The organism is Pseudomonas sp. AD21 (assembly GCF_002878485.1).
In the GTDB taxonomy this organism is placed as follows: domain Bacteria; phylum Pseudomonadota; class Gammaproteobacteria; order Pseudomonadales; family Pseudomonadaceae; genus Aquipseudomonas.
The window spans coordinates 56,959-114,629 of record NZ_NQYG01000015.1 but is presented as its reverse complement, the minus strand read 5'-3'; the positions used below and the strand labels follow the sequence as shown (position 1 = coordinate 114,629).

Genomic DNA, 57,671 nt, shown 5'->3' with positions numbered 1-57,671 from the left:
TCACTGGCTGCGAATGCGCGAACAGGTCATCAGTGAATTCGCCGGGCTGCCGTAGATCCATCAGCAGAACCTCTGCCTTGCTGTACTTGAAGCCCGGTCGAAACAGCCGATTGACTGCTTCGGTGGCCGCCTTCGTCATCAGGCGCACATCGTTGGTCGGGTAGGGCAATTCCACCAGCGCGCCGTTCGCATATTTCGCCTCTTCAGGATTGAACATGCCGGTGCGAATGCTCACGCGGATTTTTTTGCACAGGGAGTTCTGCGCGCGGAGCTTTTCCGCCGCACGCTGGGTGTAGGTCGCGACGGCTTCCTTGATTGGCTCGATCTGCGTGAGCCGGGTGCCGAACATTCGGCTACAGCAAATCTCTTGTTTGGGTGGGTCAGCTTCACCCAGTTCCAGACAGGAGGTGCCGGCAAGCTCGCGACCAGTCTTCTCGATCACCACACTGAATTTCTGGCGAAGCATCGTTGGATCGACTTTCGCCAAGTCCATGGCGGTCTTGATGCCCATGACCTCCAAGTGAGCCTTCATTCGCTTCCCGATGCCCCAGACTTCTCCCACATCCGTATTACGCAGCGTCCAGTCGCGTTTGAACGGATCGCATAGATTTACTACGCCACCAGTAATATCCAACAACCGCTTAGCGGTATGGTTGGCGAGCTTGGCCAGGGTTTTGGTGCGTGCAATGCCCACGCCGACAGGGATGCCCGTGCGTTTGAGAAGTGCAGAGCGCATCTGTCGACCAAACGCGGACAAGTAGACCTCGAGCGCAGGCACCATCGATTCGATGATCGTCATGACGCGTTCGCTCATGTCGCCGTACAGAGCGTAATTACTGCTAAACGCGACGATGCCGTAACGGCGCAGGAGGTCTTTAATCTGGAAGTATGGCTGACCCATCTTCACAAGCGGTTTGGCGTCGTAGCTGCGGGCAATCACGCAGCCATCGTTGTTGGACAGCACCACGATTGGCGTCTTCGCCAGGTCGGGTCTGAACACTCGCTCGCAGCTCGCATAGAACGAGTTGCAGTCAATCAGGGCAAACACAGGTTCACGTGTTGTCATGATCGCGCACGCTGTATTTCACCATACCCCAGATCACCAGCTCATCGCCCTCCATGACATGCCTTGCCGGATATTTTGGGTTCTCTGATACAAGCATCACGGCGTTCTCACGCAGAAGCAGGCGCTTGCAGAAAGGCTCCGAGTTCAGCGCGGCGATGACTATGTCGCCGCTGACCGCATCGATGCTCCGATCAACGACCACTAGATCCCCTGAATAGATTCCTGCGCCCTGCATGCTGTCCCCATCGATTCTCACCAGGTACACGTGCGGGGCTCGAATATCGAACAGCTCATCAAGGGAGATGTGCTTTTCGATGTGATCAGCTGCAGGGGAGGGGAAGCCCGCCGGCACCTTGGATGAATAAAGGGGCAGCTTCTTACCGCCAGTAGCGAGTGGGCCGAGGATGGTGATGCTCATGATGCAAGCCTTAAAGTTTTAGACTGTACGTATATACAGTTAACGATTTGCTTCGCTTGCGGTCAATCTCATAAGCATCACTATTCGACGGGTGACAGCATGTGCGGACGCTACTGGATCCACGAGTCAATTGATCACTACCTGAAGGAGCTCGCGCCAGAGCAGTTGGTGATCAACGGCTACGATCTTTGGCCAGTAGAGCGATACAACGTCGCACCCTCAACTCGGGTGGAAATTATTCGGCCAGTGGACGACCGATTGAGCGTTGATAAGGTGAAATGGGGGTGGTCACCATTTTGGGCGAAAGGAAAGCGTCCTGACCCGATAAACGCCAGGGTTGAAACAGTCATGAGCAGGAAATTCTTCAGTCAGCTCTGGCCAAACGGTCGTGTGCTTGCACCTGCAAACGGGTGGTTTGAGTGGGTCAAAGATCCGGCTGATTCAAAGAAAAAGCAGCCTTACTTCATAACCCTGAAAGAGCAGGCTCCGATGTTCTTCGCTGGTTTAGCTGAGGTTCACCAAGGCTTGGAGCCAGACCCTCGCGACGGCTTCGTCATCATCACCGCCGCCAGTGATCAAGGGATGGTAGATATCCATGATCGGAAACCGCTGGTTTTGGCCCCTGATCACGCCCGCGAATGGATCGCCTCAGATACTTCCCCTGAACGCGCGCGGGAAATCGCAATGAAACACTGCCGGCCTGCCACCGATTTTCATTGGTATAAGGTGAGCAAGGCTGTGGGTAGCGTTCGTAATCAGGGCCCAGAATTGGTTAAGCCGCTCTCAGGGGCGTCAGACGTCGATGGATGATCAACCTGAGTCGTACATCCAGTTGGCTGTAGATGTTGATGGACGGCAACTGGAGCGTTGCCCGGCCTGTCCATGAGTAGTTCTTGTCAGCTTTCATCAAGAACGGACATCGCTTAGATCAACCATCAGTTTTGACACCCGGCATACCTGAGACCGCCCAGGTCACGGCTGGTAATGTAGGGGGAATGTGGTGGGATTATTCGCCCCGAAGACTTGGACGCCATTGGCGTAGCCTGGCATAAATTGAGGACAAAATATGTTCAGAAAATCTCAGATCATCACCATCCCAGTACTGATCTCATCGGTACTCTTACTCACCGGCTGCCCGCCACCGGCGTCTTTCACCCAATGGAGACGTGCTTCGACCTCTGTAGAGGGCGTCAAAGCCGCAATGGCAGAATGTGGCGACCCTGTAGCAGGGCCACAAAACCATTTCCCAATAAACGAACAAATAATCCACTTTCAGTGAATGCAGCGTCTCGGTTTTACTCGAAAAGACGGCTTTGAATACTGCGACATAATGAAGAATATGCCGGCCTGTGTTGAAGAAAGGCAGGGGAGGCCGCTCAGCTTGTCCCAGCTCGAAGCGTTACCGTTTGTCGAAGACGAAGCATTTCACCCAATCAAGCCTAATTCAGGCCGGGATGAACGTATGCAGGTCTCATGGCGTAGAGCGGGAGCGTCACGCCATTTTTCATTCAAGGTAGCTAATGACAGCGAAGCCCTGCCGGTGATGTATGCGTGCGGCTATGCGAAGCCACTTGGGTCGAATCTGGACGTCGCTAGCATAGGGCGCACTGCAGAAGTGCAGCGTTGCATGATTGATCACGGCTTTGAGCCTAAAAATAAAATTATGCTGGTTTGCCAGACTTACCCACAAGTGACGGGCTGTTCGTCGACAATGCCACCGAGTTAAGCAGATGGAAGGCAGAGCCAAGAGGGGCTTGCTCGTGAGAAATAAGAGTTCCTAAGCGCACGACGTTCTGCCTCATGAGCCCAGCTAGGTCTTCTACATAGATTTAACCGACACCAGTTCCACGTACTTGTATTTCTTCCTAGCGGCTCTCACAGCCTCCTGCTCAGCAAGCAACGAGCTCAACGTATCAGCTTCGTGAATCAACTCGGTCATTTTTCCCTCAAATTCGTTTCCAACCCTGAGAGTGACCTTCAGCCTAGGCGTAAAAGCTTTTGCAGTTTTCTTATTCACTTGGGGAGCTGTTGCTGGCTTTTTAGGCACTACTTCTGGCACATGTTCCGATACTCGAGGAGCAGACACCTGCTCTTCGGGCTGAGGCGTACCGAATAGGGCACGACGCATTTCTTCTTCAGTTAATTCAGAGCTCATAGAACATCTCAAAGTGGGTGGTAATCAGCTCGACGAATTCTACTAGGATTGCTGCTCCAGCGTGGCCTCTGGAAGCATTTATGCCCACTGTGAATTCGGGCTACGTGCTCGCAACATTTCAACGTGGTAGTGGGCCTGATAGAGATAAAAATAATGCAACGTAAGCCAGGCTATTGAGGGCTTACTCACTCAATTCAGTACCAAAATGGAGCAGGCCACGGTTTATGGATATCGAATTTCGCGGTAACGGCAAGCGTGATAATCCGTCTGTAGGTACATGCGATGAGTACGGCGTGAGCGGGATTACCAGCTTTGACGATCTGACCGAAGCTCGTCGCAAGATTGCTGAGTCACACCCAGGCTTTAAACCTCTTTTCTCGCTGGATGATTTGCAGCAAGCTCGCTACACCTCCGGGCATGTGCGCAATAATTTAGGGATGGACGATGCATCGGAGCAGGAAATAGCGGGCTTGCCTCCAGAGTGCTTTGAGAATGGTGAATACATAGGCTATCCGACTACGAAAGCGGAGTTCGCAATCTGTCTTCGCAATTTCATGACCCTGGTTGCAGCCACGTCTTTCGAGGATGCTTGTACTCATGGTTTGACGCTAGATCAGCAGGCCCTCCAGGAGTGGATCGGTTACCAGAACAACCCTATCTCTCTTCTAGAGCAGCCTCTTTCAGCGCTCCTGGTACCCGTTCAGCAGTCCTGCCAGGCACTCGCGGCTTTTCCGAATGGCTATTTCACTTCGGATCTGGATCCCGCGAAAAACTTTGCCGTTGCGCGTCATTTTTCAGAAGCGCATGGGTATGAGTTGATGGGCGTAGGTGCTTCTTACATCGGCTTCATTCGTGCTGAACCGCCTGATACATCACTTGCTAACGTTATAGCCAAAGACTTCTGTGCGCTCTACAACACTAGCGATAAAGACCTACAGACACGCATTTCTGCAGTCGCACAGGCGGTCTCCGGTCGGACGTATCTGTGGCTCCGTTACGTGGAGTGAGCTTCGTGCGCAGCAAAAGCCCGGCTGAATAGATACCTGAGTTTGTGAGAGGTCTGGGGTTTTTGGAAGCCATGTAGGAGGGCATTTGCTTTGCGCTTTTTGTTCAGCCACGGCGGTGGTGCTACTGAGTCAAGCAAGATCTGACTGACTTACGTCTGGTGGCGAGCCGCTGTGCGCGGGCGGGCTGTCGTAAACCGAGCTCCCGCGTCCCGCCGTATCTCGGCCCTGCGGGCGTCCATCCTTCACGACTTCGGCTGTGCCAGCCCGCGCGCTCCGCTTGCTCCGGTTACTCAGTGTTTTCCGACGTACTGTGATTAAGCTGGAGTGGCGATCTCAGATTCCCAGCTGACTCGATCTAGTGGAAGGATCAGAGAGGTATCAGCTATTCAGTTTTCTTCGCACCCAACTGGGAAAGGCGGCCGTCAATGGACGAGAAGCTGAATCGGCCAAGTTGGTCTCAGTGAATATTCAATAACCCTAAAAAATGAAGCGCGAATTGTTATTAAAATCAATATTACTTGAGCTTAAGGTGATAAACATAAGAAACAATTTATCTAAGCTGCGCGTGAGAAAAAAATCTCAATAATCGGACTTGCTTGCCGATACATCTCCTGATCAATGGCACGCCTCAAGGTTAACCAGATCTCCCCTATCGAAGAGAAAGCTCTATGACTTGGTTCCTGAATTTACGCCTTGCGGCAAAACTGTCCATATCATTCTTGATATGCGCATTGATAACTATTGCGATTGGGCTCGTCGGGATGAACGGCAACTCACGGTTGGGCGACGCAATCTCATCTGTATTTAGCAATAATATAACTTCAATTAACAAGGTGAATGAAGCTCTGCAGCAAGTAATTTATCACAATAGAGATCTATACTTATTGCTGGCACAAAAAGCTGGTAATGCAACTGATGGGGAGCTCGCAGCCACTCAAAAATCATTATCTGACCGCCAGCGTGCTGTAGAGAAAGCATTCGCTATTTATCGTAGCACCCCGCTGCGCGATGACGAAAAGGCCTTAGGTGATAATTTCGAACGGGATTGGCCTGCTTATATAAAAGCGGGAGAAAAGTTCGCCAATACTTTGATTTCGGGGGATTTGCCAGGGGCGAGATTGCAACTGATAGGAGACGTCAGCGATAAGTACGGTTTCGCTGAGAAAGAAATGCTAGGGATAATTGCATCTAACAATGATCAAGCAGACGGTCTCCGAATTGAAAGCGATACTCTCATTCAAAGTTCTAAGCTAACGATGATTGCAGGTATGGTAGTCGCGTTCGTCCTAGCAATGGGCCTGGGTCTTCTTATCACGCGACTCATTACACGGCCACTCTCCTATGCAGTATTGGCTGCGGAGCGTATTGCAGATGGAGATCTTACGCAACGTATTGACGCAGGTAGCCAGGACGAAACCGGGAAATTACTGTCCTCACTAGATGGGATGCAGGCGAGCCTTAGAAGCACGATTCAAAATATATCCAGTGCATCAGATCAGCTCGCCTCGGCAGCAGAAGAACTGAGCGTCGTAACGGACGAGAGCACACGGGGTCTTACTCAGCAGAACAGCGAAATTGAACAGGCTGCTACCGCTGTAAATGAAATGACAGCTGCAGTCGATGAAGTCGCTCGCAATGCCGTTTCTACAGCAGAAATATCGCAAAGAACCAATCAAGACGCCATGGCTGGCAAAAGTAAGGTTGGAGAAGCTGTTGTAGCGATTGAAGGAATGGTTGGGGAAATCAACTCATCGAGCTCGCAGGTTCAAGAGCTTGCTCATCAGACGAAAGAAATCAGCAAGGTGCTTGAGGTCATCAGGTCGATTGCTGACCAAACCAATCTCCTAGCTCTGAATGCGGCCATTGAAGCTGCTCGAGCGGGCGAGCAAGGTCGCGGATTTGCAGTAGTAGCTGACGAGGTAAGAGCTTTAGCTCATCGTACCCAATCATCGACTATTGAAATCGAGGGGATGATTAACGCTGCTCAGACAAGTGCTACCTCTGTAGTAGAAACCATGACTAAGAGTCAGAGCCAGGCAAATAACACACGTCAGCTTGCGCAGGCCGCAGGCGTAGCACTGGAATCGATCACTGAGGGTGTAGCTGCAATCACAGAGCGCAATCTGGTAATCGCAAGCGCGTCAGAAGAACAGGCACAGGTTGCTCGTGAGGTAGATCGTAACCTCGTCAACATTCAAAGCTTGTCAGCTCAAACTGCTACAGGAGCACATCAGACAAATGCCTCGAGCCACGAGCTCTCAAGGCTTGCAGTATCCTTCAACCAGTTGGTAGCCAAATTTAAGCTTTAGATCCCACAGAAAAGTGCGCTTTTGCTGGCGCACTTTTCACCCTACGTTACACAGGCACTGGATAACCTTACGTTCTGAGACGGCCATTACCTGAACAAACAACGTAAACGTTTCGCACCCCTTCTTCGTCTCGCTGCAATGGGCCGTGCAGGTGACGCTCGCAATCGCAGCAACACGCATACCTGTGAGATGCTTCATCTCTAGCCAGGATCTAAAACCAGTTTCAAATTTCCGAATAAAACTTCTGCGCTGCTCGCGACGTCCACTGACGTAGTCACTGAAGGATTGCACATGATTGCTCGTTGGCGTTGGGTAACGAATCAACTCACCAAACGGCTGTGGTTCAGAGCCTCCCTATTCTCCCTTCTAGGGGTGGCTACGGCACTGCTCGCTGTTGTATTCAAAGACTTCATTCCGGAGTCATTGCCAGCGCGCATCGGCGCAGATGCCGTAGACAAAATTCTGGGGATCATTGCCTCCAGCATGCTGGCCGTCACGACCTTCTCGTTGAGCACCATGGTCACTGCTTATGGGGCCGCGAGCAGCGGAGTGACGCCGCGCGCAACCACCCTGGTGATGGAAGACACCACGACCCAAAATGCCCTTGCCACGTTTATAGGATCATTCCTCTTTAGCCTGGTAGGGATCATTGCATTGAGCACGGGTGCTTATGGCACGCAAGGTCGAGTGTTGCTTTTCGCAGTAACGATAATTGTGGTCATCCTGATCGTTTACACCCTCCTGCGCTGGATCGATCACCTGTCAAAGCTCGGAAGGGTTGGGGAAACCATCGACCGCGTCGAGAAGGCTGCGATAGAGGCAATCACTCAACGAGTCCAGTGGCCCTACTTGGGTGGCTCAGCTTACCCGACAGATCTGTCGCTACCCCCTGGCGCAATCACATTGAAAAGTGAGGCAACAGGTTATGTGCAACATATTGATGTTAGCGCACTTGGAGCCATCGCGCAGGAAGATCAAATACAGATTTATCTGGAGGTGCTTCCGGGGACATTTGTGCACGAAGGAATGCCGCTACTGCACATTGTGAACCTGGGCAACACGAGGAGCGGTGATACCGATACTACAAGAGAGAAGGTTCTAGCGACCCTGACTTTCGGCGTCCGTCGAACCTTTGAAAATGATCCACGCTTCGGACTTTGTGTGCTCTCGGAAATCGCTTCTCGCGCCTTATCGCCTGCAGTGAACGACCCAGGGACAGCCATCGATGTCATTGGCCGGGGAGTGAGGACTTTAACTTGCTGGAGCAAGCCTCACGTCCCTAGCTCGCAAACGGATCAAGGCTGTAAACAGGTCTTTCTCCGAGGATTGACGGTTGATGATCTGTTTGATGATTTCTTTGCTCCGATCAGTAGGGACGGCGCAGCTTTGCTGGAAGTTAACGTGCGCCTGTTGAAAGCCCTCATCAGTCTCGCTGAAATAGACCCAGCGATCTTTAAAGATGCCTGCTACAGGCACGTGGATCTTCTGATCACTCGTGCAGAGACCACCTTAGCGCTGCAGCATGAGAAGGATCAACTGAACTCTCTGGCTAGAACGATGACACGATAAGGTCTATCGAGCTGGATTCTTTGGTGCAGCAGCAGCTTCTGCATTCTCGAGAAAGCCTCGCGCCAATTGCTGATACAGCTCAGGGCCCATTCTTGAACTTACAGCCTTGGCGATCAGGGCTACCGCCATGAGACTGATCACCATACTGTGGCTATCAATCATCTCCATCACAATGATTGCTGAGGTGATTGGCGACTGAGTAACGGCAGCCAGAAATCCGACCATGCAGAGTGCAATAGTGGGCTGCGCGGCCAGATGGAATAGCTCTGCGGTATTGGCGCTGACTGCGGCCCCTACAGCGAGCGAAGGGGCAAAAATACCTCCTGGAATACCAGAGAAGTAAGTCACTACGGTCGCGAGGAAGCGAGTAATGGGGGCGTGCCACGGCAGCACTATATCGGATGCGATGACCTGAGAGGTAATGCCGTAGCCACTACCGAATGACATTCCGCCACTCAACCAACCTAATATTGCGACGACCAATCCACAGATGCCGGCAAACCACACTGGATGTAGGCGCCGCCATTGCCAGATGATGAAGCGTGGATGCCGCTGCGGCCATAACAACATTCGGCTAAATAAACCACCCAATAGCCCACATCCAATCCCGATTACTAACGCCGGGAGAACGATGTCGAGGTTGATGTCCTGAATACCGAAATGGCCGAAATAGTTGTAGTTTCCCTGCAAGGCAATGGCAACCATCCCAGAAAGGATAATGGTGCTGAGAAGAACCCCGCTGGTACGGGTCTCCAGCTTGCGTCCAAGTTCTTCCACCGCGAATGCGATCCCTGCCAAGGGCGTATTGAATGCAGCCGCTATACCCGCTGCACCTCCCGCCAGAATGAGATCCTCGCTGCGTACGATTCGCGCATTGGGCAGGAAGCGGTGAAAGAAGTGCATGATGGATGCAGCAACCTGAACCGAGGGGCCTTCACGCCCCGCCGAAAAGCCACCCGTCAACGCCAGAGTTCCAAGGCCTACCTTGGCGAAAGCAATTCGCAGTGAAACCAGTCTCTCAATGGGTTTACCTTGACGCGCGAGTCGTGTTGCTGCGATTACCTGAGGAATTCCGCTGCCTTGGGCACCCATAAAAAAGCGCGTTGTCAGCCAAACTACGAGCATGCCTATCAGTGGAGTATAAATAAGAGGAAGCCACGCTCGCTCTGCGGTCTGTTGGGCAAACTGAGCCAGGGCTATGTCCGCGAGCCTTGCAAAAGCCACCACCAGCAAGCCGGCAATGGTTGCTGCGATCCATAACGTGACCCTGGTGCGCCAACGCATGGAGGCGAAGCCTCGGCGTAACAGCATTATCGGTTTGATCACCCGAGGGGCTCCCCTTGAAGTCGCCATATTTGAAAGCAAGACTAACCAAATAAACGGCTCGTTCCAAACAGCCTTGGGAGCCCCGTACGACAGGCTCCTTTACGCTTATGGGGCTTCACCTATCCACCTCGTACTTGATCGACGAGTGGTTCGCAGGAATCTCGATAAAGGTGAAGAAATCATAGGGAATAGCATTGCCTGCGAGGATGTTTGCGTAGCTCATTTTCATAGCTCCGAAGGTGTGGAAGTGGTCGCATTGGACAGAGCTTTCCCTAGGTTACCCATTTCGATTGGCGTCTTTGTGAAAAACACTGATATGTCCTCAGACTCGAAGCGCTTGTTCGACCTGCTTACTCAGATAAATCTCAAGACTCCAGCCTCACGCTAAGTGTCAGCTGTCCGCTTGGCTGTGTACGCAAAGATTTGCCGGCAAGGAGCTCTGCAGGGGTGAAATAGATCGCCACTCGCTCCGATTCGACCAACATGTAAAGTGCAACCGCGTCTACTGTGATTTGGATAGCTTTCGATAAATCCAGCATGCCATGACTTCGTAATCTGTCCAGCGATGTTGATTAGGAGCTGAAGCAGTAGAACGAGACTGTATGTAAGTTCGGATGTAATTTATGGTGTAATCTTCTAGTATCACACCCATCGAGAATTTCCATGTCTAAACTCGCTGAATTCCGTCAACTCGAAAAACACCTCGCCGAGCAGCTCCAGGCTCTCGAAGCCCTCAAGGGCGACGCAGGCCTTAAGAAAGAAATCGAATTCGAAACGAAGCTGCGCGATTTGCTCTCAAAATACGGTTACAGCCTGAAGGAGGTGATCAATCTGCTCGATCCACAAGCTGGTCATCGCGCTCCAGCCGCCCAACCGCAATCGGGAACCCGTAAGCCACGCCAAGTGAAGGTCTACAAGAACCCTCACACCGGCGAAGTCGTAGAGACGAAAGGCGGCAACCACAAGACCCTGAAAGAGTGGAAAGCTGAGCACGGCTCCGACACCGTGGAATCCTGGCTGACCAAGTGATTTTGGTTTAAGTACAAAAGGGCCTTTCGAGGCCTTTTCCTTTGGTGTTGAGGTGAATCAACGTCGCCTTAATTGACTAAACAACGTCGACCAAAATTGACTGACGTCGAGCAAGGAAGCGTTCCCACACTTCTGGATTTAGCAAGTGAGGCGGTCGCTCACCGTTCAACATTAAAGAGATTTGGTTTGCCGATGAGCGAGCCACGTTTTTGCGCCCACCATGGCTAACGCCAGCGGTGTGATAGCTAGCAACGACATTGCATAAGCTAAGTAACGGCGCGTCGCGGCGGGGAGGCTCTTCCTCCCAAACATCTAGGCCAGCGCCACGCAAATGTCCCGCCTTCAATGCTGAGTAAAGGGCTGCCTCCTCGTGAATCCCACCCCGTGCTGTGGAGAGAAAGATGGAACCTGGTTTCATCATAGCAAACTGATCTGCACCCATCATATGTCGAGTCTGAGTTAGAAGAGGGCAGTGCAGGGAGACGTAATCGCTACGCTGGAGCAACGTCTCTAACGTTACAGGCTTAGCACCCCGAGAGCGGATCTGATCCTCGCTCAACAGTGGGTCATAAGCCAACACTTCCAAACCAAAACCTTTTGATATCCTCGCCGCGCAAGTACCGATTGCACCTAGGCCAATAAGTCCGATGGTGCCACCAAAAATTTCGTCTCCCATCAAGTCTTCACGACTGAAGCCGGTTTCGTGATGCAGCTTATTGTCAGATTCAACAATGCGTTTGACCACTGCCAAAAGCAGCGCAAAGGTATGCTCCGCCACCGAGTTGGCATTCGCGCCAGCTTGGTTCACAACAGCAATGCCGGCTTCAGTGCATGCCTGCACATCGACAGTGTCGTAACCCGCGCCACCAGCCGATACGCATAGTAGTTTCGGGCAAGCCTTGATCAACTCTGCACCCACGAACCAGCGTTTGGGCAATTCGTCTTTGGCTGCTGAGACATGGTAGGCGTGCGCCTCCGCCAAAGTGTTTGCAGTAACGCAATCATCCGGGTTACGCGATAAAATCTGCAGTGTTAACCGCGATTTATCCGTAATGAGTTCATCGAATATTGGGTTTATCCATAAATCGAGACGGCAGACACGGGCATGGGAAGAAGTGGTCATGCTTATATTGTCCTATCGAAAACTGCTAGGCTGTCGAAGATTTTTGAAAAAAAATGCATCGTAGCTAAAAAGCATTTATCCCTTACATAGTGCAAATTTCTAAGATTTTTCCTTTTCAACTGACGCCTCTCGTGCACTTTCAGTTGAAATTACAGTAAGGAGTGATCAATGTGGCTTCATGGTTTTAGTCAGTATTTCTTGCTTTCAGCTTCGCTGGCGCACAACTAAACTTCGCTTAGGAATTCTCTAGTCAAAGTATCGAATCCCACAACGCCTAGTAATCCGAGGTCGCGTCGGAGTTCTTCGATTATCAAGGTAATTGCATGGTCAACACCTGAGCGTCCAGCAATGGATGCTGCGTAGTTGAAAGGACGGCCTATAAACACCGCCTTCGCCCCTAACGCCATTGCCTTCATCACGTCAGTGCCTCTTCGAACGCCACTGTCGATCATGACAGGCAACTCGCCGACAGCATCCAGTACTAGGGGAAGTACCTGCAGAGGCGCCACGCTTCCATCTAGCTGCCTGCCGCCATGGTTCGAAACGATAATTGCGTCCACGCCGAGATTTTTCGCGGTGAGCGCGTCCTTAGCATTCAGTATCCCTTTGATTATTAACTGACCTCTCCAGGATTTACGAATTTCAGCGACATGCGTCCAATTTAGATGGCCCCGATCAGCGAAATCACGCAATACGCTCGAGGATAGGATAGGAGCTCCTCGGGTCGCGTAATTGTTCTCAAAGTGTGGCATTCCATGGTGAAACAAAGTGCGCAGGAATGTGCAAACTAACCATCTAGGATGAGTGATCCCTTGCAAAGCAAGCGACAAACTGGGTCGTAGGGGCGTGGAAAATCCGGCCCGGACATTGTTTTCACGGTTTGCTGCTACCGGGGTATCGACAGTGAGAACCAGAGTTTCTACTCCTGCGCTCCGAACGCGATCGATCAAAGCAGCAATCTGTAAGGCATCACCCGGCAGGTAGGCTTGGAACCAAGTCTGCGGTGCTTTGGACATCACCTCTTCGAGCCGTATGAGCGAGGAACCGCTCATGATCGAAGGAATGTTTGCGTTTGCTGCCGCTTCTGCCAAAACCACGTCGCCACGATAGCTAGTCAATGCAGCAATTCCCATGGGCGCAATTCCTACAGGTGCGGCATAAGCTTTGCCGAGGATATTTACCGAGGTGCTTCGCTGTGACACGTCTACAAGCACATTAGGGCAGAAAGCATATTTTGAGAAAGCGGTGCGGTTGAGCGCCGCGGACACGCCATCCTCTACCGCGCCTGCCACGTATGCAAAAAGGGGCTTGGGTAGAACTTTCCGAGCTGCGTGTTCAAAATCTTCAAGGCTGAGGATGTGCCGAATGGAGACTTTCATTTTGAACTCCTCATTTCCCATTTTTTTTCATCCCACCACAAGGCTGGGGAAGATGTGAGAGGACTATAAGATTTCGAAGAAATTGAATAAAGTGAATTAATTAATGATCCATTGTTCGCTTTTACTATCTGTCAAGGGGCGGAGATGACGCTGAAGCAATTAGAAGCTTTCTACTGGGCTGCGACGTGCAGCAGCTTTGCCATCGCTGCTGGACGACTAAATATTACTGTTTCGTCGCTATCCAAGCGCATAGCAGAATTAGAAATGTCATTGGGCACTGAACTGTTCAATCGCACGGCGCGGAGCGCAACGCTCACGACTGTTGGAGAGCAAATGATTCCTCATGCAAAGGATTTGCTGGGGAACGCCGACCAGTTTTTGAGATATGCCAACAGCCAAATGTCGCTATCGGGAAGATGTCGCTTCGGGGTTGGAGAGTTGACGTCTTTAACGTGGATGCCAGACCTGATCGCACAAATACAGGCTTATCACCCGGATTTATTGATAGAGCCTATAGTTGGTGTCGGGCAAGACCTTGAACGCGGATTGGAGGATGGTGAGTTGGATTTCGCGATCATTGCCGGCCCTTCAACGCGGATTTCAATTGCCTCCCACATTATTGGAAAAGCCGAGTTTACGTGGGTAGCTTCTAATGATTTTTCTGAGCAGCCAGCCTCACTGGAGGCAACGGATCTGCCGGACATCACCTTGATCACGTTACCGCAAGGCGCAGGAACTGTGCGATTGATCGATCATTGGCTTTCAAATTTGAGAACGTCCCCAGCACGAATTTTGAGTTGTCAAAACTGGGGAGGCGTTGCAGGTTTGATTCGGAGGGGCTTAGGGGTGGGTTTTTTACCAGAGGCTTGGGCAGAGTCTTTGATTGCTCGAGGACAGATGGTTCACCTGGACAAATTTGCACGATTGAGCCCTCTCCAATATACCTTTCAATGGAGAAGAGACGATTCGCGACCGATGATTCAGAGCATCCGTGAAATAGCTTCGGACACTATCGACTTCCATTCGCCCACTTGTCTAATCTGAGCCTAGTGGATCGGTTACGCATGAACTTAGTCAGGAAACAGCGTCTCAGTGAGACGCGTGGTCTCACCAATCTGACTGAAATTTCACAGGTCAGACCTGCACTTAATCAGCGCATATCAAATTTTTCAGGGTTGGTGAGAGACCGAGCACTTCTGTGGGGTTGGCCTACCCATATCAATACAAGCATCGCGGGTTTAGCTTAGCTGAATTAGCATCAGTACTAGCGCGTGCCCAGGTTCGGCCTTGTGAAAGAATAGTGAATTTTCGGGATGTGCTCTGGGTGGCAGCTCACAGTCAGAGCCGCCCCAGACAAGCGAATATTCGTATTCACTGGTCGTAGACCACTATCGAGTGCCTCTTTTCTTCGGATCTGGAGTAATAATTTCAGCGAATTTTTTAACCTAAATGTTCGCTTTTTCTCAAATAAACAATCAGTTTTTATTCGTGATCTGAGTATTCCTCATGGAACACATGAAAAAAACGAATAATCTATTATGAAAATTTATCGCTAAAATCACTGTGTTGAATCAGGTAAGAATGAAGGATAACTTCAAAAACAATCTGGTAAATCATGGAAAACCGAATCCTGCCTGTAGCAAAAAAAACTGGATTTAGATGGGTCGTCGCTGGGCTCATCTTCTTGATATACACGATCGCGGCAGCAGATAGAGCGAACCTAGGTGTTGCGCTGCCATTCATACGAAAAGAATTTCCAATGACGAACGCTGAGGCGGGCGCATTGATCAGTATGTTTCTGCTGGCATATGCGCTCGCTCAATTGCCTTCAGGATTTGCAGCTAGTCGATTCGGCGTACGCAAAATTTTCTCTTTTTCGATGATTGCCACTTCCATTTTTACGGGATTAGTAGGCACGGTCAGTTCTGTAGTTGCGCTTAAGCTTTATCGAATGGGTTTGGGTTTTGCGGAGGGGCCGCTTCCGGTTGGCATTACATCGACAATTAATAATTGGTTCCCTGCAAGTGAAAAAGGTACTGCTACAGGCATTTTTCTTGCGGCAGTTAAGTTTGGGCCGGTCATCGTACCGCCCATCTGCGTAGCCATAATGGCTGTATGGGGATGGCGAGAAATATTCTATTTCTTCGCTGTGCCAGGCATCATCCTTGCGGTGGTTTGGTATTTTTTAGTCACAAACCATCCATCCGAGAGCCGCTTCGTCAGTGCGGCAGAGCTTGAACACATAACTAATGATACAAATAACAAGATTGAATCAAAGTCCAAAGCCGATGCTCGTTCGTTCGCCGGATTGGACAAATTTATTCGCGCTAAACAGGTCGCTCCTATAGCAACCACACGTGAATTATTCCGATCGTGGAACCTAATGGGATGTGCACTGGGTTATTGCTTTCAGCTAGGGATTTCTAGCGTCTTATTGGCATGGATCCCAACGTATTTGGTCACTGTGAAAAATTACTCGCTCGTTAATATGGGGTTTGTCGCAGCAGCGCCTTGGGTAGGGGCTGTTTGTGGGAACATTCTCGGTGGAATTATCTCGGACAAGCTTCTCGGTAAACGTAGAAAACCAGGGATGTTGATTTCTGCACTGGCTACATCAGGGATGATGTATGCACTCATTAACTCTCCAGATGATCCGGCATTGTATGGGGCACTTCTGTTCATGACCGGACTTTTACTCAGCATCGGGTTTTCCTCTTACATGGTATACCCAATGGGAATGGCGACCAAAAAGACTTTTCCAATAGCTAGTTCGATTGTAAATATGGGAGGGCAGTTAGGAGGCGCAGCTACACCATTTTTGACGGGTCTGCTATTGGACAGCTATGGATGGAACGAGGTATTTCTATTCATGGCTATAAGTTCGTTCATAAGCTTTGTGCTTTTATTGACTATAGCAGAGCCTGTTGCAGTTATGGAAACTCCCGGGTCGAACGCGCCATTTGATCCCGTTACCAATAAGCCCTAAGTGCAGAGAGTATCTTGATTGAATCCAATTGCGGATTGTGCCCGTAGTGGCTCCGAGCCAGAGTTGGTATAGCCCAAGGGGAGGATATTGATGTTGTCGTAGGACAAAGACAATAGCTATTGCCGCTTGTTCACGTAATTTAAGCGTGGACGGTTGTCCTCGAGCACAGGGCATCGTTCGAAAGTCAGCTCCGACTGCGCTCCTGCTCCAAAAAAAATAAGCGTCGAGACACTCGAAACCGCGCCCGGCCAGGGTTGGGTGGGAGCGGATCGAGCGCTATCCAAACATAAGATCTGCGGGAGTGTCCTAACACAGACATTCGCACCTTTGCTTCATCGGTGTGCATTACATGATGACCAATTACATCATCACTCAGCGTATCGACAAGAGGTAGCAACTGCCTCGCTTTCGAGGCCGGTGGTGTTTGGCGAGGCGTACTTCGCGGCAACTCCAATGGATCAAGGGTTACGACTTGCAGGCACTGCCAAGTTTTGCAAAGCAGAAGCCTTGCCAAACATGAAACGTGCGCACATGTTACAGAGTGTTGCCAGACGATACTTGCCCGGTCTGCCTCTAAGGCGAATGATCCTTGGATGGGGGTTAGGCCGTCGCTCCCCGATGGATTTCCAGCGATCGGGCAAGTGAAAAAAGAGCCTGGATTATTCTACGCGTTGGCCATGCCCATAATGGACTGACTACATCCTCTTTTACAGCTTATTGCGTTGCGTTATTAGTTGACTCCTGGGAAGCGCCTATTGATGTAGACCCATTCAATTACAGTCGATTCGAATAAGGAATATAGGATGAAATGCTAACGCCTCAAATAGAATTTTATTGCTTTATAGGTCAGTCTGCCTGTAGTCGTGCGGCGTAGCGCTAATTGCTCTTCCTTTTTTTGTTATAGTCAAGAGGTTTCGGTAGCTAAATATTACTCTGTCACGCCTTAATTTAACTACGGTGCGCGTTCTAGGAACCTGTCATTGTGCAGGTAAATGGGGTCGTGGCGTCTGAGGGTAACCTTGTCGCAACGAAGTGATCTTGACATAAAGCAATACCCGTTCCAAGGGTGCTGAACCTTTGCGGCGATATGTAGCCGTACTTTTAGTAGTTCATCCTTTGCTAGGCCGACGCAGGCGTCATGGGGTAGGTGCCCACCACGTGACTCTGCACCAACTTACCCTTCTTGTGATTGTTTATGCACCGATGCGGAACACTCTCCCAGTCGCCTTCTCGTTTGGAGAAGACCTGTTGATATCTTGGCAACTGGCCTGATCTTAAATTGCGCTAACATCGAGCCGGGCGATTTTTTATGTCTGTGTTACTGCAACGCAAGGATAAACATTGAGACTGAAGGCTGTGTTGTTTGGACTATTAAAGTCTTTCATAGATAAGTGCTAAGTATGCTTGGTGCAGCGATATTAGAGTCACTAGGATTCGCTAAAAATAATAATAACTTGTGAGGTGATGCAAGGTGCTTATTTTAAAAACAAAAGAAAAAGCCGGCTTCGAGAGCTCAGCAATAGGAGAAAATAAACTCATATCCATCGAAGTTACGATCGAAACAGACGCGCCTGCGGCAGACGGCATTAACAACTTGTTAGTCATAACCTCGGCGATATCAGCCCCTAATAGTGTGATGTCGCCATGAGTCGAATGCATTAAAAAGTGGCGGTATCAGCGGAAGAATCAAGTTCATCCAATTTGGTATTGATTTTAATTCCAGCATTGGTTTGTTATGTCCGATGTAAAAAACTAATAATAATTTGAGCGATTTGTATGATTAAAAAAGAGATTGCGGCAACTGTAGCGCTTGGATGTTTTGCGCTGAGCACTAATGCTTTTGCTGATTTTCTAAGTGATAGCAAGGCCACGCTGGGCATGAGAAATTACTACTTCAATAATGACAACCGCGATGGAGTGGCTGCACCTTCAAAAACTGAAGAGTGGGCTCAAGGCTTCATGTTGGATTATAAGTCTGGCTACACCGATGGCACGATAGGGTTTGGTATTGATGCCCTAGGATTAATGGGTGTCACCTTGGACAGCGGTAAAGGGCGACATGTTGGCAGTACCATGATTCCTTCCGAAAGCGACAATCGCGCTGTCGACCAGTGGAGTCGTCTAGGACTGACCGGAAAGGTCAAAATATCCAAGACTGAACTACGCTATGGCACTCTGATTCCGAAACTGCCGATCCTGGTCGCAAACGATGGACGCGTGCTTCCCCAAACCTTCGAAGGGGGACAGATCACATCCGGCGAATTCAAGGATCTGACCCTGATCGGCGGTCGAATTGAACATGCAACGGGCCGCGGTTCGACCGATCAGACGGGGTTGGCTGCAATGGGCGGCACGCGTGAAAGCGACCATTTCGACTTTGGCGGGGGTGATTGGAAGGTCACGAAAGACCTGACTGCTCAGTATTACTACGCGAACCTAGACAACTACTACAATCAGCAGTTTTTTGGCCTTCTCCACACTCTGACTATCGCGGACGACCAATCGCTGAAAACGGATCTGCGCTACTTTAAAACAGACTCATCAGGTAAAAATAGCTCTGGTACATCAGGTTATCGCATCAGTGGTTACACCAAAAATGGCGATGGTGAGATCGACAACCGCACTTGGAGTGCCACGCTGATTTACACTCTGGGTGGTCACGCGATCACTGCTGGTTATCAAAGCGTTTCAGATGGTAGTAGTTTCACTCAACTCAATCAGGGTAGTTTAGCTGGCAAAGGCGCCGGTGGCACCAGCTTATACCTTTATACCGATCGGTTGATACAAAGCTTCAATCGCGCTGGAGAGAGGACGTCATTCGGTCAGTACGCCTATGACTTCGCTGCTATGGGTCTTCCCGGTTTAAAAGCCTCGGTGATGTACCTTTCTGGGGACAACATTAAAACCACATCTGGCGATAATCAGAAGGAGTGGGAAAGGGATATCAGCTTAGACTACATCTTACAGTCGGGTACGTTTAAAGGTGTAGGTCTGGGCTGGCGTAATGGTAAATCAAATAGCGAGGCTTCTCGTGACCAGGATCAAAATCGAGTTACTGTAAGTTACAGCATTCCGCTTATGTGAAAATTTGTTAAGCGAAATATGCACATCTTGAGGTTGTTTGTCTGACAATCTTTGTCTCAACGCTGACTTCTAGTCAGCGTTTTTTTTGTGCGAAAGACATGGTTAGACTACGGTAACTACACCACTGATTCTTGGCCATCGTTTCCTACACAACCGCCAATCTCTAAAGTACGTATCCCCGCAGAGCCATTGACAAGGGCGCACCCTATGCTTAGGAAATGCTGGTCGATCGATTGGCGGACTACAGGAAAATAATTGGCATGTACTCAATGTATGGTTGCTAACTGGTTATTACCAACGACCAAGTGAATCTGCGGCGGACTCTCCTAATGCTAGCGCCGTTATTGGTTAGGTGGTTGCCTTGGCCTTGTTGATCCACTAATACCATAAGCTCTGCCGTAATAGCACACGCAGATTTTCGGATTGTTTTTCTAAAACTGTAACTTCGGTTTCCGTCTATGCAGAAATGCTTCTAAGACTATCTCAACAGCCAATGCTCTCATGGCGGTTAGGCGGCGGAAGCTCAAACCTCCTTTTAGTCAATGGGCCTTACCTTCCTTTTTAAGAGGCTCTAGGCTTTTACTAGGTTGTTATTGTTGAGTTTTAGAGATATTTTCAGATGCCTATGTTCGCTTTTTTTCATGGAGATTCGCTGTGATCACACTCAAACAACTGGAAGCCATTTATTGGATCGTCGAGCTGGGAAGCTTTGAGGCTGCATCCATGAAGCTAAATATGTCTCAGTCGGCGATCTCGAAACGCGTTCAAGAAATGGAGGATGCGTTCGATGTCCAGATATTTGATCGCACGAAACGCAGCGCTAGGTTGACAGAGAAGGGTACAGAATTGTTCGAGTATGCGGCGGACATGTTACGCCAGCGCGACTACCTTTTGGAGCGCATCAGCTCCAAGGAAGTGCTCGTCAGGCGTTTTCGTCTGGGCGTCACCGAGTTGACTGCGCTGACATGGCTTCCCGCTCTGATCGAAAGTATACGGAAAGCATATCCACTGGTGGTTCTTGAACCTTCTGTAGAGTTAAGTTCCGAGCTCTTCAAGAAATTAGTGGACGACCAGCTCGATCTGATTATCGTACCGGATGTTTTTGACGATGCTAGGTTTGTCGCTACACCACTGCAGGCTGTAGAGAACTCTTGGATGTGCGCACCTCATCTTTACGATGGGAGTGAATCTGTGAATCTGCAAACCTTGGCGGCATTCACTGTACTCACGCAGGGCGGCAGTTCGGGAACAGGTTTAGTGTATGACCGTTGGTTTGCGCAGCATGACGTTCGTTTCAATCGTACGATAATTAGTAACTATCTGGTCGCTCAAGTGGGTTTAACATTATCCGGTATAGGTATCAGCTACCTCCCTAGAGCATGCCTGTCACCTCTGGTCGACCAAGGTTTGCTTAAGGTCATTGAAACACAGCCACGACTTCCTCACGTTCGTTATGCCGCAATTCATCGCGCAGATCGACTTCAAGGGCTAAGCGTAGAGGTAGCCAAGTTGGCCGTGCAATGCTGTAACTTCAGCAGGATGCTTATGCAAGGTAAGACCTAATTTTAACTCATGAAAAAAGGAGATGTTTTGACATCTAAAAATATCGCTAAAAGTATCTCCACCGCTTTCTTAAGATCGACATGCAGCCCCGATGGCTTTTCTCTTTTTGGAGGTTTACATGTCTTTGCCAGGTACTCGCATTCTTTCTTCACCAGCTTTGGCACCCCAAGCGGTCGTAGATGCTTTTCGTGATGTCGTTACCCCACATATCAGCGACAATCTGAACCGCCATATCGGTGCTCGTGGTCTGAATCGTTATAACCGAACCGGCAAGCTGGTCGGTACTGCGCTGACGGTCAAGACGCGCCCAGGCGACAACCTCTATATTTACAAGGCCCTGACAATGATTGAGCCAGGGCATGTGCTTGTAATTGATGCGCAGGGTGATCATAACAACGCGGTAATCGGTGAACTAATCAAGCTTTATGCCGAGCAGCGCGGATGTGTAGGTTTCATTGTTGATGGCGCCATTCGGGACGTCGCAGCTTTCGAACATACGCCTTTGTACGCCCGAAGCGTCGTACATTGCGGCCCCTACAAAACCGGCCCAGGTGAAATTAATGTGCCGGTATCTATCGGCGGCATGATCGTAAATCCTGGCGACATCATTGTTGGTGACGAAGACGGCTTCGTTGCTTTTGCGCAAGAGGATGCGGCTGAAGTCTTGCGCAAGGCCAAGCAGCACGAAGCTCATGAGGAGGAGGTGAAGGCCGAAATAGCTAGCGGTAACGTTTACCAGTCTTGGCTCGATAAAGTGCTGAAGAGCAATGGTTTGGCCAATTGAGGGTAGATATCATGAGCAAGAGTTTTTTATCCCAACGTGTACTTGGCATCGACCCATCTCCTAGCATTGCAGCTAATGCATTGGTAACCCAATTACGTGCGCAAGGCCGTAATATCGTTAACTTCACGATTGGTGAGCCTGACTTGGACACTCCAGATCATATTCTGGACGCCGCTCATAGAGCGATGGCTAACGGTGACACTCATTACACCCCCACTAGCGGCACGTTGGCGTTGCGTAAAGCTATTGTTCAGAAACTTGAGCGTGACAATGGAGTGGGATATTCCCTCGATGAAGTCATCGCGGGCTGTGGTGGTAAGCACATCATCTATCACGCGTTGGCGGCGACTTTAAACGCCGGCGATGAGGTGATCGTTCACACACCATACTGGGTCTCTTATCCTGACATCGCGAGGCTGAACGATGCTACACCGGTGATTATTCCAGGTAATGAGTCCAACGGTTTCAAATTAAAACCTGAGGAGTTGGACGCCGCTATTACTCCGAATACTAAATGGGTTATTCTCAACACACCTAATAATCCAAGTGGTGCAGTCTATAGTGAAGCGGAGTTGGTAGCTCTGGCTGTAATTCTCCGTAAGTACCCTCACGTATTGATCATGTCTGATGAAATTTACGAGCACTTTGTGTACGGGGATGCTAAACATATCTCCTTCGCAAAAGCCGCTCCAGATTTAAAAGATCGAATTCTTATCCTCAACGGGGCTTCCAAAGGTTACGCAATGACCGGTTGGCGTTTGGGGTTCGGTGCAGGCCCTAAGTTTCTCATCGTTGCTATTGCTAAACTCTTATCGCAAACGACCACTTGTCCCAGTTCTATTAGCCAGGCAGCTGCAGTGGCTGCGTTCGCGGGCGATCAAAGCCCTATCGCTAAGATGCGTGAGGTCTACATTGAGCGTCGCCAGCGAATGCTGGATCTACTGAAGGATGTGAAAGGTGTGAGCTGCACGCCACCGGACGGTGCCTTTTATGTCTACGCAAATGTGTCGGGATTAATAGGCCTGAATACGCCTGGTGGCAAGACTATTGAAACTGATACCGACCTTGTGAATTTCCTCCTTGAAGATGAGGGTGTAGCTACTGTAAGTGGAGAGGCTTATGGAATGTCACCTTATGTTCGTTTGAGTTTTGCCAGCGCGATGGATGTGATTGAGGATGGTTGTTCGCGGTTTCGGCGTGCTTGTGAAAAGCTGAGTTAAACAATCCTAAGTATTGTGGACTCTCGCAGGCTCTTTCTGCTAACGCTTAATTGGGCCTGTTATTAGTTACTGCCTATAATAAAATTTATATATCACAGAGGCACTACATGCATAAGTCACGTATTCCATTAGTACTGCAAATTATGATTGGTTTGTTTGCTGGTATTGTTGTGGGTGCTCTTCTACATCAGTATCCAGAGTTACGACCGTGGCTGATTGGCAACGTATTGCAACCCGCCGGTGATATTTTTATTCGACTTATGAAAATGATAGTGGTTCCGATTGTGTTCGCATGCATGGTCGTCGGTATTGCAGGTAATGGCGATGGTAAGTCATTAGGTCGAATTGGAACAAAAACAATTTTGTATTTTTTTGCAGTTACTACTTTGGCAATTATCGTAGGCCTGATAATTGGTAATATCCTCCAGCCCGGAGCTGGGACTGATCTTGCAAGTTTGAAAGCTGTTGAAGTTAACGTAGCCCAGGGTGCAACCAGTCATGGCTTTGCACAGGTATTAGTGAACATAATTCCTGACAATATCGTTGACGCCATGGCGAAAGGGAGTCTACTGCCTGTTCTGTTTTTCGCGGTAATGTTTGGGTTCGGAGTTTCTAAACTTGATGAAGAAAGGAAAAAGCCCCTTGTAGATACTCTGCGCGCAGTCTCCGAGGCTATGTTCAAGGTTACATCTATGATCATGGCTTACTCGCCAATTGGTGTTTTCGGAATGATAGCAGTGACGGTGGCTAATTTTGGCTTTAGCTCCTTGTTTCCACTGCTTAAACTTATTATGGTTAGTTACATTGCAATACTTTTTTTTGCAATTGTAGTTCTTGGTGGTATCGCGCGATTTGCAGGAATCAATTTATTTGCGTTGATCAGACATATCAAGGACGAACTAATTCTGGCTTTCTCTAGTGCCAGCTCTGCCGCGGTCATGCCACAGTTGATGGTTAAGCTTGAAACGTTTGGTGCGTCACGGTCTCTTGTAAGCTTCGTGGTGCCTATAGGCTACTCTTTCAATCTCGATGGAGCGTCACTGTTTTTAGGCATTGGTACACTTTTTGTAGCCCAATTGTATGGAATTGATTTGACTTTATCCCATCAGGCATTGTTGGTGGTAACAATGGTTCTTACTTCAAAAGGTGCAGCAGGTGTACCGGGTTTCATGTTTGTAATCTTGTCTGCCACTCTTGCAAGCGCAGGTCTTCCCTTGGAGGGGATTGCATTTATTGCTGGCGTTTACCGCCTTATGGATATGCCCACAACTGCTCTAAATGTACTGGGTAATGCTCTTGCTCCATTAGTGATTTCCAAATGGGAAGAGCGTCGTAATCCCTTAAAAGAAGAATGTAATTTTCAACGTTAATGTCACAAGGTGTTTTATAGATAGAGGTTGACTCAACAGTTGAAGCTTGAATTTTCAGGCTTCAACGTTTTGGCGCAAAAGAAGTTTTTGCGTTCTTAAGTGTGTCGGAATATCGTTTGTTAATGATGCTTAGCCACTACAACTTAAAAGGCCGGCGATAATAATGAATTTGCGCTTTTCTCATAAAATAATGCTGGTCACTTCGGTGGTTGTGTCAATAGCATTCGCTGCATTTGCCAGCTTTAATTCGTATATTCAAAAAGAAAACATACGAAATAGCCTAGAAGCATCACTGGTAGAAGTAGGAAAGCTCACGGCGGAAAATATTTCTTATTGGATAGATGCGCGCGTCAAGCTGATTGACTCTGCCGTTCAGAGTGCGGAAAAAAACAGCAGTGACGACGCATTGCAATCTTTGCTAGAGCAAAAAATATTTAAGGACGTTTTTGATAAGATTTATTACGGTGAAGAAAGTCGCAAGTTTACTATTAGGCCGATCCAGATTATGCCTGCTGGCTATAATCCTAGCTCCAGACCCTGGTACCAAGCGGCTGCCAATGCAGGTTATACAGTACTTACACCACCATACATATTTTCCACGACAGGGACTCTCGGGGTTACCGTTGCGGCGCCTCTAATGCGCAACAATAAGCTATCGGGTGTGCTAGCGGGTGATCTTGCACTTTCGACTCTGGTGAGAATCATCACTTCCCTGAATGCTGGTGGTCTGGGTGAGGCCTTATTAGTTGATGAAGAAGGTAAGGTCTTGGTGAGTCCCAGGCCAGATGAAACGTTGAGGAATATCAAAGAGGTGTTCCCGAAGAATACTCCTACTGTTGCGCCTGGGTTTAGTAATACTGAGCGCCTTGGGCGTTCCCAAATTGTGCTCTTCACTCCAATTAAAGGTGTCGAATCCATTAAGTGGTATTTGGTGTTATCCATTGACGCTGAAAAGGCTTTTGCTCCTGTCGGTCGATCCCGCGATATCGCTCTAATCGCCGCGTTAGTCGCCGTCGTAGTAATCATAGTTACACTTGGACTGTTGATGAGTGCATTACTGGCTCCTTTGCGCGTACTTACTCGTGCAATGGGTGACATTGCGGAGGGTGAGGGGGATCTTACACAACGATTGCCTCAACGCAGCAGAGACGAATTTGGTTTGTTAGCAAATGCATTTAATCGATTTATCGAGCGCATACACGGCTCAATTCATGAGGTGTCTCACAGTACAGCTTTGCTCTATGATGTGAGCAGAAAGGTGCTATCTGCTTCAACTGAATCTATTCAGCAATCGGACGCTCAAGCGTTGAGAACAAACAGCATTGCAACGGCTATAAATGAATTAGGCGCGTCTGCTCATGAGATTGCCGAGAATGCAGCGCACGCTTCCGGGGATGTATCTCTAGCACGAGAGCAAGCTGAGTCAGGTAGGAATGTACTCAACCAAGCTTTAGATTCGATGCAAAATCTTTCGCGTAAAATTGCTTTATCCTGTGATCATATAGAGGCATTAGACAGCAAGACCGCAAGTATCGGCCTTATCCTTGATGTGATTCGGGGAATATCTGAGCAGACTAATTTGTTGGCGCTTAACGCGGCTATTGAAGCTGCGCGCGCTGGCGAAGCCGGAAGAGGATTTGCTGTCGTCGCCGATGAAGTAAGAAGCCTTGCACAGCGCACTCAGAGTTCAGCTCAGCAGATTCAGCAGATGATCGAGGAGCTCCAAAAAGGGTCTCGCGAAGCAGTGACTCTGATGATCGAGAGTCAGCGTCAAAGTGCAGGAAGCATTGAGGTCGCTGAAAAGGCGGGTGTTAGCCTTGGCAGCGTAACGTCTAGAATCGGTCAGATTGACGATCAAAACCAGTCGATAGCCGCCGCGACGGAAGAGCAGAGTTCTGTCGTCGAAGCACTGAATGTAGATGTAACCGACATCAATACACTTATCGATAAAGGTGTAAGCAATCTGCGCTCAACTCTTGACGCCTGTAGGTCGCTGGAGGGTGAAGCCCTGAGACTTCAACAAATCGTGTCGGGCTTCAAAATCTAGTGGGGCAACATGCTTCCGACGTGTGGATATTACTGTTTTGATGTATTGGCGCACTACGAATGCGACCAGAATACTAACAAAATGAGAGCCCATCATCGGCAACAGCTACCCTTAATCAAAGTTCGACGCTTTGGAAATGCTTTGGAGTGATCAATGCCCCTAACGATGCCCATGATCAAGCGCCTTGGCCCTCAAGTACTCGAATTTCAGTCGAGAGAGGCGCGTGCGGATATAGAAACCCAGCATGTATTTTGGCAAATCGATGAGATCAGTCTTTCGTGGCCTGGGGTGTTGGAAACCATTCCAGGGCTCAACTCATTGTCGATTTACTTTGATTCGCCTGGTGCCTTGGAGTCCGCACAGAAACAGCTACCTTTATTGTGGAAAAAATGTGTGCAACGGGCGAGGACAAGAGTTGTTTCCACGATAACATTGGAGGTCTCCTATGGAGGTCTTGGTGCTCCGTACTTACGCCAAGTGGCGAAACAAGCCAGAATGAGTGTGGATCAATGGGTTGATCTACACGTACGCAGCACCTACACCGTGGTCAACGTTGGCACTCACCCGGGTTTGGCATGCTTGGGAGAGCTGGAACCTGATTTGCAAACATCTGTCTGGACAACATTTAGGCAGCCGGTCTACGCCGGTGGTGTCGCGGTTAATGAGTCTTGTACGGCCATTGCAGCTTCAACCTTGCCGGTTGGTTGGAATTTGGTTGGCGTCATCAGCAAAGCTATATTCCAAGGCGAAACGGAGGCACTGCCATCGTTACAGCCGGGCGACAGGGTGCGTTTTGAGTGTATTTCGCGGTGATCAGCGCTACAGCGGAATGAGGCAGAAACTCGTGGTTGCGTGACTCAGGTAGGGGCAGGATTCTGTCTGTGGGTTAGAGAGCTGAATGCTTATATCAGCTTGACGCGCTTGTCATGCAACAAGTGTCGATTTACTAAAGAGCGAATCAGCGCGAAGCACTTCGTGAGCGCCAAGAACAAATCACAATTTAACGAGCGCTTAAGAATACCTACTGATTTTGGCAGAATAACCAGATTCCACGCGCTGAGATTCTCGATTGAGCAAAAAAGTTTTAGCTTTCTGCGATGCTCATTAAGGTGGCATACGTAAGCGGTTCTGTAGAGAGTGATTCCAGGTAGACATAGAAGGGTGTTGCCGTTGAAGAGTTTTGCCAGGGGAGCCTTGGTTCGCTCAGCGGGGGGAGATGCAATAGTTTCCTGGAGGCGACCGTTGTGCTTGGTTTGCTTGGGGTGTCCATCAGTCCAGCTTCGCTGGCAACACCCGTGTCAACAGGTGAGACTTGAAAATGTTAGCCATCACTAGCGAAGGTTCACTCAGGCGTTCTCCTTTGAGCGTTGCGATACCGATATCTCTCACTATTTCAGGTTCGGTAAGGTGGAGAATTCTAAGTTGCGGCGGCATCCTGGTCGGCACTGCAAGTCTTGGCACTATACCCACACCAAGGCCCGAAGCAGCAAGGTCAACAAGCGTGGCAGCCTGTTTAACGCTACAGGCAATGTTCAATGGGCGGCCTGGTGTTTCAAGAAGCTCAGTCAACAAAAACGATGCTTCTTTTTCGTGATACACAGCTGTAATTGGCATTCCCTGCATAACTAGAATCGGCAGGCGAGTTAAACAGTCAAGGCTGAGCGGTTGCATGATATCAGGGAAATGATCTCCCGAAGCAAGCGCTACCAATGGTTCGCGCAATAAATGGGTAAAAGAGAAGTCGGATTTGTCCTGAACAATTGGCGTAATACCGAAGTCTATTTCTCGATCTTTGATAGCGGTTAATAGATCATTTGAAGTCAGCTCTTGAACATGAATTGAAATCTTTGGTAGAACACTGCGAAATTCAGCTAATACAGACGCCAAGAAGGTTGCGGCAACTGTGGGTGCGCAACCAAACACTACTCTGCCACGCCTTCTCTCAGCGGCTACGCGCGTTTCTAATATCCCATCTTCAAGACGGCGGATGGAGTCCTGCACGCACTCGAGAAGTACAGCTCCATCGGGTGTGGGTGTGACATTACGGGTTGTTCGATCGAGCAGCTTTAGTCCAACCTGTCCCTCGAGCTCTCCAATTTGCATACTAATAGCGGATGTCGTACGTCCTAGCTCTTCCGCTGCGCGACTGAAGCTGCGGAGTTGGGCGACACGCGCAAATGTATGTAAGAGTTTAAGATTTACGTTCATGGCATTCTCTGCTCCGGTATTTCTTTACTGTACCAGAGGCTCGGGCCTATGTGGGATAAAGTCGCCCAAGCGGCGTAGTGGGGAAATATTGATTAAGCTCTATTCCCTAAAAAATGCTAAAGCCATCAGTAGTAATATCTTGGTGGAATTTTAAGCGGTTTATCGTTACTCGACACGGGGGTATGCGCTTTGTGGGTAGGCGTTCTGCACATGAGTATGCACCACTCTAGATTTCTCCTGCCTGTTGAAGCACCGATGCAGGGCTCTGTCAGAGTCGCCTTCTCGTTTGGAGAAGACCGGTTGATATCTTGGCAACTGACGTCAACTCCAGTTGCGCTAATATCGCTCGCGGCCCTCGCGGCCTTAGTTTTCTGAAAACGCCGCCCCCTAAAATTCAAGATTTAATGAAAAGGAGAAGCTGGAGTAATTGGAAGTTAAATGTGCTCAGGAGTAATTGATGGGCATACTTGGTGAAGCTATGTCGGAATGGTTAAGCTCGCCTACTCATAATAATAATTTTTGAGGTGATGCAAGGTGGTTAAGTTCAAAACAAAAGAAGCAAACCTGCGTCGTGAACTTAGTAACAGACACATACAATTGATGTCCATCGGTGGTGCGATTGGTACCGGATTGTTCATGGGGGCTGGGAAGACGATCTCAGTGTCAGGAACCTCAATACTACTAACCTACGCCATCATCGGCTTTTTCATGTTTTTCATGATGCGCGCGATGGGTGAGATTCTACTCTCTAATCTGAAATTTCGATCTTTTTCAGATTTTTGTGGTCATTACATAGGCCCTTGGGCAGGATTTTTTATTGGCTGGGCTTATTGGTTGATATGGGTGGTGGTAGCGATTGCTGATTGCGCTGTAATAGGCGGCTATCTCAAATTCTGGTATCCAGAGTTACCTACATGGATACCAGCGTTATTAGTATTAGCTACTCTGTTTACTTTGAATCTTGTCGCTGTCCGTTTGTTCGGGGAGATGGAGTTTTGGTTCGCCATCATTAAGGTTCTAGCCATTGTTGGTCTTATCGTGACTGGGGCTTTTCTGATTGGAGTGGGTTACATATCCCCAAACGGTGTGGAAGCCTCTGTCGCGCACTTGGTTGAGCGAGGTGTTGTGTTTCCACATGGAATAACCGGCTTCTTTGCAGGCTTCCAAATCGCAATATTTTCATTCGTGGGTGTAGAGTTGATCGGGACTACTGCTGCGGAGACCAAGAATCCGGAGCGCACCCTTCCTCGAGCGATAAATGCTGTACCCATGCGAGTGCTGATTTTTTATGTGTTGTCGCTTGGTTGTATTATTTCAGTGTCTTCCTGGGCTCATATTGACCCTGCAAAAAGCCCATTCGTACAGCTATTTGTTCTTGCAGGATTACCTGCGGCAGCCGGAATCATCAATTTGGTGGTCATAACCTCGGCAATGTCAGCCGCTAACAGTGGGGTGTTCGCCACGAGCCGAATGCTTTACGGAATGGCTGCTTCAGGCCAGGGTTCAAGCTTGTTTCACAAGCTGTCCAAAGCCTCTGTTCCTGTGCGAGGTCTTGTATTCTCTACTCTTTGCATGTTGTCCGGGCTTTCGGTGCTGTTTATCATGCCAGATGTCATGGATGCCTTTGTCATGCTTTCCACTGTTACGGCAATTTTGATTATTTTTGTCTGGGGCATGATTTTTGTCGCTTATCTTCTCTATCGACGTCAGAGCCCAGAACTTCACGACGCGTCAGAATTCAGGATGCCTGGCGGCATACCTATGGCTTGGTGTGGATTGTTCTTTTTCGGTTTCATCCTTGTTCTGCTGTCGTTGGAGAAAGACACTGCGCGAGCATTGACGGTAATGCCGCTGTGGTTCATTGTTTTGACTATCGCTTATAGAGTACGCATCAAGAAGGCGGCGTTAATGCCCACGACGTCGTCTGGCACAATTCGCTGAGATAACAGGGCGATTGAGAAAAGCCGATATTCTTCATTGAGGGGGCGGCATGTTCCGGCTATTGGGGTTGTATTAAGACCAATATTGTTAGCCATTGATGATGACGGCGATTGTGATGGGGGCCACACTCGCGCCGGCAAAAAGTCCAGCCCCCAGAAGCTTCGAAACGTATTTAATCCAACTCCGCCACTAAATGCGCTACCAATTTCTCTACAGACACCGAAAACTCCTCCTCTCGACAGCACACATACATCTGCCTTACAGCCCACGTATCGGATAAAGGGATGAGCCGCAGGTTCAGCTCGCCCGCAAAAGTCTGCGCTGCGATCTTGGGCAGAATTCCGATGCCGAGGCCGGCTTCAATCATCTTGCACACTGCCTCAAAGCTTTTTACTTGCACTCTCAAGCGCAATTTTTTGCCTTCCGCTTCAGCTGCCTTCTCAAGTAGTTTGAGCATGGCGGTGTTGCTTTCAAGAACAACCAAGTCAGCGTCAATCAAGTCGGCAAGACATAGCCGGCGGACACCCATCGCAGTGTCCTGGGGCATAACAGCCACCAAACTATCAGCCTTGTAGGGGATGAATCTGAGTCCTTCTCGATCCGGAGAATCGGTGAACACCACGCCGACGTCAGCGTGACCGTCAACGATTGCTTGCAGAATCTCGCTACTCAACCGTTCGGTGACTTCTACCCGGACGCTAGGAAAAGCGCTGGCAAATTTGGCGATTGCGCTGGGCAAATACTGGGTCAAGGCCGATGTGTTCGCATACAGCCGAACCATGCCTTTTACCCCTCTCGCATAGTCAGACATATTTGTTTTGAGTCGATCCGCTTCGTTGAGGAGCCTACGAGCGTGCGCTGCGAGAGCAAGGCCAGCTGGAGTAGGGGACACCCCCCTTTGACCTCGATCCAGCAATTTGACGTCCAGATCATTCTCAAGCAATGCGATGCGTCGACTCGCCGCAGATAGCGCGATATGGGACAACTCTGCTGCTTTGGACAGGCTTCCGTTGTCGACCGTCCTGAGAAAAAGGGCCAGAGATACGAGGTCAGGGAGCATGGGTTCTCCAAGTTATGAGCAGAGGTTGAGTATCAGTTTGGCTTCTCCATATTAGAAGGGATGTTGCCATTTTACTAATGATTGACACAAGTCAAATAGCAGTAGAATCGTGGCCTAGGTTGCAGAGGAACACCGGCTTGCTGGGCATGCGCCGACAACGATAGGTTTATCAGGAGTATGACAATGAAAAAAATCGGCATGGTAGGTATCGGCCTGATGGGCCATGGCATCGCAATGAATATCCAGAAGCACGGATACTCGCTGGTGCTGTTCGAGCATTCGGGTAACCAGCCGCTCGACACACTGATCGAGCGTGGGGCAACCTCCTGTAACAGTCTGTCGGATCTGGCCTCGCAAGTTGATGCGGTTCTGCTCTGTGTGACTGGCAGCCCCCAAGTCGAACACGTTCTATTCACCGAAGGTGGGCTGCTGGAAGGAATCAAACCTGGCACCCTCATTATCGACTGCTCAACTGCCATCCCTTCTTCCACCCAGCGAATCGCAGTGGACGTCGAGAAGCGCGGGGGCTACTTCATTGATGCCCCGATGACCCGCACTCCCAAGGAGGCTGCTGAAGGGCGATTGAATCTCACGGTAGGTGGGCGTCAGGACTTGTACGAAATGGCGCTCCCGCTTCTGCAAACCTTTACTGAAAAGGTGGTGTACACCGGCGCTGTTGGATCAGGGCATCAACTCAAGTTGATTCACAACTTCGTCTCGCTCGGCTTCTCAGCCGTGCTTGCAGAAGCCGCAGCCTGCGCAAAACAGGCTGGCATTTCCCCAGAGGTTTTTCTGGAAGTCGTCGGAAGCGGCGGGGGCAACAGCACGGTACTCGAGCGATTCCGTCCGTTCTTAGCAAATGGCGATGAGAATAGCTTCCGCTTCTACATCGCCAACGCGTTGAAGGACATGGGCTATTACACAGCGATGGCCAGTGACATGGGTGTGTATCAAAGAAACGCTGAGTCGGTACGCAAAACCTATGAGATAGCAAACGATCTGGCCGCCCCAAACGCCACAGTTCCCGAATTGGTGACGCTCCTTTCCAACGACCGCGCCCAAGCCAACTGAAGTGACACACCTACGTTAGGCGTCGCGCGGTGTTTCGCCCAAGCGCTTTACATAAGCTCTGATGGAGTCATCGATGAAGAATGCAGCAGCGGAAGTTCGGCCACTCGACGGCCTGACTGTGGTAAGTCTGGAACACGCAATCGCAGCCCCCTTTTGCACGCGGCAACTTGCAGATCTCGGCGCGAGGGTCATCAAAATTGAGCGGCCTGGCGTGGGGGACTTCGCGCGAGCCTACGACACCCGAGCCGCAGGTCTGTCTTCGCATTTCGTGTGGACGAATAGATCCAAAGAAAGCTTGACGTTGGATCTCAAAAAAGATGCGGCGATAGAAATTCTGTTCGAGCTGCTCGAGACTGCGGACGTGCTAGTTCAGAACCTGGCCCCGGGTTCTGCCGAGCGTATGGGATTGTCTTTCGAAGAGCTTCATTCTCGCTTCCCCCAACTGATCATTTGCAATATTTCGGGTTACGGCAAAGGCGGGCCCTATGAAACCAAAAAAGCTTACGACCTGCTGATTCAAAGCGAGGGTGGTTTTCTTTCGGTGACGGGCGGGCCTGGAGAGGATGAGATCGCCAAGGCGGGTTGTTCCATTGCCGACATCGCCGCCGGCATGTACGCCTTTTCGAGCATTCAGTCAGCGTTACTCCTACGCCAGAAAACTGGTACTGGCAGCAACATTGACGTCAGCATGCTCGAGAGTTTAGTGGAGTGGATGGGCTACCCGTTGTACTACGCCTATCAGGATGCTCCTCAGCCGCCGCGTGCGGGTGCTTCTCATTCTACCATCTACCCCTATGGGCCTTTTCCTGTTGGAGACGGTCAGACGGTAATGCTGGGGTTGCAGAACGAGCGTGAGTGGACAAACTTCTGCGATCACGTTCTGCTGCAGCCGAACCTAGCCGGCGATGAGCGCTTCTCGGCCAATGCCCAGCGCTCTAAACATCGTGATATTTTGCGCGCACTCATTGTCGAGTCATTCAGTGTTCTGACTGTCGATGAGGTGATCGCTAGACTTGACCGCGCGCAAATTGCCAATGCCAAGGTCAATGACATGCATGACGTCTGGAATCATCCTCAGTTGAAGGCGCGAGATCGCTGGATGGAGGTTGACAGCCCTGTCGGAAACCTGCCGGCGCTCTTGCCGCCTGGTGCTAACAGCGCGTTCCGCGCCCGTATGGATGCAATCCCTTCGTTGGGGGGGCACACCGAGGCGATACTACGCTCGCTTGGTCGTAGCGCGGACGACATCGAGCAGCTTAAAGCCAAGGGGGCTGTATGACCGATCGTATTCGCCCGGTTCGATCGGCACTATTTGTTCCGGGCAGCAAGCCGGAGCGATTCGACAAGGCCCTTGCCACCGGTGCTGACCGTGTGATCGTCGACTTCGAGGATGCCGTTGAAGAAGCGCTCAAAGCTGAGGCCCGAAACCATCTGGAAAACTATTTGGCAAGTCGCCCCCAGACGCAGGTCGTTGTGCGAGTCAACGCGGTAGACCACCCTCAACATCAAGCAGATGTTGCTTTCTGCAAAGCTACACCGGGAGTTTGTGCGGTTATGCTGCCAAAGGTGGAAAGCTCCGAACAGTTGCGGAGTCTGCAATCACTTCAAAAGCCTCTATGGCCATTGATTGAGAGCGCTCAAGGCATTTTGATTATGACCGAACTAGCGCGAGTTTCCCGGGTAGAACGGCTGACTTTCGGTGCTCTGGATCTTGGAGTAGACCTTGGAATAACCATTGGGAGTAATGCTGCGAATAAGGTATTAGACAATGTTCGCTATAGCCTCATTCTAGCTTCGGTGAGTGCTGGCTTAGCGAAGCCTCTTGATACAGTGTTCGCCGATATTTCCGATTTACAGGGATTGCAGCAAATGGCGCGAGACGGTCGGAATATGGGTTTTGGGGGGATGCTGTGCATTCACCCGACTCAGGTCGCCGCTGTAGAACTGATCTATGCACCTTCCGAAGCAGAAATTGAATGGGCGAGGAAAGTTTTAGCTGCGGCAGCCATGAAGACTGCTGGTGCATTTCGTCTAGAAGGCAGAATGGTAGATGCTCCGGTAATTTTGCAAGCCAAACGCCTAATTGCCGAGCTTTAGTGATCTAGGCCTCATTCACTCACCTACAGCTTTTACTTTGGAAGCCCCACGCGCTAAGTCATATTGGTATCGGGATAACGGGCACTGTTTTCACTCTCTTTTCTCATTACCCAATGTCGGCCTTTCGCTGATTCGATTTGAGGATGGTCGGCCTTATTTCAGCTGATTTAGGAATAATTTCCATCTCGGCTGCCACCATCAATATGGAGGGGACGCACGAAAAAGTCAGTACGGGCCTAAATAGTACTCCCTGACGACTGCCCACGACTGTTCGCTCAGGGAGTTATGTGACAACTCCAAGCAAGCGCCATAGCAAAGCATAAAAGTGCCTACTAGATTGATATAGCTCATTTACCCAATCATCAGTTCGCAATCTTGGATACCCTCTATCCTCTTGCTTGTAGGGTCAGCAGGTCATAGGCCGCAGGTCAGGCGAGCGGCAAGTCCACACTACTTTTAATTCCCCCCCCAAAAAACTCCGATTATCACTCCAATTCACCGAGCTTCGCCGGAGGGCGCAATTCAGACGGGATTCAGCGCTTGTCTGCCTCATTACATGCTCAGAAAAATGCATTGATTTGTTAAGGTTTATTGAACAATATTTAAGAATATTAAGATTGTCTTAACTATTGCCCCCTCCTATTATCTATGAATGCGCCAATGAAGTGGGGCGAAGGGAAGGGGGTTGTGGCACGCAAGCAGCCGTAATGCCTCCTCGTAATCATTGATCATAGCTCGACGCATTATGTCTTAAGTGAACTTGAGGCTCTCGCACTTCCGACATTGTTGTTCATTGCCAATGTAGGTGCCAATGGAACTTGCAGAGCCTGGCGAGAAAATATTATTCCCAATAGGTTGGTACCGGGAAAGGGTGAGCCATATTCAGCCGTTCCTTATTAATAGAGTGGAGGAACAATGAAGCCGCTTGAAGGGTTGAAAATTGTTAGCATCGAACATTTCGCGGCAGGGCCCTATGGTTCTATGCACCTAGCTGATTTGGGGGCAACTGTGATCAAGATCGAGAACGTTAAAAGTGATGGTGATCCGGCTAGGCGTATGGGCCCTTATTTCATTGGGGACAATGACAGTCTCGTGTTTCAAGGATGGAATACATGTAAACAAAGCATCGCCCTCGATCTGAAAAAACCTGAAGATTGGTGTGCGTTCGAAAGTGTGGTTCGCTCGGCTGATGCTGTAATGAATAATTTGCGAGGTGATCAGCCTGCCAAGCTTGGACTTGATTACGATCGGCTTAAACATCTCAATAAATCCATTGTTTGCCTGCACATTTCTGCATACGGACGAAATAATTCTCGTGCTGCTTGGCCGGGCTACGACTATTTGATGCAAGCCGAGGCTGGTCTGATGCATCTGACTGGCGACCCTAGTGCTGATCCCACTAGGTTTGGCGTTTCTATCATCGACTTCATGACAGGCACGATGGGGGTCATGGGGCTTCTCGCTGGCATCATTAAAGCTAAGGCCTCGGGGGAAGGCAGCGATGTCGATATCAGTCTGTTCGATGTTGCATTGCACCAACTTGGCTATGTTGGCACCTGGTACCTGAACGAGGGGCTCGAATCGAGCCGTGTGCCACGTGGATCCCACATGTCGATTTCGCCTGTTCAGACGTTCACCACTGCTGACGGCTGGATCTACGTAATGTGTATGACCGAACAATTCTGGCAGCTTCTACTAAATAAACTTGATCGCCAGGATCTTGCGACGGATCCCCGCTTCAGTGATCAGAATCAACGATCCCGCAACCGGGATGCGCTGACTGAGGTGCTTGATCAGGAGTTTGCGTGTAGTCCGACCCAGCACTGGCTTTCGCTGTTCGAAGGGATACTGCCGATCGCGCCGATCTGTACGGTAAAAGAAGCTTTGGACAACCCCTTTGTCGAGGAGGTGGAAATGATTTCGGAAGTCCCCCACCCCATGCTCCCGACACTGCGACTGCTCGCGAATCCACTTCGTTTCAATGGTGTGAGGCCGCGGCAGCGGGTCGGAAGCGCTTTGGGTGCCGATAACAGAAGCGTCTTCCCGCGCGAGAAGCTAACAGTAGGCGACGATATTCCGACGTAGCAGGCAGTGCTGCCTACACGTACCGGTTAAACGAATGATGAACACGACATGAGCGAGATCATGATGCAAAGTACATTCGCAGTTCCAAAACCATTGAACTTGATCAACGGAAAATGGGTACCTTCGCACACGGGCCGAGTCCTCCCGGTAATATCGCCGATTGATGGCATTCCATTTTCCGATATTGCCGACAGCGACGAACGGGATCTTGATGAGGCGGTGATTGCGGCACGCAAGGCTTTTGAGTCGGGGCCGTGGGCAATATTCACGGCGACTGAGCGCGGGCGCTTAATGGCCAAATTGGCGGCGCGCATCTTGGAGGAAGTAGAACCTCTAGCTCAGCTTGAGACGAAGGACAACGGGAAGCCAATCAAGCAGGCCAGAACTGACATGATAATGGCTGCTCGTTACTTCGAGTTCTACGGCGGGGCGGCAGACAAGTTCCACGGTGAAGTCATTCCATTCCTTCAGGGCTATGACGTGGGCATGCATCGAGAGCCTCATGGCGTCGTCGGGGTGATCCTGCCGTGGAACTACCCAGCTCAGCAAATTGGCCGGTCTATTGCCCCCGCATTGGCGATGGGCAACACAGTGGTGTTGAAACCCTCGGAGGATGCTTGCCTGAGTGGTTTGAGGATTGCACAGCTGGCGCTTGAAGTCGGCTTCCCGGCAGGAGTGTTCAATGTGGTGACGGGGCGCGGAGACGTGGTTGGCAAAGCCCTGACTGAGCACCGTGGAGTTGATTTCATCTCCTTTACCGGCTCCCCCGAAGTCGGCACGATGATTCAGATCGCGGCGGCAAAAAACTATGTAGGCTGTACGTTGGAGCTAGGCGGCAAATCTCCGCAACTGGTTTTCGAAGATGCTGATCTTGACGCTGCACTTCCAGTCTTGGTGAACGCGTTGATCCAGAATGCTGGGCAAACCTGTTCTGCTGGCAGTCGGGTGCTGATCCAACGCTCGATTTACGATCAAGTCGTGGAAAAACTGAAGGCACGATTTGAAGCTGTGGACGTCGGTACCCCAGGTGATGATGCAATCATGGGGCCTGTAATCTCGGCGAAGCAGAAACAGCGAGTTGAGAGCTACATTTCCGAGGCTGATCAACCCCTTATCGCCAGCGGATGCATCAGCGAGTGTGCACCTGCCGGGGGCTTCTATGTAGCTCCGGTATTATTCGGCCCCTGTGACCCAAACTCCAAAATCGCCCAGGAGGAAATTTTTGGGCCTGTACTTTGCGTCATTCCTTTCGAAAACGAGGCAGAGGCTATCGCCATTGCGAATGGAACCGACTACGGGTTAGTGGCATCGGTTTGGACGCGCGACGGCGCCCGACAAAAACGGGTCGCTAAAGCCCTTCATTGTGGTCAGGTCTTCATCAACAATTATGGCGCAGCGGGTGGCGTCGAATTGCCGTTTGGGGGCGTTCGCAAGTCGGGTCATGGCAGGGAAAAAGGCATCATCGCTCTGCACGAGTTTTCTCGCATCAAGACTGTGGTCAACTATTTCGGCGATTGATCTGTCCCTCATGGACTTCCACTCCGGCCGCTACAGAATGTGACGGCCGGAACACGAAAAATAAGGAGAAAGCTTTTGAAGATAGCTGTCATGGGGGCTGGCGCGGTAGGCTGTTATTACGGCGCCATGCTTGCGCTTGCAGGTCACCAAGTCGTGCTCGTAGGTAGGCCCGCGTTTGTCGAAGCAGTCTCCGAAAATGGCTTGGTTCTTGAGAAAGAAGGCAAGCGGTTAACGGTTGAAGTCCAGGCAAGCACTGATCCCGCGATCGTGCATGGTGCTGACGTAGTTTTGGTATGCGTCAAGTCAGGTGATACCGAGCACGCTGGACGTGAAATTGCGCCACACCTCCTTGCGACCGCTCGCGTACTTAGCCTGCAGAACGGCGTCTCCAATGCACGTACGCTCTCCGCCATTTTGGGGCGTGAAGTGCTCCCCGTCGTGGTGTATGTAGCTAGCAGAATGAATGGAGCGGGGGTAGTCCGTCACGAAGGGCGTGGAGAGCTCGAACTCTCTGAGCATGGTACATCCGAAGTCATTACCTTGCTAAATCATGCTGGCATCGGAACCAAAGCGTCACCCGATGTCCTGCAGTCTCTCTGGTCGAAGCTCATCGTCAATTGCGCCATAAATCCCCTGTCTGCACTTATGCGTTTGCCCTACGGAAAAATGGTTGAGCAGGACGGCATTCCTCATCTGATGGAGGGTATTGCCCTGGAGGCCTTGCGAGTTGCCGAGGCGGAGGGGGTAACCGTGGATCTCAAAGTGTTCGATATCATCCGTAGCATCCCTGTGACAATGGCTGGCCAATACTCATCGACTGCGCAAGACTTGATGAATGGGAAGCTTACAGAGATAGATTTCCTGAACGGGGAGGTTGTTAGACTGGCCGCTAAACATGGATTGGATGCTCCCATCAATCGGACATTGACGTTGCTCGTTAAGAATGCGGAGAACGCCGCCACCGGCGTTACGAAATTGGAGAGAGGATTACTATGAACGTCCAGCACATCGCTGCTTTTTCGGACGGTCTCAAAGGGGGTAATCCAGCTGGCGTGGTCATCTGCGATCAGATGCCGAGCACTGCTGAAATGCAAGCAGTGGCAGCTAAAGTCGGTTACTCCGAAACCGTTTTCGCGGAACCAGTGAAAGCAGGCTGGAGAGTGCGTTATTTTTCGCCGACCACGGAAGTGGACTTTTGCGGCCATGCAACCATCGCATTGGGGGCAGCCTTGGCTCGATACAAAGGTGAGGGCACGTTCGCACTTCAGCTTAATAACGCGCAGATCACGGTTGACGGTTATATGAATGGCTTGGTAGCTGGCGCAGCTTTCCAGTCCCCTAGCACACGGAGTCGTTCTGCTCCCGCCGCGATGATCGATGAAGCGCTCGACCTGTTTGGGTTATGCCCAGCCGATCTTGATCCTCGGATACCACCTGCAGTGGCACACGGTGGTGGCGATCATTTGGTACTAACCCTAAACGATCGAAAAATGCTCCAACAGTTACAGTATGACTTCAGCCGGGGACAAGCGCTGGCTGCCCGGGAAGGCTTTGTCACTTTCAATTTGGTGTACGCCGAGACTGCGCAACTCTTTCATGTACGAAACCCTTTCCCTCTCGGTGGGGTATATGAAGATCCAGCAACAGGCGCGGCAGCTGCGGCGCTGGCTGGATATTTGCGTGATCTCGATTGGCCACACCAAGGGGAGATTTTCATCCATCAAGGGGATGACATGGGCATTCCTTCTCGGCTACGAGCCGAAATCACCTACGACCCGGGCGCAAGCATTCGGGTGTCAGGCACGGCCCGTTTAATCTGAGAACCGCAATTCATAGAGGTCGATCCATGAGCAATACGCCCGAAGATAGATTGAGCGGCCTGGGCCTCGTTCTGCCGCCAGCCCCAGATCCTTTGGCACGCTACCGACCAGCTCGATTAGTCGACCGCATACTGTATCTTTCAGGACAGATACCCAGGCGCTCAGATGGTTCGTTTATAACTGGATGCCTGGGCAGCGATACGACAGTAGAGGAGGGATATGACGCTGCACGAAACGTAGCACTCCAATTGCTCTCAGTGGCAAAGTCCGTTCTCGGCGATCTTTCTCGTATCGAAATGGTCGTCAAGGTCACTGGAATGGTCAACGCCACCCCCGATTTCCTCGATCACGCTCGCGTAGTCAACGGCTGTTCTGACCTGCTGATCGAGATTCTTGGGGAGTCGGTGGGGAGTCATACTCGGTCTGCTGTGGGAATGGGCTCTCTTCCGTTTGGTGCGTCAGTTGAAATCGAGGCGATCTTCGCTGTTAAGGGTAATTGAATAGAATTAAGTGAGAGACATCGACACAGTGCTGACAGCCAAGCTGGCGCTACTAGGGAATACTGCCTTTCATAGTACGCGAGGATGCGAAGGCGTGGCGGAGATTAAGCGCGTAGAATTTTTGAGCTTGCACCCTCCCATAATTATCTGCATTGCAGTGAAATGAAATTCGTACCGCACTATGCGAAATTCATTTCAATTGCGTGCTGGTCGGGGCTCGCGACCTACAAGCAACAAATTCTGTGGCTGAATCATTAAGATTGGGCGCTGGGATTTGTAGGGTGTCTTGTAATCAACTGGAGGGCTGATAGGTGGAATATGCAGCGGTAATTCGCAATTACGGCACTGCAGATGTCATGGTCTGTGAGTCTGTGGAAGTCACGAGTCCAGGCGTTGGCGAAATCAAGGTACGACATACCCATATAGGGGTTAATTACCACGACATTTATGTTCGTTCGGGTGCATACCAGACTTTACAGCTGCCTGGAATCCCTGGGTTGGAAGCGGCCGGTGTAGTCGAAAAAGTTGGTGATGAAGTGACCGGTTTCAGCGTCGGCGATCGGGTTGTTTATATTGACAGTGGTTACGGCTCGTATGCGAGTGCCCGGCTATTGTCAGCAGACTTGGCCGTGCGTTTGCCCGATTCTATAAGTAGTGAGATCGCCGCGGCTAGCTTCCTGAGGGGGTTGACAGTACAGATCCTGCTTGAAATAACATCCATTCACCCTGGGGCTTGGGTATTGATTCACGCGGCCGCGGGTGGTGTTGGGCAACTACTGGTTCAAAAGGCGCTGAGTATTGGAGTGCATGTTATCGGAGCAGTGGGGTCAGAAGAAAAGGTGGAACTTTTACATCAGATAGGCTGCAAACATGTGATTGTCTATCGAGATGTAGACTTTTCGCACAAAGTCAGGGAGCTGACCGGTGGTCGAGGAGTTGATGTCGTGTACGATAGTGTAGGCAAAGACACCTATGAAGCTTCAATGAAGTCACTCGCCAGCAGGGGTAAATTCGTTATCTTCGGTCAAGCATCTGGGGCGGTGCCATTATTGGACGTCAGCACCCTCGCAAAGGGATCTCTCACAGTTACTAGGCCGGTGATGTTCCATTATATCCAGGAAAGGAAAGACCTTGACCAGCTTAGCAACATGCTATTTGCAGATATACACTCAGGAGTAATCCAGTTGCGCTCTCCTATCGAGTTTTCCTTAAAGGATTGTTCGAAAGCGCACCTGTTGCTCGAATCTCGAAAGGCTATTCAACCGTTGGTACTGCGAGTTGATTGATTCAACAACTTGCTTTTTCGCGGTGCGTTTACACTTTGTTAGCTTTCCATTGCTGTTTTTTTTTGATCAAAACCTTCGTGAAATATTAACGTTTCCTAGGAGTACTGTATATGAGCATCAATAGATATGGGGTTCAAGCACGGATGTCCCAAGCGGTGGTATACAATGGCGTGGGCTACCTGTCAGGGCAAGTCTCTGATGAACCTGACTATAAAAGTGTAAAGGAGCAAACGGTAGAGGTTTTGCAGAAGCTCGAAAAACTTATTGCAGAAGTTGGGAGCGATAAGACTAAGGTCTTGATGGCTAACATCTGGCTTTCGGATATTACCTCTTTCAATGAAATGAATGCAGTTTGGGATGAGTGGGTTGCTGATGGTCACGCCCCGAGTCGAGCAACTGTAGAGGCAAAGCTTGCAACGCCGAATCACAAGGTTGAAATCGCATTTGTTGTAGCAGTTTAGAAAGATTTTTTCAGTCCGGCCGGGGTGGTCGAAGCCTCAATGAATTAGGCTATAGGCGATCCCGGCACTACTTTAGCGCCCGGCGATTAACTTCTCACCAAATTGAACTTGGCTATAGACAATAAGTGAATAGCTTTGGCGGAGTGCGCAATGCCGTTTTCTAAGCATTGTTGGGTTAATTTTGTCCGATTGATCTGACGTCCATGGTATTTGATATAGAAAATCTCAGTTTTTTGTTCGCCATCAGACAAGCTATCTGACTGGAGGCGCCAGAATATGGCGATTTCGCCGGTAAAGTTTTCCGAAAAAATCGGAATCGTCTCCGACTATTTTAATGATAAATCATGATCATAGTGTGGAAACGGCGCCTTCAGGTTGCCGACGGTTCCATAACCCATACTCGTTTTGGTTCGAAGTTTTTCATTAAATTCTAACTGTGCCCCAAGCGATACATTTTTAAGGAAAAAAGCAATGAGTTCTACCGTTATCACCAAGCGCGTGAGTGTTCCAGAACTGCGTGCCAGAAAAAACCAAGAAAAAATTGTTGCACTAACAGCACACAACTCCTCGATAGCGCGAGTCATTGACGAATATGTTGATTTTATTTTAGTCGGCGATTCAACAGCGATGGTGGCCTACGGTCTGCAAAACACTTTATCCATCACGGTTGAACAGCTGGCCGCTCACGGTGCCGCCGTTGTGAGTGCCACTTCGCGAGCGTGCGTAGTGGTGGACATGCCATTCGGTAGCTATCAGGAGTCTCCAGAGCTAGCGTTTAGGAATGCCGCCAAGCTATTGTCGGTTAGCGGTGCTAGTGCTGTAAAAATAGAAGGAGGTGCGGTAACTGCGCCTACAGTAAAGTTCCTGGTTGAGCGCGGTATCCCGGTGGTGGCTCATGTGGGACTAATGCCTCAATATTTAAACACCATGGGCGGATTCCTTGCACAAGGTCTCGATGAGGAGTCAGGGAGAAGAATTGCTGCGGATGCATTGGCTCATGAAGTGGCCGGAGCTTTTATGCTCGTTTTAGAAGGCATTGGTGAGCCTCTAGCACGTAAGATAACCAAACTGGTTTCCATTCCAACGATAGGCATCGGTGCATCACCCGCATGTGACGGCCAAATTCTTGTGACTGAAGACATTCTCGGCCTATCGGGGAGCCGAGTTCCGCGATTCGTAAAGCAGTATCTCGATGGTGAGTCATTGATCCGATCTGCGGCGCTGAGTTACTCGAATGACGTGAAATCTGGAGAGTTTCCAGAGGCTCGACATTGTTTCGGAATAAAAGCCTAAATTTCGCTTGGGTATGGCGTTCTTGATCGCCATACCACCCCCTTGAGTCAATTGAATCTCATCCGTTCCCCCCAACCTCTGCTGCGTATCTCCGTCTGAGGACTCTCTTGGCTACTCCACCCGCTCGTAGCGGATATGCTCAGCTCCGGTTTCTGAGTATGCTTCGAGGATGAAAATAGACTTTGGAGAGTCACTACATGCTTGAGCGCGAGCGTTCAGAACGCCCCATGCGCGGATCGGGTAGACAGCCGCTCTACGCAGCTGTAGCCGAATTGCTGATAGAAGATATAGCTTCAGGCAAGTATCAGTTGTCCTCAGCGCTCCCTCCTGAGCAAGAGATGACTGGAATGTATGGTGTTAGCCGTCAAACAATTCGACAAGCCTTGCGCGTGCTCAAGGAGCGAGGACTCATTTCTTCGCATCCCGGCATCGGTACGATTGTTCGCGCGCAAGTCGAGAAGAGTAGTACGTTCAGTGCGGTGAACTCCACGAGCGACCTGCTGCATTTTGTGGGTACGACAGAAATGCACTCGGTATCTCGACGCGAATTTCAAGTGCCGGCTGAATTGGCAGGAGCGTTAGGGTGCCGCGGTGGGCAGTTGATGTCGGAAGCGACCTTCCTGCGCTTTTCACCGGGTGCTGAGTTGCCCATGAGCTACGTGCTTATCTACGTGCATCCACGTTTCGCCAAGGCGCAGGAGGCTCCGCTAGTCTCTAATACGCCGATTTACCTCCGCATTGAGCAACTATTCAACATCAAGGTGCATGAGATACAGCAGGATGTCACCGCGACCATACTCGATGACGATACCGCTGCAATTCTGAATACGTATCAAGGTGAGGCTGCTCTGAAGATAACGCGCTCCTTTTATGACCTGAACCAGACCCTGGTGCAGGTATCAATCAGTTACTACCCTGCCAGCCGCTATAGTCAGTCAGCCCGCTTCCGCGCCACTGATACACCCCGCTAAACGTTCACGTGCTGACCAATCTATGAGTTCGTTCAACTCATAGCTCAGCGGTCAGGATCGGTCGCGTTTGACCAGAATCTGATAAAAAACTCCAACGTTGAGCCTGGCGTTTCGATTCTGCTCGCGTGACTGCGGTCACGTTTATCTTTAAATCTAGCTCGCACTCCGCAAGCTCAATCTGCCATGCGTCGCATTTACTACTGTCGCTAGCCGCGGCATAGGAATTTCGCCTGTCCCTCTCCTCATCAAACCCTCGATTGGGTGTTGCAGAGTGTCCCGTTCATTGTTAATGTCATAATGTACGTACAAAGTCGTACGGGGTGTAGCTCCTGCTTCGTCCCTACGCTGGATTCAGATCCTTCTATGCGGAAAAACACCCACTGCTGCAGTGGCGCTAAGGGGCTTATAAGACATGCAAGCTAAATCATTTATTCAGGTCGAGCGCAATGAGCGGATTGCCACCGTTGTCTTGAACAATCCGCCGATGAATGTCGTCTGCGGGCCATTGACTCGCGAGCTTTATCGCACCCTCCGCGCCTTGGAAGCTGAGGATGATGTCCGGGTCGTGATCTTGAAAGGGGCCGGAAATCGGGCTTTCTGCGCTGGATCGGATATCCATGAGATGCAGGACATGCTTCAACCTGGTGAGGTGCTTGAGAAGAAGCTCGTATTCCAAAACAAGGTCTTTGAATTGTTGCGCGCTTTTCCTAAACCCACCATCGCTGCCGTACACGGCTACGCATTCGGAGGCGGATTGGAAATCGCGGCTTGCTGCGACTTTGTCGTCGCGAGCCAAGGCGCCAAGCTGGCGTTGCCCGAGGTCAAGCTTGGTGTTTTCCCAAGCAGTGGCGGGACGTTTCGAATCGCGCGGCGCATTGGCATTCCCCTAGCCAAACGCATGGTTTTCTTAGGCGAGATAGTGGATGCCGACACGGCACTGGAGTGGGGGCTGATTGATCAATTGTGTAACGCCGACCAGCTAGATGAGACCGTCCAGAGCTTGGCTGCGAAGCTCAGTGCAATGCCGCGTCACAGCGTGACGGCTGCCAAATCGCTCATCAATGATTGCTATGACAAATCGGATTCGGAACTCCTTAGCCAGTCCCTATTAGCCAGCGACAAAATATTCTGCAGCGGTGATGCCCAAGAAGGAATGGCTTCATTCATACGCAAGGAACAACCTCGCTTTAGTTGATCGCGCTTGTTCGGGCCTGTCCTGAGTGAATGTAAGCGAAACTCAAGTTTCATACGCACCGTCACCCGAGATGGTGATCGTTAGATTTTTAAATATGAAAAGGTGAAGAGATCCCCCAATAAGTCTAAGGCAGTGATCTGCCGCTGTGACGTTATCAAGCGTTGAACACCTCCAAAAACAATTACTGGTGTAAACCAAGAGTGTCATCATGAATACTACTGTATATGCGGAAACGGCATCGCCAGCAGAGCGGTCAGCTTTCGAGACCAAAACTTATAACAAGGTGGTTTGGCGTATACTGCCACTGCTGTTTGTCTGCTATATATTATCCTACCTTGATAGGGTCAACGTTGGGTTCGCCAAGCTGCAAATGATGAGCGACCTGAACTTCAGCGACACGATTTACGGCGTGGGCGCTGGAATATTCTTCATCGGATACTTCCTCTTTGAAGTTCCCAGCAACCTGATTCTACATCGGGTTGGGGCTCGCCGTTGGATTGCGCGAATCATGATCACCTGGGGACTTATTTCGGCATCCATGATGTTCGTCACCAGCCCCACGATGTTTTACGTCATGAGGTTTCTGCTCGGAGTAGCCGAGGCAGGCTTCTTTCCTGGCATTATTTTGTATCTGACCTACTGGTTCCCAGCCGAAAGAAGGGGTCAGATCATTGCGCTGTTCATGGCCGGCGTCCCAATCGCTGGGGTCATCGGAGGGCCGGTTTCAGGCATGATCCTGGAGAAAATGTCAGGCGTGTACGGTTTTGCTGGATGGCAGTGGTTGTTTGTTCTGGAAGGTCTGCCCTCTGCGATGATGGGGCTAGTCGTTTTGGCATACCTCAACGATCGTATTCAAGATGCTAAATGGCTAACGCCCGACGAAAAAAAGTTTTTGACAGAAGTCAATTCGAAAGAGTCCGCAAAAGGACATGCCCATCTAGGGGCTGTCTTGAAGACCGGCAGATTCTGGGTGCTCTGCGTGATCTATTTCTCGGTCATCATGGGGCTATATGGTGTTGGTTTCTGGCTCCCTACGATCATTAAGGCGATGGGTGTTGAATCTACAACGTCGGTGGGCTTCATCTACGCAATTCCTTATCTCACCGCTGCAGTGGGCATGATTTTAATCGGCAAGAGCGCTGACAGGCTCCGCGAGCGCCGCTGGCACCTAGCGATTCCCTGCTTCCTTGGCGGGGTAGGATTGGCGCTTAGCGTAGTTTTTGCTGGAAGTCCTGTGCTTGCCGTTGCGGCTTTGTCACTAGCAACGCTAGGAATCGTAACCGCAATGCCGCTCTTCTGGAGCTTCCCGACCATGCTCCTCAGCGGTGTGGCCGCTGCCGGGGGCATAGCTTTCATCAATTCATTCGCCAACATCGCGGGCTTCGTAAGCCCCTACATGATGGGCATGATCAAGGATGCTACCGCTAGCACCGGAGCGGGTATGTACGTGCTTGCGCTGTTCATGTTGCTCGCGGGTACGCTGACGCTGCTGGGATTCCCTGCGGGTTTTGGTAAACGCACCTAGCAAGGCAAAGGTGACCTAGCAGAATGCCCAGGTCACCGTTGATCTGGGTATTACTTAGGGTTACTGCCAAAGGGGAAGAGTTGATCGATCTGACCATTGGCAGGTGCGGAGTGAGTTGGGCTACATCCATGAGACCCGACTCCGACCTAGCCATTTGCTGTGACCGGGTTTCGCGCAGGCTCTGACAGTCAGAGCCCCTGCTTTGGGGGTGGTTCATTGGAAGGGCATTGCGGTGAAAGATCTCATAGGCGTTTAATCATAGCTGGAGTCAAACGTCCCGCAAGTCGTGATCTGTGCCGAGCAAATAGTATAATCAGTGTTCTCTAAGCCAAAGGCGAGAGGAAGCATGAAATCAATTCGAGAAACTCGCCAGCCCGCATTACTAATACAACAAACGCAAAGCAATACTTAGTGTGAACCTACACTTATCTCATCGGTACTTTTCTTCGTCTCGGAGTCTGCTGCTCATGACATCGCAGCTGTCCGACCACGATGTCAACCATACCGGTATCTCTGGCGACTGTTCGGGCAAGTCTAGCTCTCGCACGAGTTCGCCTGGTGGGATAATCCCGTTTGCTGAGCGAAATAGACCCCGCATCACGACAACTCCGATCACCCTGCCTTTACTTACAAACCGGTGCTCCATGAAACTCCATTTTTCGTCCCAACCAAGCATTCTAGTATGGACTTCAAACGCTTCAAATAGTCTGAGCTCACGACGAAACTTACCCCATGTATCCCCTACGATTGGTAGCGCCTTTGCTCTAACAGCAACACGATATGCACCGCTACGCAAAATGAAATCCATGCGCCCGACATCAGCCAGTGTGAAATATCGTCCATTGGTAACGTGTCGATTGAAGTCGAGATCCAATGGCCATACACGCATTCGGATTACGGTTGACTCTAGTGCTTGTGCTGGGTTGCGCCAAGGTCGACGGAGCAGCATGAGGAAAAGTCGAAACCAGAGATTCATAAAGACGCCGATAGTTGAATGATCGGTGTACTCTAAAGAATAAGGCCTATGCTAGATAGGTCTACAAATAACTTAATTTATCTTAATAGTACATTCTGATCACTATTTTAAAGTAGGGTCTGGCTCCATGCTTGCGGCTCACGGGGTGTGTTCCTGTCGTGACGCACTTTTACCGCTAGAGTCGCCACGTTAGATTGTAGAAATCGTCCTGCCTCCTCGAAGATATCTTGACAAAACTTCGCGATTTACTCCAGTAGTACGGCTACGGCCTGAAAGATGTGATTGACAAACAGCTCAGCGCACTGCGCCACTATGCGTAAGCCATATTCTGGCACCCGCAACTCTTCACGTTAAGGTCTATAAGAATCCGCATACCGCAGAGATCATCGAAACTGAAGATGGTGGTCGCTAGAGCTTGAAGGAGCGGAAGAGCGAACAAGGCGCTAACGCGGTTGAATCTTGGCCCAGCAAGTGTTTTTTAATTTGTTAGGAGACAGCCTCTCAGGGTTTTTTGTTGTTTGAGTTTTTATCCAGTTGCTAATCCTCTCAACCTGCATGATCGTCATCCATGATCCAATCTTATGCATGTTTGATCTCTTTCTGATTCGAGCTAGCCGATGAAGCAAGTAACTCCCATTATGGTCTAGTGATCCGTAAGTTCACTGGGGTCGTGGTCACTCGTGGGGGCGCTGTTGAGGGAGGTTATGCGTGATTGATCGAGGATCGTCGGAACTCTAAGATCGTTTCTTCATGAGCTGCACCCCATTCTCGCATCGCGCTGATTAAGGGGACGAGCGTGCTCCCAAGCTCGGTGAGTGAATACTCCACCTTAGGAGGAACCTCACGATAAATTTCGCGATGTATAACCCTGTCAGTCTCAAGCTCTCTTAACTGGAGTGTGAGCATCCGCTGGGTCACCTCGGGCATCAACCGTCTCAACTCGTTGAACCGCTTAGTGCCAGACATCAGGTGGAACAAGATGAGTGATTTCCACTTACCTCCGATGACGTCGACTGTAAAGGTCACAGGGCAGGCGAACGCTTCAACGTCGCCATGAGGAATACCTAGCTTCACGGGAGTCTCCATAGTATAAAAATTGTGCCTACTGCACATAATTGTGCGTACTTACGCGTTTGTGGTGTACACGCTAGCATGATTCCACCTCAACACATATGGAATCTATTCAATGAGTTTGCTGCTGTCACCCTACGAGATTAAAGGCCTCAAACTGAGAAACCGAGTCGTGATGTCACCCATGTGCATGCACATGGCAGCCGAGGATGGCTTTGTCACTGACTGGCATCGCGTTCACTATGGCGCGCGTGCCCAAGGCCAAGCAGGGCTGATTTTTCCTGAGACTCTTGCCATCCACGCCGAGGGGCGAATCGGCGCTGGCGACCTTGGGATTTGGAGCGATGACCACATCGTTGGGTTGAAGGGGCTGGCAGACCTGCTTCACAGCTTCGGAGCGAAAGCAGGTGCGCAGATTGGCCATGCCGGCCGTAATGCGGATCTACCTGAGATCGTTCGTATTGCTCCGTCAGCCATTCCCTTCACTGATACCAGCCCGGTGCCGCGTGAAATAGCGGCTAGCGAAATCCCGGGTTTGGTTAAGCTCTATGGCGATGCCGCACGACGAGCTCGCGATGCGGGCTTCGACGTCCTTGAGATTCATACCGCTCACGGTTATCTGCTCAATGAGTTTCTCTCGCCATTGGCAAATACCCGCGACGATGAATACGGGGGAGACGCTGTGCGCCGCTATCGTTTTCTGAGGGAAATCATTGAGGAAGTAAAAATCTACTGGGGTGACCGCCCTCTGTTTGTGCGTATCTCCAGCACTGATTACACCGAAGGTGGTAATACTCCTGAGTCGTTCCTCGAATATGGTCGCTGGATGAAAGAGCAAGGTGTCGACCTGATCGACTGTAGCTCTGGCGGCATCAAAATGATCAAGGTTCAAACCTATCCTGGTTACCAAGTGCCAGCTGCTGAACTTCTGCGCAAGGAGTTGCATATAGCTACCGGAGCAGTGGGCCTGATTCAGACTGGACGCCAAGCTGAAGAAATCCTGCAAAACGGTCGAGCTGATTTGGTGTTCGTAGGGCGGCAAATGCTCCGTGATCCATTCTGGGTACGCACCGCAGCAGATGATCTGAAAGAATACATAGATATACCAGCACCTTACACTCGTTACGGTTCAGTCTGGCTTGATACGAAAGCAGAATCCGCTTGAGTGAGCGGTATGCGTTGAGTGAATGCATGCTCCTGAATCTGACCACGCTCGAAAGTTAGCTGATTACATAATTTTGGGTTGAATATAAAAGGGCCTTTGACGGCCCTTTTTTGATCAGCTTTTGCTATAGGGGTAACCCCGTGCATTGTCGGTAGTAGTCAAAGCAGCCAACTCCTATTCTTTTCCAAATCCTCAAGACCCTAGTTATTTTAAAGCGTGTCTAGCCCAGCGCTTATTGGCCGGGGCTCGCGCGTTTGCCAATCGCCAAGTCAATCGCTTCAAAGTGCTTATAACGAATATATTAGGATGCGGCCCAGTCTACCTAGCTGTATTGGCAATACCGAGTTGGACATTCAGACTCAGAAAAGATTCATATCTCACAGTATGAGATGGAGAACTCTTAAACGTCATCCAGTGGGCCCGGTTGTGCCTAAAGCATGCAAGTTAAGTGTTATGGTTTGAGAAATAAGCGCATTTGCCTCCACGTCAAGTTAAAGTTTGGCTGTTAGTAGTGAGCATTCTAATGTTTTAGTTGTTGCAAAAAAAAACGCTAATTTCAACCTGTATGCTTGAAAGTCGGCAAAATTTGATGGCCAGTAAACTTTAGTTATGTATATCAATTCCCGTTTCCAGTTTTGATTTCAGGTAATGGGTCAGTAAGGTCTTGGCTATAGGGCCAGGTACACCATCGCCAATTGCTAAGTTATCTATAGACACGACAGGCATTACAAGATTTAGAGAGTCAGTGATGAACGCTTCCGACCCCGTGAGGGTTTCTTCTAGTGTGAAATTTCGCTCTTCTACTTTCAACCCGGCTTTTGCTGCGATTTCTAAGATAGAACCCCGAGTAACTCCATGAAGTAGCGCGTTAGACAAACCTCTTGTTATAAGGACGTTTTTTTTAGTTACGAAGTGAAAGTTTGCAGCTGCGCATTCTGTGATGAATCCTTTCTCAATAAACAGTGCATCATCGAAACCTTTGCGGACAGCTTCAACCTTTGAAAGAGATGCGTTTAGAAGCTGAACGGTTTTAATATGGCGATTTGCCCAGCGAAGATCCGGTGTGCTCTTAACCTTGATGCCCTTATCTCGAATAGGGTTGGCAATGATTTCGCGTGGTTGCGTAAATATTACAACTGTTGGGGTTAAGTCTTTTGAAAATAAGAAGCTTCGGTTTTCAGCGCCACGCGAGATTTGAAGATAGATTGAACCGTTGTTGAGGTTGTTGGTGACCGCAATCTTCTTATAAACTTCTAGCAATTGCAGCTCTGAAAGTGGGATAGGTATATCAAGAGTTTGGAGTGATCGAATTAGCCTGCTGGTGTGGCGATCAAAGTCAAAAATCTTTCCATTCGCGACAGCTGTGACTTCGTAAATCGCGTCTGCAAAAAGAAAACCCCTGTCAAATATAGAAACAGTAGCTTTGCTTTCGGGTAGCCATTCGCCATTAATGTATACTGTTCTTTCGGAGGATGTCATATTCATAATGAGTTAGTTTAAGTGGTTTGCGGTGTAAGTTACTCGTTACTTTCGCATGCAGGTAAAGCCTTTAAATGAACGAGAAGGCGAGTCGCACTTGTATATTACTATTGTCGATTTTCAGTCTGACGGTAATTGATTGTGATTGCATCACCTAATGAATTACCGTCTGTGAAATTCAACTTCACTTATATGCTGAAGGATCGATAGAGTCAGTTGGGTGTGCATAAGCGTTTTTCAAATTTTGCCCCATGGCAAAGTTGAGGTTCACGCCATTTGGAGGAATTGGTTGCTCAAACCATTTTTTGTAGTTTGTTACCGCTTGGTCGGAAGAGAAGTAGGCTACTAATGCTTCATCGACAATTTTCTTAAATTCTGTGTCGCCTTTACGCATGACCAGACCGTAAGGCTCAGGTGGGGAGAGCGTATCTTTTGAAATGATAAAGTCTTCAGGCTGCGGAGCGGTCGCGATCTGTCCTGCCAATACGATGTCGTCCATGACATACGCGTCAACACGACCTGTACTTAACATCAAAAAGCTCTCTGAGACATCTTTAGCAGGAACAATACGAGCTTCTAAGTGCATCGACTTATTCGCCGTAAGTAGGCTAACTAAGTTAGAGGTTCCACTCGCTGAGGTAATGATTTTCCCTTTGAGGTCGGAAATTTCAGTCAAATTATTTGACCTTTTGCTCGCAAAATACGATGACGTCAAGAAAATAGTGTTGCTAAAGGCTACCTGTTTTTGTCTGTCAGCGTTGTTCGTAGTGGAGGCGCATTCCAGATCAATTGTTCCATTTGCTAGTAATGGAATCCTAGTGGCTGCAGACACTGGTCGCATATTGACTTTAAGCGTCGGCAAGGCCAGTTCTCTTTTGATATGGTCGACAACGGCCTTACAAATGTCGACTGAGTACCCGACATATTCTTGCCTGTCATCTAGATAAGAAAAAGGGACGGTCTGCTCACGAACACCCAAGTTTATTTCGCCTAGCTCCCGGATTTTAGCGATTGTTGAATTGGGTTCAGCTAATACTTTTCCAGTCAGAAGAGTTGATGCTGCAAGAATGGATGCTAATAATAGTTTCATAATTCTGTCCTGTTTTATTCACTTTTTATTGAGGCACTTAATAACTTTTTATTGGGATGTTTGGCGGTATACTTTCCGAACGGGTTAATCGCTTTCTGAATTATATTCTTTTCAGGGCTAACGGGAATCAATTGTCCAGCTTGTTCATGATTTTGGTGAAATCATCTACTTAGGATCACTGTTGATCGTAGAATTTAGCAATCTGAGCTAAAAATCGCTTAAAAGATTAGTGAAAAGACTCATTTCTCCTCAGAAAACGAGCGTGTTGGATCGGTTTTCTGCTTCCACTTATCGAAATTTTGCATTATGCCCGGCGCGAGTCGCTAGCGAGTTTACGTAGGCTGCGTTCTTTGCATGAAAGACGCATATGGTTTTGTGCGATCCGACTGGGAGTTTTAAACAGTTGAGGATAAAAGCTCAGACCTCCTCCTCTGTAGCCGAGTGCCAGCGCGGTTTGGTATGTCGGCGCATAGAATTTATGTCTGTATCAAGCGGTACGACAAGTGCCAGGAACATCGGCAGTAATATGGCTAGCGGCAGGTCGAACTTCTTCATCTGCGCGCCGAACTCAAGCGGGTGACCTAAGAGTGGGACACCTAAAAAGTCCGCGTAGTACCTTGGCAAGTAGTCCGGCTGAGAGACGCCTTTCATTGACCAACTGTCGGTAGTACCCAGTGCCGTGTTTTTTGCCAGACCCTGAAGATGCACCCAGGTGGTACTAAACGTGGGTGGCCGATCTGCAATTCCTACGCGCCAGTGAAGACCAGCGCCTGCTCGGATTGATCAAAAATGCTTGTCTGGAAAGCGGCCGGGTCTAAGGCTATCGCAAGATCCACGACAACGTGCGTGAGTAGGGTGGTCTTGTGGCCGCGCCGCGGGGCTCGCCTGATGCGAGGAGAAGGACTGCGCTCGCAGATCGGCGCGATTCGAGGCGATTTAGAATGCCTTTTGAACGGGCGATTAATAGTCTGCCTCGCGAAAACCCTATCCAGGTCTGCTGGTGATCCGCCGTATTCTCATCAAATACGGCTCTCCTTATAGCTATACGGAAGGAAACAAAGTAGGCACCAGTACGCCATCCATTAGTCATTTCACGAGGTTAAAACGTGAAATGTGATCGACAACGCTGAAGACCAGCGTCGTCAATGAGAGTGGTGGACGACCCGTACGACCTTTCTCATTTACGAGACAGCCTTTTTTTGAAGCGGCCATACATGAATAACAGGAATGCAAACCATATCGGCAGACAGAACAATGCTGTTCTCGTATCTTCCTTAAGCGACAGGAGTCCAAGGACAAAAAACAGAAATATCAGAGCCAACACCGCCATCACAACACCTCCGGGCATCTTGAAATTAGAAGTCTTGTTTGCAACGGGATTTTTATGGCGATAGGCGATGTAAGAGATCAGAATCATACTCCAGGTAAATATGATCAGTACTGCAGATATTGTGGACACCAACATGAACGCTGTCATGATCTCGGGAATCAACATCAACAGACCCACACCCACCACCATTACAACAGCGGAAAACATTAGAGCCTGAACAGGTACGCCGGAAAATGACAGGCGGCTGAAATTCCGCGGTGCATTGCTCCTCTCAGCAAGACCGAACAGCATACGAGATCCTGAAAACACTCCACTGTTTCCGGATGAAGCTGCGGAGGTTAGGACAACAAAGTTGATCATCCCAGCTGCTGCGGGAAAGCCCACCATTATGAACAACTCCACAAAAGGACTACGGTCAGCAGGAACCTGTGCCCATGACATCACGCTGATGATACAAACCAAGCTCAGGATGTAAAATAGCAAAATACGAACTGGGATCCGATTGATTGCTTTCGGTAATGCTTTTTCGGGATTCTTTGTTTCCGCTGCAGCGGCGCCAATCAATTCGCTTCCTCCGAATGAAAAAATAGCCATTTGGAACCCAGCGAAGAAGCCGCTAAGCCCATTGGGCAGAATCGCACCTGGCGTCGCCATATGGGAAAAGGATGCTACTACACCGTTTGGAGATGTGAACGAGGTCGCAATCATAAAGAGCGCAACAACAATTAAAAGCACAATGGCCACAATCTTAATTATTGCACACCAAAACTCAACTTCCCCAAAAATTCGCGTCGCGAGCATGTTGATTCCGATTAAAAGAAATAGCGTAGCGAACGCAAGTAACCAGGTAGGCACCTCGGGATACCAAAACTGAAAAAAACCCGCCACAACGATTACGTCACCTACAGCCGCAACTGTCCAAGTAAGCCAATATGACCAGCTCAACATAAAACCAGCTTTGGCACCAAGGTAGTGGGCTACGATGTCCGCAAAGGATTTGTAGCGCAAGTCCGATAGGAGCATCTCGCCCATAGCCCGCATAACAAAAAACAGGAAGAACCCTATGATGGCATACACCAGCACGATTGATGTGCCAGCCATGGAAATGATTTTACCAGACCCCATGAAGAGTCCAGTCCCGATCGCACCACCAATTGAAATGAGTTGGATATGGCGATTATCAAGACATCTACGCAAATGTCCTGTAGGTTCAGAAATGGGATTTACAGAAAAATCACCATCACGTGATACGTCTTGCATATATACACTCTTGTTTTTATGAACGCACGTAGGCACTCGTCCGTTCCAATACTGAACCCTTAAGGGTTAGCTCTTTGGAGGCAGAAAAGTAGATTAAAGACTCGTTCAGAATAATCCCAACATCATGGGATCTCTAATACACGCCAGCTGACGTGGTGTTAGGCTTGTAACTTTCACCCAGCAAACTTGAGCTTTAGTCCTGGCTCACGCCATTGCATTTTCAGCAATCGTCCACTTGTGGATAAGGTGATCCAAGCGGTTTCCAGATCTTCGCCGCCAAAGCAGATATTGGTTGGCATGATGTCTGGCATTTTTCGTACGTCGACCACGCTACCTTCAGGTGAGATTGTATTGATTTCACCCTCTATCAAGGTTGCAACCACGATGTTGCCGGACGCGGCGACCGCCAAGCTATCCAAGCGGCGGTACCCGGGCATTTGAATGACCAGATATCCACCATGCGGACTTGGCCACGGACGTTTTTTTAGCCGACCTGGGCCAATGACATCCCAAGCCCATAGGCGCCCGGTTTCTGTCTCAGCCACATACACAGTCTTTCCATCGGGGGAAAGACCTACGCCATTACCACCGCCTGGGATAGGGTAAGCGGCTTCAACAATGTGCGAACCGTCTGCGGCCGCCCAGTAGAGTCCTCCATGATCCCGATCCCTTGATCGAGATTTTCCCAAATCCGTAAACCAGAAGCCTTCATTGTGATCAAAGACTATATCGTTAGGGCCTCGGAGATGTTTCCCGTTTACCTCTTCATATAAGCGGGAAAGCTCTCCTGTTTTTGGGTTTACAACTTCGATTCGGCCAGTTTCGTAATCCTTCGAAGGCGCGACCGGTCGGTAACAGCCATTGTCATCCCTAAATTCAAAGCCCCCGTTGTTACACACATAGAAGTTTCCGTCTCCTCCCAGGGCGAGTCCATTGGGGCCTCCAGGCACGTCAGCAACTTTGGTTTTTGAACCATCTGGTGCCACTCGAGTAATGCATTCCCCCCCAATTTCTACAAGTACAATACTGCCATCATTCATCGCCACTGGGCCTTCCGGAAACTTTAGCCCTTCAGTCACTATCTTCATTACGACCTCACGCACGTTAGGAACTGTAAAACGGAACACGTTGTTCAGGAAAGCCTAGAACAGAAACAAGAAATCCTATTTCGACCATCATCTATATTGTTTACTGGCGCACTAAGTGATACGAGGAAGTAACCGAACAGACCAAACATAGAGCCTGGAGTTACAAGTAAATGCTGTTCCTTAAGAAGTTCTAGTGCAAAGGTAACGTCATCGACTATTGTCACACCTGAAAGAGACTTAAGGCCCATAACTGGCTGGCAGGACATAAGCACATGTCCAAAACCAGTAGTTTCTATTTGGTCAACAAATGGAATGCTTCGCAGCAGCGCCAGACTCTCATCGCGTAGTTTCTGATGTTCCTGCTGGTGGCAGCCTATCGATTTTGGCTCAGACAGATCTGCAGTTCCAGTAGCACCATAGCTTTGAACTAGAAGGGGGAAATGACTATTCACGCAATTCAAATCATCTATAAGCTCACGCGCCCCCGCTGCATAACCGATAGGTGTCAGCGATGTTGAGGAGGATCCAATTAGTCCTCCCATATACAACGTACGTTCAAGTAACGATGGCTCAACTTCGGCAAACGTGGAAAGTGACTCGGCCGAATCAGAACCAGTAATATCAAAAAGAATTTTAACGTGAGGGTTCTGTGCCAGAACCTCAGCCAACCGTTTTAGCTCCTTTGCGGAGTAGCTGATACCAACAGGATTCGATGATTGGTTGAGTATAAGCCAACGTGTTTGCTG

At 49.7% G+C, this 57,671-nt stretch carries 46 protein-coding genes and 4 pseudogenes (2 of these 50 only partly in view); 34 read left to right on the top strand and 16 right to left on the bottom strand.

The features are described from left to right. Positions 1-1,066, bottom strand: the 5' portion of a protein-coding gene (gene umuC / locus PseAD21_RS12445; RefSeq protein WP_102355927.1) for a translesion error-prone DNA polymerase V subunit UmuC. 170 nt of this gene lie to the left of the window's left edge; 1,066 of the gene's 1,236 nt are visible here — the first part of the coding sequence; the start codon lies at positions 1,064-1,066; the stop codon falls past the left edge of the window. Next, entirely contained in the window at positions 1,053-1,484 is a 432-nt protein-coding gene (locus tag PseAD21_RS12440) for a LexA family transcriptional regulator (RefSeq protein WP_102355926.1), read from the bottom strand. Before PseAD21_RS12440 ends, umuC begins: the two co-directional genes overlap by 14 nt. 99 nt (positions 1,485-1,583) lie before the next feature. Between PseAD21_RS12440 and PseAD21_RS12435 the strand changes: the two genes are divergently transcribed. Both PseAD21_RS12435 and PseAD21_RS12430 read left to right on the top strand, forming a co-directional pair. Then, positions 1,584-2,294, top strand: coding sequence for an SOS response-associated peptidase (locus PseAD21_RS12435; protein WP_102355925.1), 711 nt, complete (start codon positions 1,584-1,586; stop codon positions 2,292-2,294). Between the two features lie 469 nt (positions 2,295-2,763). Next, complete coding sequence (locus PseAD21_RS12430) at positions 2,764-3,210, top strand: hypothetical protein (protein WP_256588137.1); 447 nt, start codon at positions 2,764-2,766, stop codon at positions 3,208-3,210. 93 nt (positions 3,211-3,303) lie between these two features. Here PseAD21_RS12430 and PseAD21_RS12425 read toward each other — a convergent pair whose 3' ends face one another. Then, entirely contained in the window at positions 3,304-3,639 is a 336-nt protein-coding gene (locus PseAD21_RS12425) for a hypothetical protein (RefSeq protein WP_102355924.1), read from the bottom strand. Positions 3,640-3,863: 224 nt separating this feature from the next. On the opposite strand from PseAD21_RS12425, the gene PseAD21_RS12420 reads away from it, so the two are divergent. From PseAD21_RS12420 to PseAD21_RS12410, 4 genes and pseudogenes are all read left to right on the top strand, one after another. Next, positions 3,864-4,646 carry a DUF4253 domain-containing protein gene (locus tag PseAD21_RS12420; RefSeq protein WP_102355923.1) on the top strand — a complete coding sequence of 261 codons (783 nt, stop codon included), beginning with the start codon at positions 3,864-3,866 and terminating at the stop codon, positions 4,644-4,646. A gap of 668 nt (positions 4,647-5,314) precedes the next feature. Then, positions 5,315-6,097: pseudogene (locus PseAD21_RS30295) on the top strand (MCP four helix bundle domain-containing protein); the annotation flags it as partial. After that, complete coding sequence (locus tag PseAD21_RS30290) at positions 6,092-6,955, top strand: methyl-accepting chemotaxis protein (protein ID WP_371318556.1); 864 nt, start codon at positions 6,092-6,094, stop codon at positions 6,953-6,955. The pseudogene PseAD21_RS30295 and the gene PseAD21_RS30290, both read left to right, overlap by 6 nt. A gap of 291 nt (positions 6,956-7,246) precedes the next feature. Continuing rightward, positions 7,247-8,524, top strand: coding sequence for a DUF2254 domain-containing protein (locus tag PseAD21_RS12410; RefSeq protein ID WP_102355921.1), 1,278 nt, complete (start codon positions 7,247-7,249; stop codon positions 8,522-8,524). Positions 8,525-8,527: 3 nt separating this feature from the next. Here PseAD21_RS12410 and PseAD21_RS12405 read toward each other — a convergent pair whose 3' ends face one another. Both PseAD21_RS12405 and PseAD21_RS12400 read right to left on the bottom strand, forming a co-directional pair. Next, positions 8,528-9,850 (bottom strand): chloride channel protein, encoded by a 1,323-nt coding sequence (locus PseAD21_RS12405; protein WP_102355950.1) that lies wholly within the window; start codon positions 9,848-9,850, stop codon positions 8,528-8,530. A 118-nt stretch (positions 9,851-9,968) separates the two neighbouring features. Next, positions 9,969-10,073, bottom strand: a pseudogene (locus PseAD21_RS12400) (inorganic pyrophosphatase); the annotation flags it as partial. 440 nt (positions 10,074-10,513) lie between these two features. Between PseAD21_RS12400 and PseAD21_RS12395 the strand changes: the two are divergent. Beyond that, positions 10,514-10,879: a histone-like nucleoid-structuring protein, MvaT/MvaU family gene (locus tag PseAD21_RS12395; RefSeq protein WP_102355920.1), complete on the top strand. Its 366-nt coding sequence runs from the start codon at positions 10,514-10,516 to the stop codon at positions 10,877-10,879. Between the two features lie 76 nt (positions 10,880-10,955). Here PseAD21_RS12395 and PseAD21_RS12390 read toward each other — a convergent pair whose 3' ends face one another. Together PseAD21_RS12390 and PseAD21_RS12385 are read right to left on the bottom strand one after the other, a co-directional pair. Next, entirely contained in the window at positions 10,956-12,002 is a 1,047-nt protein-coding gene (locus tag PseAD21_RS12390) for a hydroxyacid dehydrogenase (protein ID WP_102355919.1), read from the bottom strand. A 224-nt stretch (positions 12,003-12,226) separates the two neighbouring features. Further along, positions 12,227-13,381, bottom strand: coding sequence for an alpha-hydroxy acid oxidase (locus PseAD21_RS12385; RefSeq protein ID WP_102355949.1), 1,155 nt, complete (start codon positions 13,379-13,381; stop codon positions 12,227-12,229). A 144-nt stretch (positions 13,382-13,525) separates the two neighbouring features. Here PseAD21_RS12385 and PseAD21_RS12380 point away from each other — a divergent pair, with 144 nt between their 5' ends. From PseAD21_RS12380 to PseAD21_RS12340, 10 genes and pseudogenes are all read left to right on the top strand, one after another. Beyond that, positions 13,526-14,425, top strand: a complete 900-nt coding sequence (locus PseAD21_RS12380) for a LysR family transcriptional regulator (RefSeq protein WP_102355918.1) — start codon at positions 13,526-13,528, stop codon at positions 14,423-14,425. A 571-nt stretch (positions 14,426-14,996) separates the two neighbouring features. Further along, complete coding sequence (locus PseAD21_RS12375; RefSeq protein ID WP_102355917.1) at positions 14,997-16,367, top strand: MFS transporter; 1,371 nt, start codon at positions 14,997-14,999, stop codon at positions 16,365-16,367. 1,776 nt (positions 16,368-18,143) lie between these two features. Continuing rightward, positions 18,144-19,451: an OprD family porin gene (locus tag PseAD21_RS12370; RefSeq protein WP_102355916.1), complete on the top strand. Its 1,308-nt coding sequence runs from the start codon at positions 18,144-18,146 to the stop codon at positions 19,449-19,451. Positions 19,452-20,105: 654 nt separating this feature from the next. Next, positions 20,106-21,014, top strand: coding sequence for a LysR family transcriptional regulator (locus tag PseAD21_RS12365; protein WP_102355915.1), 909 nt, complete (start codon positions 20,106-20,108; stop codon positions 21,012-21,014). A 118-nt stretch (positions 21,015-21,132) separates the two neighbouring features. Next, on the top strand, positions 21,133-21,798 hold the full coding sequence (locus PseAD21_RS12360) for an RraA family protein (protein ID WP_102355948.1): 666 nt from the start codon (positions 21,133-21,135) through the stop codon (positions 21,796-21,798). An 11-nt stretch (positions 21,799-21,809) separates the two neighbouring features. Further along, positions 21,810-23,018 carry a pyridoxal phosphate-dependent aminotransferase gene (locus PseAD21_RS12355; protein ID WP_102355914.1) on the top strand — a complete coding sequence of 403 codons (1,209 nt, stop codon included), beginning with the start codon at positions 21,810-21,812 and terminating at the stop codon, positions 23,016-23,018. Between the two features lie 107 nt (positions 23,019-23,125). Next, on the top strand, positions 23,126-24,388 hold the full coding sequence (locus tag PseAD21_RS12350; protein WP_102355913.1) for a cation:dicarboxylate symporter family transporter: 1,263 nt from the start codon (positions 23,126-23,128) through the stop codon (positions 24,386-24,388). A 163-nt stretch (positions 24,389-24,551) separates the two neighbouring features. Next, positions 24,552-25,577, top strand: a pseudogene (locus tag PseAD21_RS30285) (cache domain-containing protein); the annotation flags it as partial. 27 nt (positions 25,578-25,604) lie between these two features. Then, positions 25,605-26,435, top strand: a complete 831-nt coding sequence (locus PseAD21_RS30280) for a methyl-accepting chemotaxis protein (RefSeq protein WP_371859061.1) — start codon at positions 25,605-25,607, stop codon at positions 26,433-26,435. Between the two features lie 171 nt (positions 26,436-26,606). Next, a complete protein-coding gene (locus tag PseAD21_RS12340) occupies positions 26,607-27,248 on the top strand; it encodes a carboxyltransferase domain-containing protein (protein WP_158242597.1) in 642 nt (213 codons plus the stop codon). A gap of 456 nt (positions 27,249-27,704) precedes the next feature. On the opposite strand, the gene PseAD21_RS12335 is transcribed toward PseAD21_RS12340, so the two are convergent. Further along, the gene (locus tag PseAD21_RS12335; protein ID WP_102355910.1) at positions 27,705-28,643 is read right to left on the bottom strand and encodes a LysR family transcriptional regulator; all 939 of its coding nucleotides are present in this window, start codon (positions 28,641-28,643) and stop codon (positions 27,705-27,707) included. Positions 28,644-29,177: 534 nt separating this feature from the next. Between PseAD21_RS12335 and PseAD21_RS12330 the strand changes: the two genes are divergently transcribed. Then, complete coding sequence (locus PseAD21_RS12330) at positions 29,178-30,584, top strand: amino acid permease (protein ID WP_256588136.1); 1,407 nt, start codon at positions 29,178-29,180, stop codon at positions 30,582-30,584. A gap of 172 nt (positions 30,585-30,756) precedes the next feature. Here PseAD21_RS12330 and PseAD21_RS12325 read toward each other — a convergent pair whose 3' ends face one another. After that, complete coding sequence (locus tag PseAD21_RS12325; RefSeq protein ID WP_102355908.1) at positions 30,757-31,644, bottom strand: LysR family transcriptional regulator; 888 nt, start codon at positions 31,642-31,644, stop codon at positions 30,757-30,759. Positions 31,645-31,803: 159 nt separating this feature from the next. Here PseAD21_RS12325 and PseAD21_RS30020 point away from each other — a divergent pair. The 15 genes and pseudogenes from PseAD21_RS30020 to PseAD21_RS12255 form a co-directional block, all read left to right on the top strand. Then, positions 31,804-32,304, top strand: a pseudogene (locus tag PseAD21_RS30020) (NAD(P)-dependent oxidoreductase); the annotation flags it as partial. Beyond that, the gene (locus PseAD21_RS30015; protein WP_256588141.1) at positions 32,302-32,715 is read left to right on the top strand and encodes an NAD-binding protein; all 414 of its coding nucleotides are present in this window, start codon (positions 32,302-32,304) and stop codon (positions 32,713-32,715) included. The pseudogene PseAD21_RS30020 and the gene PseAD21_RS30015, both read left to right, overlap by 3 nt. 73 nt (positions 32,716-32,788) lie before the next feature. Then, a complete protein-coding gene (locus tag PseAD21_RS12315; protein WP_102355906.1) occupies positions 32,789-33,994 on the top strand; it encodes a CaiB/BaiF CoA-transferase family protein in 1,206 nt (401 codons plus the stop codon). Then, on the top strand, positions 33,991-34,812 hold the full coding sequence (locus PseAD21_RS12310) for a CoA ester lyase (RefSeq protein ID WP_102355905.1): 822 nt from the start codon (positions 33,991-33,993) through the stop codon (positions 34,810-34,812). The genes PseAD21_RS12315 and PseAD21_RS12310 overlap by 4 nt, the downstream gene beginning before the upstream one ends. Before the next feature lie 915 nt (positions 34,813-35,727). Then, a complete protein-coding gene (locus tag PseAD21_RS12305) occupies positions 35,728-36,897 on the top strand; it encodes a CaiB/BaiF CoA-transferase family protein (protein ID WP_102355904.1) in 1,170 nt (389 codons plus the stop codon). A gap of 48 nt (positions 36,898-36,945) precedes the next feature. After that, entirely contained in the window at positions 36,946-38,415 is a 1,470-nt protein-coding gene (locus PseAD21_RS12300; protein WP_102355903.1) for an aldehyde dehydrogenase family protein, read from the top strand. 75 nt (positions 38,416-38,490) lie between these two features. Further along, entirely contained in the window at positions 38,491-39,411 is a 921-nt protein-coding gene (locus PseAD21_RS12295; RefSeq protein WP_178082124.1) for a ketopantoate reductase family protein, read from the top strand. Next, the gene (locus PseAD21_RS12290; RefSeq protein WP_371859060.1) at positions 39,402-40,235 is read left to right on the top strand and encodes a PhzF family phenazine biosynthesis protein; all 834 of its coding nucleotides are present in this window, start codon (positions 39,402-39,404) and stop codon (positions 40,233-40,235) included. The genes PseAD21_RS12295 and PseAD21_RS12290 overlap by 10 nt, the downstream gene beginning before the upstream one ends. A 26-nt stretch (positions 40,236-40,261) precedes the next feature. Then, positions 40,262-40,735: a RidA family protein gene (locus tag PseAD21_RS12285; protein ID WP_102355901.1), complete on the top strand. Its 474-nt coding sequence runs from the start codon at positions 40,262-40,264 to the stop codon at positions 40,733-40,735. A gap of 311 nt (positions 40,736-41,046) precedes the next feature. After that, positions 41,047-42,021 carry a quinone oxidoreductase gene (locus tag PseAD21_RS12280; RefSeq protein WP_218244975.1) on the top strand — a complete coding sequence of 325 codons (975 nt, stop codon included), beginning with the start codon at positions 41,047-41,049 and terminating at the stop codon, positions 42,019-42,021. Positions 42,022-42,131: 110 nt separating this feature from the next. Further along, on the top strand, positions 42,132-42,482 hold the full coding sequence (locus tag PseAD21_RS12275; protein ID WP_102355900.1) for a RidA family protein: 351 nt from the start codon (positions 42,132-42,134) through the stop codon (positions 42,480-42,482). Between the two features lie 471 nt (positions 42,483-42,953). Then, on the top strand, positions 42,954-43,775 hold the full coding sequence (panB, locus tag PseAD21_RS12270; protein ID WP_102355899.1) for a 3-methyl-2-oxobutanoate hydroxymethyltransferase: 822 nt from the start codon (positions 42,954-42,956) through the stop codon (positions 43,773-43,775). A 197-nt stretch (positions 43,776-43,972) separates the two neighbouring features. Next, on the top strand, positions 43,973-44,746 hold the full coding sequence (locus PseAD21_RS12265; RefSeq protein ID WP_102355898.1) for a GntR family transcriptional regulator: 774 nt from the start codon (positions 43,973-43,975) through the stop codon (positions 44,744-44,746). A gap of 412 nt (positions 44,747-45,158) precedes the next feature. Then, complete coding sequence (locus PseAD21_RS12260) at positions 45,159-45,941, top strand: enoyl-CoA hydratase/isomerase family protein (protein ID WP_102355897.1); 783 nt, start codon at positions 45,159-45,161, stop codon at positions 45,939-45,941. A gap of 208 nt (positions 45,942-46,149) precedes the next feature. Next, positions 46,150-47,466: an MFS transporter gene (locus PseAD21_RS12255; RefSeq protein WP_102355896.1), complete on the top strand. Its 1,317-nt coding sequence runs from the start codon at positions 46,150-46,152 to the stop codon at positions 47,464-47,466. 430 nt (positions 47,467-47,896) lie between these two features. Here the strand turns inward: PseAD21_RS12255 and PseAD21_RS12250 are convergent, their stop codons facing one another. Then, positions 47,897-48,442, bottom strand: a complete 546-nt coding sequence (locus tag PseAD21_RS12250) for a thioesterase family protein (protein WP_102355895.1) — start codon at positions 48,440-48,442, stop codon at positions 47,897-47,899. A 702-nt stretch (positions 48,443-49,144) separates the two neighbouring features. Beyond that, entirely contained in the window at positions 49,145-49,504 is a 360-nt protein-coding gene (locus tag PseAD21_RS12245; protein WP_371859059.1) for a winged helix-turn-helix transcriptional regulator, read from the bottom strand. Positions 49,505-49,628: 124 nt separating this feature from the next. On the opposite strand from PseAD21_RS12245, the gene namA reads away from it, so the two are divergent. Beyond that, positions 49,629-50,678, top strand: a complete 1,050-nt coding sequence (namA, locus tag PseAD21_RS12240; RefSeq protein WP_102355893.1) for an NADPH dehydrogenase NamA — start codon at positions 49,629-49,631, stop codon at positions 50,676-50,678. 603 nt (positions 50,679-51,281) lie between these two features. Here namA and PseAD21_RS12235 read toward each other — a convergent pair. The 5 genes from PseAD21_RS12235 to PseAD21_RS12210 all read right to left on the bottom strand — a co-directional run. Continuing rightward, positions 51,282-52,163, bottom strand: coding sequence for an aminotransferase class IV (locus PseAD21_RS12235; protein ID WP_102355892.1), 882 nt, complete (start codon positions 52,161-52,163; stop codon positions 51,282-51,284). 178 nt (positions 52,164-52,341) lie between these two features. After that, positions 52,342-53,247 carry an amino acid ABC transporter substrate-binding protein gene (locus PseAD21_RS12230; protein WP_102355891.1) on the bottom strand — a complete coding sequence of 302 codons (906 nt, stop codon included), beginning with the start codon at positions 53,245-53,247 and terminating at the stop codon, positions 52,342-52,344. A gap of 1,177 nt (positions 53,248-54,424) precedes the next feature. After that, entirely contained in the window at positions 54,425-55,837 is a 1,413-nt protein-coding gene (locus PseAD21_RS12220) for an amino acid permease (protein WP_102355889.1), read from the bottom strand. A gap of 173 nt (positions 55,838-56,010) precedes the next feature. Beyond that, positions 56,011-56,925, bottom strand: coding sequence for an SMP-30/gluconolactonase/LRE family protein (locus PseAD21_RS12215; protein WP_102355888.1), 915 nt, complete (start codon positions 56,923-56,925; stop codon positions 56,011-56,013). Between the two features lie 44 nt (positions 56,926-56,969). Then, positions 56,970-57,671, bottom strand: partial view of an aminotransferase class I/II-fold pyridoxal phosphate-dependent enzyme gene (locus PseAD21_RS12210; RefSeq protein ID WP_102355887.1) — the 3' portion only. The gene runs 453 nt beyond the window's last position; the window shows 702 of its 1,155 coding nt (coding positions 454-1,155); its start codon lies beyond the right edge, outside the window; it ends in the stop codon at positions 56,970-56,972.

Coding starts and splice junctions, on each gene's coding strand:
- PseAD21_RS12440 (WP_102355926.1), bottom strand. CDS start 1,484: ATGAGCATCACCATCCTCGGCCCACTCGCTACTGGCGGTAAGAAGCTG.
- PseAD21_RS12435 (WP_102355925.1), top strand. CDS start 1,584: ATGTGCGGACGCTACTGGATCCACGAGTCAATTGATCACTACCTGAAG.
- PseAD21_RS12430 (WP_256588137.1), top strand. CDS start 2,764: ATGCAGCGTCTCGGTTTTACTCGAAAAGACGGCTTTGAATACTGCGAC.
- PseAD21_RS12425 (WP_102355924.1), bottom strand. CDS start 3,639: ATGAGCTCTGAATTAACTGAAGAAGAAATGCGTCGTGCCCTATTCGGT.
- PseAD21_RS12420 (WP_102355923.1), top strand. CDS start 3,864: ATGGATATCGAATTTCGCGGTAACGGCAAGCGTGATAATCCGTCTGTA.
- PseAD21_RS30290 (WP_371318556.1), top strand. CDS start 6,092: ATGCAGGCGAGCCTTAGAAGCACGATTCAAAATATATCCAGTGCATCA.
- PseAD21_RS12410 (WP_102355921.1), top strand. CDS start 7,247: ATGATTGCTCGTTGGCGTTGGGTAACGAATCAACTCACCAAACGGCTG.
- PseAD21_RS12395 (WP_102355920.1), top strand. CDS start 10,514: ATGTCTAAACTCGCTGAATTCCGTCAACTCGAAAAACACCTCGCCGAG.
- PseAD21_RS12390 (WP_102355919.1), bottom strand. CDS start 12,002: ATGACCACTTCTTCCCATGCCCGTGTCTGCCGTCTCGATTTATGGATA.
- PseAD21_RS12385 (WP_102355949.1), bottom strand. CDS start 13,381: ATGAAAGTCTCCATTCGGCACATCCTCAGCCTTGAAGATTTTGAACAC.
- PseAD21_RS12380 (WP_102355918.1), top strand. CDS start 13,526: ATGACGCTGAAGCAATTAGAAGCTTTCTACTGGGCTGCGACGTGCAGC.
- PseAD21_RS12375 (WP_102355917.1), top strand. CDS start 14,997: ATGGAAAACCGAATCCTGCCTGTAGCAAAAAAAACTGGATTTAGATGG.
- PseAD21_RS12370 (WP_102355916.1), top strand. CDS start 18,144: ATGATTAAAAAAGAGATTGCGGCAACTGTAGCGCTTGGATGTTTTGCG.
- PseAD21_RS12360 (WP_102355948.1), top strand. CDS start 21,133: ATGTCTTTGCCAGGTACTCGCATTCTTTCTTCACCAGCTTTGGCACCC.
- PseAD21_RS12355 (WP_102355914.1), top strand. CDS start 21,810: ATGAGCAAGAGTTTTTTATCCCAACGTGTACTTGGCATCGACCCATCT.
- PseAD21_RS12350 (WP_102355913.1), top strand. CDS start 23,126: ATGCATAAGTCACGTATTCCATTAGTACTGCAAATTATGATTGGTTTG.
- PseAD21_RS12340 (WP_158242597.1), top strand. CDS start 26,607: ATGATCAAGCGCCTTGGCCCTCAAGTACTCGAATTTCAGTCGAGAGAG.
- PseAD21_RS12335 (WP_102355910.1), bottom strand. CDS start 28,643: ATGAACGTAAATCTTAAACTCTTACATACATTTGCGCGTGTCGCCCAA.
- PseAD21_RS12325 (WP_102355908.1), bottom strand. CDS start 31,644: ATGCTCCCTGACCTCGTATCTCTGGCCCTTTTTCTCAGGACGGTCGAC.
- PseAD21_RS12315 (WP_102355906.1), top strand. CDS start 32,789: ATGAAGAATGCAGCAGCGGAAGTTCGGCCACTCGACGGCCTGACTGTG.
- PseAD21_RS12310 (WP_102355905.1), top strand. CDS start 33,991: ATGACCGATCGTATTCGCCCGGTTCGATCGGCACTATTTGTTCCGGGC.
- PseAD21_RS12305 (WP_102355904.1), top strand. CDS start 35,728: ATGAAGCCGCTTGAAGGGTTGAAAATTGTTAGCATCGAACATTTCGCG.
- PseAD21_RS12300 (WP_102355903.1), top strand. CDS start 36,946: ATGAGCGAGATCATGATGCAAAGTACATTCGCAGTTCCAAAACCATTG.
- PseAD21_RS12285 (WP_102355901.1), top strand. CDS start 40,262: ATGAGCAATACGCCCGAAGATAGATTGAGCGGCCTGGGCCTCGTTCTG.
- PseAD21_RS12275 (WP_102355900.1), top strand. CDS start 42,132: ATGAGCATCAATAGATATGGGGTTCAAGCACGGATGTCCCAAGCGGTG.
- panB (WP_102355899.1), top strand. CDS start 42,954: ATGAGTTCTACCGTTATCACCAAGCGCGTGAGTGTTCCAGAACTGCGT.
- PseAD21_RS12265 (WP_102355898.1), top strand. CDS start 43,973: ATGCTTGAGCGCGAGCGTTCAGAACGCCCCATGCGCGGATCGGGTAGA.
- PseAD21_RS12260 (WP_102355897.1), top strand. CDS start 45,159: ATGCAAGCTAAATCATTTATTCAGGTCGAGCGCAATGAGCGGATTGCC.
- PseAD21_RS12255 (WP_102355896.1), top strand. CDS start 46,150: ATGAATACTACTGTATATGCGGAAACGGCATCGCCAGCAGAGCGGTCA.
- PseAD21_RS12250 (WP_102355895.1), bottom strand. CDS start 48,442: ATGAATCTCTGGTTTCGACTTTTCCTCATGCTGCTCCGTCGACCTTGG.
- namA (WP_102355893.1), top strand. CDS start 49,629: ATGAGTTTGCTGCTGTCACCCTACGAGATTAAAGGCCTCAAACTGAGA.
- PseAD21_RS12235 (WP_102355892.1), bottom strand. CDS start 52,163: ATGAATATGACATCCTCCGAAAGAACAGTATACATTAATGGCGAATGG.
- PseAD21_RS12230 (WP_102355891.1), bottom strand. CDS start 53,247: ATGAAACTATTATTAGCATCCATTCTTGCAGCATCAACTCTTCTGACT.
- PseAD21_RS12220 (WP_102355889.1), bottom strand. CDS start 55,837: ATGCAAGACGTATCACGTGATGGTGATTTTTCTGTAAATCCCATTTCT.
- PseAD21_RS12215 (WP_102355888.1), bottom strand. CDS start 56,925: ATGAAGATAGTGACTGAAGGGCTAAAGTTTCCGGAAGGCCCAGTGGCG.